At 42.7% G+C, this 57,671-nt stretch carries 45 protein-coding genes, 1 tRNA gene, 2 pseudogenes and 1 riboswitch (1 of these 49 running past the window's edge); of the genes and pseudogenes, 38 read left to right on the forward strand and 10 right to left on the reverse strand.

The features are described 5' to 3' along the window. Positions 1 to 457: 457 nt before the first annotated feature. Complete coding sequence (locus MXE28_RS03705; protein WP_226974116.1) at positions 458 to 1,171, forward strand: hypothetical protein; 714 nt, start codon at positions 458 to 460, stop codon at positions 1,169 to 1,171. Between the two features lie 6 nt (positions 1,172 to 1,177). Here MXE28_RS03705 and MXE28_RS03710 read toward each other — a convergent pair whose 3' ends face one another. Both MXE28_RS03710 and MXE28_RS03715 read right to left on the reverse strand, forming a co-directional pair. Next, on the reverse strand, positions 1,178 to 1,540 hold the full coding sequence (locus MXE28_RS03710) for a hypothetical protein (RefSeq protein ID WP_021841551.1): 363 nt from the start codon (positions 1,538 to 1,540) through the stop codon (positions 1,178 to 1,180). A gap of 215 nt (positions 1,541 to 1,755) precedes the next feature. Continuing rightward, positions 1,756 to 1,930: riboswitch (cobalamin riboswitch) on the forward strand. Between the two features lie 307 nt (positions 1,931 to 2,237). Further along, positions 2,238 to 2,322 (reverse strand) — tRNA-Leu (locus tag MXE28_RS03715). A 261-nt stretch (positions 2,323 to 2,583) separates the two neighbouring features. On the opposite strand from MXE28_RS03715, the gene mfd reads away from it, so the two are divergent. The 6 genes from mfd (at position 2,584) to MXE28_RS03745 (ending at position 10,858) form a co-directional block, all read left to right on the forward strand. Next, positions 2,584 to 5,871 carry a transcription-repair coupling factor gene (gene mfd / locus MXE28_RS03720; RefSeq protein ID WP_226974117.1) on the forward strand — a complete coding sequence of 1,096 codons (3,288 nt, stop codon included), beginning with the start codon at positions 2,584 to 2,586 and terminating at the stop codon, positions 5,869 to 5,871. 17 nt (positions 5,872 to 5,888) lie between these two features. Beyond that, positions 5,889 to 7,469: a polysaccharide biosynthesis protein gene (locus MXE28_RS03725; protein ID WP_021841553.1), complete on the forward strand. Its 1,581-nt coding sequence runs from the start codon at positions 5,889 to 5,891 to the stop codon at positions 7,467 to 7,469. A 51-nt stretch (positions 7,470 to 7,520) separates the two neighbouring features. After that, positions 7,521 to 8,747 (forward strand): nucleoside triphosphate pyrophosphohydrolase, encoded by a 1,227-nt coding sequence (gene mazG / locus MXE28_RS03730; protein ID WP_021841554.1) that lies wholly within the window; start codon positions 7,521 to 7,523, stop codon positions 8,745 to 8,747. A gap of 71 nt (positions 8,748 to 8,818) precedes the next feature. Further along, positions 8,819 to 9,121: an HU family DNA-binding protein gene (locus tag MXE28_RS03735; RefSeq protein ID WP_006556485.1), complete on the forward strand. Its 303-nt coding sequence runs from the start codon at positions 8,819 to 8,821 to the stop codon at positions 9,119 to 9,121. 168 nt (positions 9,122 to 9,289) lie between these two features. Beyond that, positions 9,290 to 10,462 (forward strand): glycosyltransferase, encoded by a 1,173-nt coding sequence (locus MXE28_RS03740; RefSeq protein ID WP_021841555.1) that lies wholly within the window; start codon positions 9,290 to 9,292, stop codon positions 10,460 to 10,462. A gap of 66 nt (positions 10,463 to 10,528) precedes the next feature. Next, on the forward strand, positions 10,529 to 10,858 hold the full coding sequence (locus MXE28_RS03745; protein ID WP_021841556.1) for a hypothetical protein: 330 nt from the start codon (positions 10,529 to 10,531) through the stop codon (positions 10,856 to 10,858). Positions 10,859 to 11,036: 178 nt separating this feature from the next. On the opposite strand, the gene MXE28_RS03750 is transcribed toward MXE28_RS03745, so the two are convergent. Continuing rightward, positions 11,037 to 11,783, reverse strand: a complete 747-nt coding sequence (locus tag MXE28_RS03750; RefSeq protein ID WP_021841557.1) for a DUF4198 domain-containing protein — start codon at positions 11,781 to 11,783, stop codon at positions 11,037 to 11,039. A 297-nt stretch (positions 11,784 to 12,080) separates the two neighbouring features. Here MXE28_RS03750 and MXE28_RS03755 point away from each other — a divergent pair, with 297 nt between their 5' ends. The 3 genes from MXE28_RS03755 to MXE28_RS03765 all read left to right on the forward strand — a co-directional run bounded on the left by MXE28_RS03755 (position 12,081) and on the right by MXE28_RS03765 (position 15,436). After that, positions 12,081 to 14,069: an ABC-F family ATP-binding cassette domain-containing protein gene (locus MXE28_RS03755; protein WP_021841558.1), complete on the forward strand. Its 1,989-nt coding sequence runs from the start codon at positions 12,081 to 12,083 to the stop codon at positions 14,067 to 14,069. A 329-nt stretch (positions 14,070 to 14,398) separates the two neighbouring features. Next, positions 14,399 to 14,575: a hypothetical protein gene (locus MXE28_RS03760; protein ID WP_021841559.1), complete on the forward strand. Its 177-nt coding sequence runs from the start codon at positions 14,399 to 14,401 to the stop codon at positions 14,573 to 14,575. Positions 14,576 to 14,926: 351 nt separating this feature from the next. Then, a complete protein-coding gene (locus MXE28_RS03765; RefSeq protein WP_021841560.1) occupies positions 14,927 to 15,436 on the forward strand; it encodes a DnaA/Hda family protein in 510 nt (169 codons plus the stop codon). 105 nt (positions 15,437 to 15,541) lie between these two features. On the opposite strand, the gene MXE28_RS03770 is transcribed toward MXE28_RS03765, so the two are convergent. The 4 genes from MXE28_RS03770 to MXE28_RS03785 are packed head-to-tail and all read right to left on the reverse strand — an operon-like array spanning position 15,542 to position 19,824. Next, positions 15,542 to 16,834: an ABC transporter permease gene (locus MXE28_RS03770; protein ID WP_247239821.1), complete on the reverse strand. Its 1,293-nt coding sequence runs from the start codon at positions 16,832 to 16,834 to the stop codon at positions 15,542 to 15,544. Beyond that, complete coding sequence (locus tag MXE28_RS03775; RefSeq protein WP_021841562.1) at positions 16,824 to 17,495, reverse strand: ABC transporter ATP-binding protein; 672 nt, start codon at positions 17,493 to 17,495, stop codon at positions 16,824 to 16,826. Before MXE28_RS03775 ends, MXE28_RS03770 begins: the two co-directional genes overlap by 11 nt. A gap of 1 nt (position 17,496) precedes the next feature. Then, positions 17,497 to 17,946, reverse strand: coding sequence for a hypothetical protein (locus tag MXE28_RS03780; protein WP_226974119.1), 450 nt, complete (start codon positions 17,944 to 17,946; stop codon positions 17,497 to 17,499). 27 nt (positions 17,947 to 17,973) lie between these two features. After that, positions 17,974 to 19,824 carry an alkaline phosphatase gene (locus MXE28_RS03785; RefSeq protein ID WP_247239822.1) on the reverse strand — a complete coding sequence of 617 codons (1,851 nt, stop codon included), beginning with the start codon at positions 19,822 to 19,824 and terminating at the stop codon, positions 17,974 to 17,976. Positions 19,825 to 20,333: 509 nt separating this feature from the next. On the opposite strand from MXE28_RS03785, the pseudogene MXE28_RS03790 reads away from it, so the two are divergent. From MXE28_RS03790 to MXE28_RS03825, 8 genes and pseudogenes are all read left to right on the forward strand, one after another. Then, positions 20,334 to 20,915: pseudogene (locus MXE28_RS03790) on the forward strand (formate/nitrite transporter family protein); the annotation flags it as partial. Between the two features lie 256 nt (positions 20,916 to 21,171). Next, positions 21,172 to 21,963 carry an enoyl-CoA hydratase gene (locus MXE28_RS03795; protein ID WP_226974121.1) on the forward strand — a complete coding sequence of 264 codons (792 nt, stop codon included), beginning with the start codon at positions 21,172 to 21,174 and terminating at the stop codon, positions 21,961 to 21,963. An 86-nt stretch (positions 21,964 to 22,049) separates the two neighbouring features. Beyond that, on the forward strand, positions 22,050 to 22,559 hold the full coding sequence (locus MXE28_RS03800; RefSeq protein WP_226974122.1) for an aldo/keto reductase: 510 nt from the start codon (positions 22,050 to 22,052) through the stop codon (positions 22,557 to 22,559). 21 nt (positions 22,560 to 22,580) lie between these two features. Continuing rightward, positions 22,581 to 22,916, forward strand: a complete 336-nt coding sequence (locus MXE28_RS03805) for an aldo/keto reductase (protein ID WP_247239825.1) — start codon at positions 22,581 to 22,583, stop codon at positions 22,914 to 22,916. Between the two features lie 544 nt (positions 22,917 to 23,460). Next, positions 23,461 to 24,339 carry an aldo/keto reductase gene (locus MXE28_RS03810; protein WP_226974124.1) on the forward strand — a complete coding sequence of 293 codons (879 nt, stop codon included), beginning with the start codon at positions 23,461 to 23,463 and terminating at the stop codon, positions 24,337 to 24,339. A gap of 151 nt (positions 24,340 to 24,490) precedes the next feature. After that, the gene (locus MXE28_RS03815; RefSeq protein ID WP_247239826.1) at positions 24,491 to 25,729 is read left to right on the forward strand and encodes a multidrug effflux MFS transporter; all 1,239 of its coding nucleotides are present in this window, start codon (positions 24,491 to 24,493) and stop codon (positions 25,727 to 25,729) included. A 321-nt stretch (positions 25,730 to 26,050) separates the two neighbouring features. Then, complete coding sequence (locus tag MXE28_RS03820) at positions 26,051 to 26,527, forward strand: hypothetical protein (RefSeq protein ID WP_021842554.1); 477 nt, start codon at positions 26,051 to 26,053, stop codon at positions 26,525 to 26,527. Positions 26,528 to 26,828: 301 nt separating this feature from the next. Beyond that, a complete protein-coding gene (locus MXE28_RS03825; RefSeq protein ID WP_021842553.1) occupies positions 26,829 to 27,158 on the forward strand; it encodes a hypothetical protein in 330 nt (109 codons plus the stop codon). A 966-nt stretch (positions 27,159 to 28,124) separates the two neighbouring features. Here the strand turns inward: MXE28_RS03825 and guaC are convergent. Beyond that, positions 28,125 to 29,111 carry a GMP reductase gene (guaC, locus tag MXE28_RS03830; protein WP_006556499.1) on the reverse strand — a complete coding sequence of 329 codons (987 nt, stop codon included), beginning with the start codon at positions 29,109 to 29,111 and terminating at the stop codon, positions 28,125 to 28,127. A gap of 306 nt (positions 29,112 to 29,417) precedes the next feature. Here guaC and thiT point away from each other — a divergent pair, with 306 nt between their 5' ends. The 11 genes and pseudogenes from thiT (at position 29,418) to MXE28_RS03890 (ending at position 42,512) form a co-directional block, all read left to right on the forward strand. After that, positions 29,418 to 29,954, forward strand: a complete 537-nt coding sequence (thiT, locus tag MXE28_RS03835) for an energy-coupled thiamine transporter ThiT (protein WP_021842551.1) — start codon at positions 29,418 to 29,420, stop codon at positions 29,952 to 29,954. Positions 29,955 to 29,984: 30 nt separating this feature from the next. Next, a complete protein-coding gene (locus MXE28_RS03840; protein WP_226974126.1) occupies positions 29,985 to 31,280 on the forward strand; it encodes a molybdopterin-guanine dinucleotide biosynthesis protein MobB in 1,296 nt (431 codons plus the stop codon). A 123-nt stretch (positions 31,281 to 31,403) separates the two neighbouring features. Beyond that, positions 31,404 to 32,696 carry a molybdopterin molybdotransferase MoeA gene (locus MXE28_RS03845; RefSeq protein ID WP_226974127.1) on the forward strand — a complete coding sequence of 431 codons (1,293 nt, stop codon included), beginning with the start codon at positions 31,404 to 31,406 and terminating at the stop codon, positions 32,694 to 32,696. A gap of 508 nt (positions 32,697 to 33,204) precedes the next feature. Further along, entirely contained in the window at positions 33,205 to 34,482 is a 1,278-nt protein-coding gene (locus MXE28_RS03850; protein WP_226974141.1) for a cation:dicarboxylase symporter family transporter, read from the forward strand. A 616-nt stretch (positions 34,483 to 35,098) separates the two neighbouring features. Further along, positions 35,099 to 35,674, forward strand: coding sequence for a TetR/AcrR family transcriptional regulator (locus MXE28_RS03855; protein ID WP_226974128.1), 576 nt, complete (start codon positions 35,099 to 35,101; stop codon positions 35,672 to 35,674). A 25-nt stretch (positions 35,675 to 35,699) separates the two neighbouring features. Continuing rightward, positions 35,700 to 36,569, forward strand: a complete 870-nt coding sequence (locus MXE28_RS03860) for an aldo/keto reductase (RefSeq protein ID WP_226974129.1) — start codon at positions 35,700 to 35,702, stop codon at positions 36,567 to 36,569. A gap of 45 nt (positions 36,570 to 36,614) precedes the next feature. Beyond that, positions 36,615 to 37,460: an aldo/keto reductase gene (locus MXE28_RS03865; RefSeq protein ID WP_021842545.1), complete on the forward strand. Its 846-nt coding sequence runs from the start codon at positions 36,615 to 36,617 to the stop codon at positions 37,458 to 37,460. A gap of 371 nt (positions 37,461 to 37,831) precedes the next feature. Continuing rightward, a complete protein-coding gene (locus tag MXE28_RS03870) occupies positions 37,832 to 39,118 on the forward strand; it encodes an APC family permease (RefSeq protein WP_226974130.1) in 1,287 nt (428 codons plus the stop codon). 186 nt (positions 39,119 to 39,304) lie between these two features. Continuing rightward, a pseudogene (gene fdhF, locus MXE28_RS03875) lies at positions 39,305 to 41,497 on the forward strand (formate dehydrogenase subunit alpha). Continuing rightward, the gene (locus MXE28_RS03885; protein WP_226974133.1) at positions 41,494 to 42,024 is read left to right on the forward strand and encodes a 4Fe-4S dicluster domain-containing protein; all 531 of its coding nucleotides are present in this window, start codon (positions 41,494 to 41,496) and stop codon (positions 42,022 to 42,024) included. Before fdhF ends, MXE28_RS03885 begins: the two are co-directional and overlap by 4 nt. Continuing rightward, entirely contained in the window at positions 42,021 to 42,512 is a 492-nt protein-coding gene (locus MXE28_RS03890) for a 4Fe-4S dicluster domain-containing protein (protein ID WP_226974134.1), read from the forward strand. Before MXE28_RS03885 ends, MXE28_RS03890 begins: the two co-directional genes overlap by 4 nt. A 171-nt stretch (positions 42,513 to 42,683) precedes the next feature. On the opposite strand, the gene MXE28_RS03895 is transcribed toward MXE28_RS03890, so the two are convergent. Both MXE28_RS03895 and MXE28_RS03900 read right to left on the reverse strand, forming a co-directional pair. Continuing rightward, positions 42,684 to 43,517 (reverse strand): formate dehydrogenase accessory sulfurtransferase FdhD, encoded by an 834-nt coding sequence (locus MXE28_RS03895; protein WP_021842539.1) that lies wholly within the window; start codon positions 43,515 to 43,517, stop codon positions 42,684 to 42,686. A gap of 238 nt (positions 43,518 to 43,755) precedes the next feature. Continuing rightward, a complete protein-coding gene (locus tag MXE28_RS03900) occupies positions 43,756 to 44,325 on the reverse strand; it encodes a HutD family protein (RefSeq protein ID WP_021842538.1) in 570 nt (189 codons plus the stop codon). 216 nt (positions 44,326 to 44,541) lie between these two features. Between MXE28_RS03900 and ftcD the strand changes: the two genes are divergently transcribed. From ftcD to MXE28_RS03945, 9 genes are all read left to right on the forward strand, one after another. Next, entirely contained in the window at positions 44,542 to 45,435 is an 894-nt protein-coding gene (ftcD, locus tag MXE28_RS03905; protein WP_021842537.1) for a glutamate formimidoyltransferase, read from the forward strand. Between the two features lie 135 nt (positions 45,436 to 45,570). Further along, positions 45,571 to 47,241, forward strand: coding sequence for a formate--tetrahydrofolate ligase (locus MXE28_RS03910; protein ID WP_156705354.1), 1,671 nt, complete (start codon positions 45,571 to 45,573; stop codon positions 47,239 to 47,241). A gap of 50 nt (positions 47,242 to 47,291) precedes the next feature. Next, complete coding sequence (locus MXE28_RS03915; protein WP_156705356.1) at positions 47,292 to 47,912, forward strand: cyclodeaminase/cyclohydrolase family protein; 621 nt, start codon at positions 47,292 to 47,294, stop codon at positions 47,910 to 47,912. 361 nt (positions 47,913 to 48,273) lie between these two features. Continuing rightward, positions 48,274 to 50,556: a bifunctional dihydroorotate dehydrogenase B NAD binding subunit/NADPH-dependent glutamate synthase gene (locus MXE28_RS03920; RefSeq protein ID WP_021842534.1), complete on the forward strand. Its 2,283-nt coding sequence runs from the start codon at positions 48,274 to 48,276 to the stop codon at positions 50,554 to 50,556. Positions 50,557 to 50,966: 410 nt separating this feature from the next. Then, a complete protein-coding gene (locus tag MXE28_RS03925; protein ID WP_156705360.1) occupies positions 50,967 to 53,015 on the forward strand; it encodes a urocanate hydratase in 2,049 nt (682 codons plus the stop codon). A gap of 120 nt (positions 53,016 to 53,135) precedes the next feature. Beyond that, positions 53,136 to 54,380: an imidazolonepropionase gene (hutI, locus tag MXE28_RS03930; RefSeq protein ID WP_021842532.1), complete on the forward strand. Its 1,245-nt coding sequence runs from the start codon at positions 53,136 to 53,138 to the stop codon at positions 54,378 to 54,380. A 290-nt stretch (positions 54,381 to 54,670) separates the two neighbouring features. Next, the gene (locus MXE28_RS03935) at positions 54,671 to 55,696 is read left to right on the forward strand and encodes a GspE/PulE family protein (protein ID WP_021842531.1); all 1,026 of its coding nucleotides are present in this window, start codon (positions 54,671 to 54,673) and stop codon (positions 55,694 to 55,696) included. Positions 55,697 to 55,716: 20 nt separating this feature from the next. After that, on the forward strand, positions 55,717 to 56,826 hold the full coding sequence (locus tag MXE28_RS03940; protein WP_021842530.1) for an ATPase, T2SS/T4P/T4SS family: 1,110 nt from the start codon (positions 55,717 to 55,719) through the stop codon (positions 56,824 to 56,826). Continuing rightward, a protein-coding gene (locus tag MXE28_RS03945) for a type II secretion system F family protein (protein WP_021842529.1) crosses the window boundary here: on the forward strand, positions 56,813 to 57,671 show its 5' portion. The gene runs 326 nt beyond the window's last position; only the first 859 of its 1,185 coding nucleotides appear in the window; its start codon is at positions 56,813 to 56,815; its stop codon lies beyond the right edge, outside the window. Before MXE28_RS03940 ends, MXE28_RS03945 begins: the two co-directional genes overlap by 14 nt.

Below are 57,671 nucleotides of genomic sequence, written 5' to 3' on the forward strand. Positions count from 1 at the left end.
CGAACGGGAAGCATATATAGCGTGACTGCGTACGAATGATAGGTAGTCGCTGATTGAGCCGGTACGTACACTGCGTTACTAGCTTTCTCTACCGCAGCGAGCGAAGCAATGCGGCCACGTCCTAAATCAATAGAGCTTTCTCCCTCTAGCCTTCATAGCACTAAAAAAGTCACTAAAGCCGATCAATGCGGGTACGCCCTAAATCAATAGAGCGTTAAGCCACTAGCCCCTAGCATTAAATGATAGTATTCCTACTACTGTAGCAAGCGAAGCAATGCGGCTACGCTCTAAATAATCAAAAAAGACTGCAACCTAAGTCGGTAGACAGACCTAGGTTACACACTTTTTATTAAACTGACTAATTCCTTGAAATATTATCAGTAAAATTATAATATAGTTTATAAGATATTTTAACTAAATATTAAGTATTGATATTTTACTATTGGGAGGCATTTGTATGAAAGGTATTATTATTAGATTAATGTTTTGCTTTGCTTTTCTAATGACAGCAGGTGGATCTTATATAGAAGCTTATTCCTATTCTTTAACAGATGATTTTGCAGCTGAAAAGAGTAGAGTATCTTTTATCATGCGCAGTGTTGAGGGTACCAGCTATAATGTCTACATAGTAGGTGATGGAGATAAATATGCTGGAAAATCAGCGCCATTTGTTTGGGGCAGTACTAACGATTTAATTTATAAAGCAACAGCCTACACTCCTTATATTTCAGAGTTAAATGACGTAATAGCTCTGCAACAAGATATTAAGCTATTTGGAGATAATAGCAGAAACGAAGAATATATCAATGTAACCAACCCGACTCGTACCGGTGGTGTGTATGTCATTAAAGGCATTAACGGACAACCAGATATTTTAGTAGCTGCTATTCAGACTACCGGTGGTGGTTTTGTAGATTATCGCTTTTTTGCTATAAAAAATGGTGAATTACGACAAATGAAGCTTTTATTTTCTAACCAGAATACAAGATTAGTATCTATGGGCTATGTAGGCAATGGGCCTCACGCACTTTCTGATGGGACAATAGCTTTGCCATGGTTTAAACAAAAGATGGGCGGAGCAAAAGATTTTGGACAATTCACTTCAGTTTATATGCCGGATTATAATAATCTGATTTTAATTTGGGCTTATACTGTCAAAGGAGATCTATAATAGGCCTCAACCTAACTCCTTTTCTTTCACCTCAATAAAATCCACCACCGCTTTTTCAAAATCCACGCCCATTCTATCGGCCAAGGCAGCGAGCCACCAAACGCACTCACCTAATTTATGTGGTAGCAAAATCTCTAAATCTTTATCCGGATTTTCGGTAGGCCATGTCTTTTCATAGGCCATGGCCATTCTACCTATAAGTGCAGCGTCAGTTAAAAAACCTAATGCATCTTCTTCTATGGTCCAGCGTTTGCCGTTAATGGAATCTTCCAACTTATGATAGGAATCTCTGATTGCCAAATTACGGCTAATTGTTTCCTTTAGCGTTATTGAATGTCCGGAATTAACTTTATCTGTTGTATTTTTCATAATGACCTCCCTCTAAATGAATTGGAATAATCGTTTTTTCTATAAATTGAGTATAGCACCATGGAAGAAAAGAATCTTTAATAGATATCATCGAAAAGGCTATTTTATTATCTGAGTTGTTAATTCACAATATCATGAGAAATAATGACATTCGTTTATTGACAATGTATAAAAATCATGTTACTATACGTGTATAGAAAGTATCAAATAAATAAAATACATAGTTGGGAATAGGTGCAGAAATGCATAATAGAGAAGTCGGTGTAAGTCCGACACGATCCCGTCACTGTAAGGCTGAGCGAATCTCATTTAAGTCACTGGGTAACACTGGGAAGGCGAGAGGAGCGGTGAAGCTAAGTCAGGAGAACTGCCTATTCATCATTCACCATTTGACCTACGAGCGATAGGGAGGAGAATCATATATCCTTTTTCGCATGCGTCGGAAAAGGCTTTTTTATTGCCTAAATCGATGATGCATGTGACACCCGTACCGGTCATGGCTATGGATATTTGGTATTATCACGCAAGTGTTAATATATTGTCATGATAATGTATGGGCGTACATTTTCATCATCTCCTAATCAAAGGCTCTACAAAATACTGTGATGGGTATTTTGTAGAGCCTTTGACCTTTTTAAACACTATAATTCAAATTTTAGGCAATAAAAAAAGCCCTTAAGGGCTTAAAGTTCTTAACTGGTGCGGGAGAAGGGACTTGAACCCCCACGCCCGAAGGCGCCAGATCCTAAGTCTGGTGCGTCTGCCAATTCCGCCACTCCCGCAACAAAGATATATTATCATATCGGGCGCCATATCGTCAATAGATAATTAAAAAATAGCAAAGACAAAAGGGGAATGCATTGGACAATATTAATATTTTTACTGATGTGACGGGCCTAATAACCACCTTTTCGTATTGATGTTGCATGACTCCTATGGTACACTAAACATATACTTTGTAATTACAAGGGGCTTTGGCGTAGCTAAAGCCCGTTTTGTCGTTGCTATATGAGCGTAAAAAGAAGAAGGTAATAGAAAATCCAATGGAAACATTACAGGAATTATTATATAAATACCCTGCCTATAAAGAGGCGGAAGGACTTTTCGGTAAAAAGGGAAAGCATGTAATATCAGGGCTTGGAGGCTCTCAAAAGCCGTTCATTTACAGCACGGCTATGAAGGCTATAGAGCAGCGGCCTACTATTGTATTGGTGCATGATAAGAACCATAAAGAACAATGGGAACGCGATTTGGCATTCTTTTTGCCGGATGTGGACGTAATGCCATTTCCTATTACGGAAAAAGTCACATTCATTACGGCGGCGCGCAGCCTGGAAAATCAGGGGCTGCAGATGCGAGCATTAGGTGCCTTATTACACGATGAACCGGTTGTAGTTATCGCTACAATTGATGAGGCAACCCAGCGTATTTTAACGCCGGAAGAATTAAAAGAAAGTGTTATACATTTAGCCACCGGTGACATTGTTGAGCGTGAAATTATGCTCGAGAAATTGGTAACCTTAGGCTATGAACGAACAGACCAGGTGGAACAACGTGGTCATTTTAGCGTGCGCGGCGACATTATCGACGTATTCCCGGTAAACAGCGATAATCCGTATCGTGTTGAATTCTTTGACGATGAAATCGATACCATTCGCACCTTTGCTATCGACACGCAGCGCTCAATCGAGTCCGTTAAACATATGACAGTTATGCCGTTCCACTTGAACGATACGTCGGAAGAAGGCTCTTTATTGAGCTATGGCAAAAACGCCCTGCTTTTGTACGATGAACCGAATCGTTTGCAAGATGCCTTAAAAGGCTTTTTGAAAGAAGACGCCGTGCACCGTCAGCAGCATTTTACCTGGTCCGAGTTTATGGGGACTAATGCGGCTAAAAGTGAAATTGCATTTAACTTCCTGCAGCAGCGCGTGTCCGGTTTAGCCGGTTTTGACAGCATTGGGCTTCAGAGTAAGTCTATGATGTCCTTTGAGCGTCAAATGCCGCTTTTAATTGATGAAATAGACGTGTGGCTAACCCAGGGGCGTCAAGTTGTGCTCGTTATGAACAATTTGCAACGCCGCGAAGGTTTAGAACGAGCCCTCAGCGAAGCGAATATTGCCTATGAAGTGAGCGCCGAATTGAAAGCAACTAAAGAGGCGGTTCTCATTGTAAGCGGGCTTTTATCGGAAGGTTTTGAATTACCACTTTGTAACCTGGTGGTAGTTACGGAAGGCAATATTTTTGGTCAACAGAAGCGAAAGCTTCGTAAAAAAGTGCCAAAAGGTCAGGAGATTACTTACTTTACCGATTTAACGCCGGGCGATTATGTAGTCCATGCTTTGCACGGTATCGGGAAGTACGTGGGCCTCAAAACGATTGAAACAGAAGGCATTCACAAGGACTACATTGAAATTGCCTATGCGGGCACAGACAAGTTGTTTTTGCCGGCTGACAATTTAGACCAATTACAGAAATATATCGGCAATGAAGGTGATGTGCCTAAAATTCATAAGATGGGCGGCCGTGAGTGGGGCAAAGTTCGTCAAAAAGCACAAAAATCCATTGACGATTTGGCAGAAAAGCTGGTAGAACTCTATGCACAACGTGAGGTTGTGGATGGCTTTGCCTTTGACCCGGATGATACCTTCCAGATGGAATTTGAAGAAGCCTTTCCGTATGAAGAAACGGAAGACCAATTGCAGGCATCTCAAGAAATTAAGGCCTCTATGGAACAGCCGCATCCGATGGACCGGCTGCTTTGCGGTGACGTTGGTTTTGGTAAAACGGAAGTGGCTATGCGCGCTATTTTTAAAGCGGTAAAAAGCGGTAAACAAGTAGCCGTCTTAGTACCGACAACTGTATTGGCACAACAACATTTTCAGACCTTTACCGATCGTTTGGGTGCCTTTGGAGTACGCGTTGAAGTGTTGAACCGTTTCCGCTCCGCCGGTGAAAAGCGCGATATTATTAAACGGGTTGCCGATAAATCGGTGGATGTCTTAATCGGAACCCATGCGCTTTTAAATAAAAAAGTAGCTTTCAAAGATTTGGGACTCCTCGTTGTGGATGAAGAACAACGTTTCGGTGTAGCGCAGAAGGAAAAGTGGAAGAGTTGGGCCAATAATATTGACGTCTTGACGTTGAGTGCCACGCCGATTCCGCGAACCCTCCACATGTCGCTTGTAGGGGTGCGTGAAATGAGTGTTATCAACACGCCGCCGGAAGACCGTTTACCGGTGCAGACCTATGTGGTGGAATATGACATGAAGCTCATTGCCGAAGCCATTCGTCGCGAAATTCAGCGCGGTGGGCAGGTCTATTTCGTGTATAACCGTGTAGCTTCCATTGAGCACATGGGCGAACTTTTGGAAGCGGCTATGCCGGATTTGCGCTTTGCCATTGCCCACGGTCAGATGGCAGGCAGTGAAATGGAAGCCATCATGGTTGATTTTTATGAAGGTCATTATGATTTATTGCTATGTACCAGCATCATTGAAACGGGGCTCGATATTCCAAACGCCAATACGATTATCGTGTACGATGCGGATCGTTTGGGTCTGTCGCAGTTATATCAGATGCGGGGGCGTGTAGGTCGTTCCCGTCGTCGTGCCTATGCGTACTTCTTGTATCGTCCCGATAAAATGCTCAGTGAAACGGCGGAAAAACGTTTGAAAGCGATTGAAGAATTCACCGAACTGGGCGCCGGCTTTAAATTGGCTATGCGTGACCTTGAAATTCGCGGCGCCGGTAATTTACTGGGCTCACAGCAGCACGGCAATATCGCATCAGTCGGTTTTGCTTTGTATTGTTCTATGCTTGAAGAAGCGATTGCCAAAGCCCAGCATAAAACGGTTACCAAAACGGTGGAAGTGGATCCGGTTATCGATCTTGGCATCGATGCCTTCATTGATGAGGCCTATATCAATGATACGGCCCGGAAGATTACCATTTACCAGCGTCTGTTGCAGATTCGCAAGCTGGAAGATTTTGACGAATTTACCGATGAATTGATTGACCGATTCGGTTCGCCGACGCCGCCGGTGGAACGACTTTTGAAATTGGCGCGCATTAAAGAACGAGCCAGAGCCATCGGCATTAAGAGCATGGTTATTCGTGAAGGTGTTTTAATCATTCACTGGGCGGACTTAGAGAAGATGGTCGGCTGGGATCCCGGCTTAGTAGCGACAAAGGTTTGGCAACATGTTAAAATAGATAAAAATAATGTGTTACGTTACAGCCCGATTGAAGAGGGTGCTTCCGTATTGACCACAGTTGAGGTGTTAATGGGGGAATTGGAAAAACGTGACCCTGCTTTACAATCTCAGTAAGCTTCAGGAGGAACCGTATGAATCGATTTTTAAAAGGGGCTATGATTCTTACTTTAGCGGGCATAATTGTGAAAATTATCGGTGCTTTCAGCAAGGTGCTGTTGGCACGCATTTTAGGCGGTGAAGGGATTGGGCTGTATCAGATGGCCTATCCCATTTACCAGATTATTGTCAGCCTGGCTACAGCAGGTTTACCGGTAGCCATATCGATTATGATTGCCGATAAACTGGCCTATAAAGACGTACGCGGTGCGTCAAAAATCTTTAGAGTATCCGCTACGGTTTTATTTGCCTTAGGTGCTTTTTTCAGCGTGGCACTGTTTCTGGCGGTACCGTGGCTGGTTGAGTCGGAATGGCTTACAGATCCACGCAGCAGCTTTGCGCTCATGGCCTTGGCGCCGGCAATTGTGGTAGTGACGATTTTGAGCTGCTTGCGCGGCTATTTCCAAGGGTTTCAGGACATGCTGCCAACCGGGGCATCGCAGGTTGTGGAACAATCTTTACGCGTTGCCTGTATGGTAGGTTTTGCTCTATTCCTCTTGCCTTATGGACTGCCAATGGCGGCGGCAGGGGCTACGTTAGCTACCTTTCCGGGCGTTGTAGGGGGCATATTGGTACTCCTTTATTTTTACCGACGTCAACGTCATTTGCGGGCTAAACTATTAGCTGAGCAAGCGACGGACATCATTCCGGAAAGCTCATGGCAAATCATGAAGCGTTTGTTTGTTTTGGCCATTCCCGTTTCCATGGCCAACATTATGATGCCCATCGTGTCGGGCATTGATCTGGGCGTTGTACCGCAACGCCTCATTGATGCGGGCTATTCCGTTCGCGAAGCAACCACCTTATTCGGTTATTTGACGGGCATGGCTACCTCGCTGGTGAACTTGCCGATTATTTTGACTACGTCCTTGGCGGCCAGTCTTGTGCCGGCCATTTCTGAGGCGTTTTCCAAAAAAGACATGGGGGAAATTCAGAATCGCAGCCATGTGGCGCTCAAAATAACCACCTTGATTACGGTGCCTGCGTTTGTGGGGCTTTATGTGTTGGCTACGCCGATTTCAGAACTTCTCTATGCCACACCGAATGCGGGAGGCCCCATTGCGGTTATGAGTCTCAGCATCTTCCTCTTAGGTGTACAGCAAGTGAGTACGGGGATTTTACAAGGCCTCGGCCATACGGCGATTCCTATGGTGAATCTGTTCATCAGTACACTCATTAAAATTCCGCTTAGCTGGTATTTGACGGCCTTGCCGGAATGGGGGATTAACGGGGCGGCTTGGTCCACGAATATTGACTTTGGTTTGGCCGCATTATTAAATATGATTTTTGTGCGCCGCTACATCAAGTATCAGGTGCCTTGGCTCGAATTGAGTAAAATCTCCTTAGCCGCCTTTGCCATGGGCGGTGCGACCGTAATGACCTATTCCTTCTTTGAACCGCTTCTGGGCGGTAATTTTGCGGTTTTTGGCGCTATTGTAGTGGCTATCGTCATTTATGGAGCAGGCCTTCTGATTACAAAAGCTGTTAAAGACGATGAATGGCAGGCCATGCCGGTCATCGGGAAGCGTTTGAAAAAACGTTCTCATAAGGACTGATAGAAGAGCGGCTATGGCACATAGAAACGGAGAAGCAGAAAAGGAGATTGTATGAATACAGCAAATATCGGCCCTTTATTGGTTAAATTGAATATAGATGTGGCTCAGGGACTGTTTATTGTGGGTGCCGATCAAATTGAGGAAACACCCTTTGACTTAACAGGCACTTTGTTAGTCACTGATTTAATAAATGATGAAACAGCGTTGACGAATCTTACTGATGTTTTGAAAAAACGTTTCGGTACCAATAGTCAAGTTGATTTATATGGCGTTGCGCTTAGTGAAAATAATGCGCTCGGCAAAGGGTTGCCGGTGAGTGATTTAAGCACGTTAGGCGCCTCCTATATGACTAAACTGGAAGCAGACATGGGTGAATCCCTGACTTGGGTATTGCTTCATCGCTCGGCTGAAAATACTGTTAGGACTTCAGAAAATGCCTCTAAAATCGATTTAACGGGCCTGGAAGGGGCGGAAACTGAAGAAGGGTATGAATTTACCTTACAACCTCTCATTGACGTGGTAGCGGCTTTAAGAGCGCCGGACGGGTGCCCTTGGGATCGTTTGCAAACGCATAGTACCTTGCGCCGTTATCTTTTGGAAGAAGTATATGAAGTCCTTGAAGCCATCGACAATCAAGATATGGCCAATCTTCGCGAAGAGTTGGGCGACGTTTTATTGCAAATTGTATTCCATGCAAGACTAGCGGAAGAGCAGGGACTTTTTACCGTCCAAGATATTATTGACGATATAACGGCTAAAATGATTCGCCGTCATCCCCATGTTTTTGCCAAAGCTACATCGAAAGAATTAGCTTCAACCCAGCTAAACTGGGAGGCTTTGAAGGCGCAAGAACCGGGTCATGACAAAAAAACTTTGCTTGGCGGCATCTCCAAGGGCTTACCGGCTTTATTGGGGGCTCAAAAACTGCAAGAAAAGGCCGCGAAGGTAGGTTTTGACTGGGATACTGAGCCTCCGGTGTGGGCCAAATTTGAAGAAGAAATTGCCGAATTTAAGGAGGCTATCGCCGAAAAAGACTATGAAAATGCAGAATTAGAGGGCGGGGACGTGCTTTTTTCCTTGATTAATCTTCTAAGATGGTATAAAATAGGCGGTGAAAATGCACTAAACCGCACCAACAATAAGTTCCGCCAACGTTTTGCCCATGTAGAACGCTGTGTTAAAGACAGTGGAAAATCGTGGAAGGACTTTTCATTAGAAGAATTGGACTTATTTTGGGAATCGGCTAAAGTGTCTGAACAAAAACATTCATTGAAATGATTCGTAAGGCGTGATATACTCTTACAAGTTACAATGAATGGATACATTCTATTTTTTAAGGAGGTTCTGTCATGAATAAAACAGAATTAATCGCAAGTGTTGCTCAGAAAGCCGAATTAACTAAAAAGGATGCTGAAAAAGCAGTTAAAGCTGTGTTCGACACAGTAGCTGAAGAATTAGCAAAAGGCGAAAAAGTTCAGGTTATCGGTTTCGGTACTTTTGAAGTTCGCGAACGTTCCGCTCGTGAAGGCCGCAACCCACAGACTGGTAAAGCTATTACAATTGCAGCTTCCAAATCCCCTGCATTCAAAGCCGGTAAACAGTTAAAAGAATTAGTAAACGTACAAACTAAAGTTAAACCTCGCAAAAAATAATTTGCCCGGTTTTAGAAGAGACCGCCCATGATGACAGCGTCGTTAAGACGGCTGTTACGATTGCCAATCGGCAATAAGGGGGTCTCTTTTTTTATGCAAAAAACAAGTTCTTTCCCGTTTCTAATTCGAAAAATATGTTATAATTGAAGAACAGGGAAGGAGACATTTATGAGCAAGCCAGACAGAATACTCATAGTATCAGCTTCAATCGGTACAGGGCATACGCAAGCAGCCCGAGCCATTGAAGAGTATTGGGCACAGAAAAATCCTGATGCCATTATTACCCATGTAGATTTTTTAAATACGAACAGTTTTTCTTTTGACAACTTGATTAAAGAAACTTATATTAAGATGATTGACGTATTCCCTATGCTGTACGATGTTATTTATCGCATGTCGCAAGGGGATAAAAAAGGCAGCACCGCGCAGACGGCGTTGTCATGGATGTTGAAGCGTCGTATGTTAAAACTGATTAATCGGGAAAAGCCGGATATTATTATCTTCACTCATCCTTTTCCCTGTGGGGCGGCTTGTATTTTAAAACGCCAGCATTTAATTGATGTTCCTTTGGTAGCGGTAATTACTGATTTTCAAGTACATCAATTCTGGGTGTACAAACAAATTGATGCCTATTTTGTAGGCACCACTTCGATGGTGGATGAATTATGTAAAGCCGGTATTCCGGTCGATAAAATTACGATCACGGGTATTCCCGTACGCCGTACATTTTATGAGCATCGTTTAACCGAGTATAAGCATGCCTATCCGGTAAAGGTCCTCATTATGGGCGGTGGTCTCGGACTCGGTTGCGTGGAATCGGCATTGCAGCATTTAGATGAAGTATCCGGTATTGATGAGCTCATTGTTATTACCGGACGTAATGCGGAGCTTTACGAAGGGCTTATGAGCATGCGCAAGAATTTGCGCACTCCTACGACGATATACGGCTATACTTTGGAAGTTGCCAAATTGATGCGGGAAGCGGCCATGTTGGTTACCAAACCGGGTGGTTTGACCTGTATGGAAGCCGTTACGGTTGGTGTACCGATGGTTTTCTTCAGCGCCATTCCGGGGCAAGAAGAAGGCAATGCTGCTTTTTTTGAACAACAGGGTTTTGCCCGTTGGGTGCGCGATATTCATAATTTACACGCTGTAGTGACCGGTTTATTGGCTAATCCGGAACGATTACATGAGATGTCGAGGGAAGAATTGCATTGGAAGCTGGATGGGGCAGCCAATATTGTCAGAGCAGTTCAGTGTTTGTTAGATGAACGTAAAAAGCCTGTCGGTAATGTGAATACGTCTGTTGGGGATGTAAAAAACTCTCTTGCGAAGCTTTAGAATTTTTTGTACAATGGACTAAACATCCCGAAGGGGAATGGGGTTTTGTATTAAAGGAGGATTCGTATGGACGGCGACGCGCTGGAATCGTTTTATGAGAATTTAGGTTTTGAATTAGTTGAAATTGACGATCGGGAAACATTGTTTTATCAAATTGATGATGATGGTGATTATGCCACGATTACCGATGAAGATGGCGGTGTGCCGACTTCGTTGAATGAACCGATTATTTTTAACCTATATGATGATATGGATTCGTTTCAGTGGAGTGTGACAGTAGAAGATTCTGAATACTTTGGTGAATTATTTGCTCGCGTAGAAGATACGGACGAATTGCTTGCAGTATTAAAAGATATTCGACAAGAAAATATGGCTCGTTATGACGATAGCCTTTAATTAAAAGTTTGACTTAATCGATGCCGGCCGGTAAAGGCTGCAGATTGATATATGCCAAGCAATGAAAAAGCTATCCATTATTGCATCGTGTTGCAATGATGGATAGCTTTTTAGTTAGGAGGGGAAAAATGAAAAAGCAAAATAATATTAAGTTAGATCAATCTTCTTGCGAATCAAATTAATCTTCTTGTGGATGGAGCGTAAAGCTTAAGCTGGTAAAGATTTTATCTTGCGTAGCGAGGCCGTCAGATTGCGGATATGGGAAGGCGAGTTCAACGCCGATAACATTCACGCTGCCGTTGCGAACCGGTAAGTATGCTTTACCGTCCACATCCGTTTTTTCAACAACTGTGTGATGATTAATTAAATCCGGAATAATTTCTACATTCGGCATTGGCCGACCTTCATGCAATACTTGTACCGGCAAAATATCGCCTACGTTAAGCTGTGTAGGGTCTACCAACGGTACGATTTGATACGGAATATTCGGAATGGCTTTCGGTGTACCTACCTTATTCAGATAGTTGATGCTGTACTTAATGGCATGGGTTCCTTTAATAGCGCCCGGCACATCTTTCATAGGTGCGTTGTGAACCTTTTTCTGACTATCTACGCTCCAGTAGCCGTAATCGAAGACAATAACGGCGACACTCGTGTTTTCACTTGGCGTAATGGTCACATGGTCGGCAAAATTTTGCTGTGGAATAGCAATTTGCTGAAAATCTTTGGTATAACCGGTCAAAGATTTAACCATGTTTGGCTGATAGGCATTATCTTCCGGTCCTTCGCCGAGCACAAGCTGTAATTGATCGAGACGCGGACCTACCCAAAGTCCGTGAGCAGAGGTTACACTTACCGCAGCGGTAGTCAAAAGAGCGGCGGCGCATAATGAAGCGGTGGCTTTAAGCAATTTACTACGAATCATAGAACACACTCCTTATAAAAAACCAAAAAATACCAAAATACCTGTTATGAATGACTAAAACGCAGATGACATTCATATTATCCTCATCATGACGTATAATTAGTTACTTGTCAATAATGGTAATTATTATTGTTTTTCATGATTAAAATAAGCGGCAGTAAGCTGTGAACGGAATCGTGTGGTTTTGAAATGTATAGTAGCCGTTTGGTAAAGCCGTTTCTTTGCGGTATAATAAAAATAACGTATTAAATGAATTTGAATAGATAACAATCATCAAGAAAAAGGATTGAATAGATTATGAACGTGTTAACATTACAGGATGTAAGTCAATCGTACGGCACACGGCGATTATTTGAAGATGCCAATATGACCTTTACCGATAATAAACGGATCGGTTTAATTGGCGTTAACGGCACCGGTAAGTCAACCTTCATGCGCATGCTGGCAGGCCTTATTGAGCCGGAAAAAGGCACTATTTTGCGCAATGGTAAGGCATCGGTTTATTATTTGCCCCAAGCACCGGAATTTGACGAAGACGCATCCTTATTGGAAAATATATTTTTAGCGGATCATCCGGTTTTAAAATTAGTCCGTGAATACGAACGAATGGACCAAACTGCGCCGGGCAGTCCTGAGCATTTAAAACTATTGAGTCGCATGGAAACCGAAGGGGGCTGGCAGGTTGAACAACAGGCCCGCACGATTTTAACTAAATTGGGCTTCACCGATTTGATGCGGCTCGCTAGAGAACTAAGCGGCGGCCAGCGCCGGCGTTTGGCGTTGGGTCAGGCTCTGTTATATCCCAGTGATTTATTGCTTCTCGATGAACCGACTAACCATTTGGATGAAGCCAGCATCGAATGGCTTGAAAAATATCTTTTGGGCCGTAAAGGCGGGCTCGTAATCAGTACGCATGACCGCTATTTCTTGGATGCCTTGAGCGATGAAATTTTGGAATTGTCGGACCGTCATTTTTATAGCTATGAAGGAACCTATGAAACCTTCTTAACCTTGAAGGCGGACCGAGAAGAACGGGAAGCGGCGACGGCGGAAAAACGTCATCAGTTCTCGAAACGAGAACTGGCTTGGGTACGCCGTGGGGCTCAAGCGCGTTCGACGAAGCAAAAAGCCCGTTTACAGCGTTATGAAACCTTAAAAGCCCAGGATGTGGCACGTCGTGCCGATACCTTGGATCCGATTGCTCTTAAGAGCCGTTTGGGCAAGACGATTTTTGATATTGAACACTTAACCTTCAGTCGCGGTGATATTCCGATTGTGAAGGATTTTACGTATCATGTGGTTCGTCATGACCGCATTGGTATCGTGGGACCGAATGGCATCGGTAAATCCACATTTATGGGGTTATTGGACGGTAAATTCGAACCGGATGCAGGAACCCTTGGGCGTGGTGAAACGGTCCGTATAGCGCATTTTACGCAAGAATTACCGGTATTTGATGAAGATCAGCGTGTATTGGATTATATTCGGGAAGACCATCGCTACATGGTGTTGGCCGATGGCAGTACGTTGAGTGCCGGTCAGATTTTGGAGCGTTTCCTATTTACCCCGGAACTTCATGGTGTACCGATTCGCAAACTATCGGGCGGTGAAAAGCGCCGCTTGTATTTGTTAAAACTCCTCATGAGTGCCCCTAATGTGCTCTTATTGGATGAACCGACTAATGACTTGGATATTCCGACGCTGGAAGTGCTGGAAGACTTCTTGGACTCTTTTAGCGGTATTGTCATTACCGTTTGCCATGATCGCTACTTTTTAGATCGCGTCGTAGATAAATTATTTGTATTTAAAGGGAACGGTCAAATTGAAATCGTCCATGGGGCGTATTCGGAATATCGTGATATGTTGGATGAAATGGAAGCAGACACCGGCATTGGTGTTTTGGCGGGTGGTAAATTAAATAGCGGTGTTGTAGGGCAGCAGGCAGGTACCTCCCAAACCGGAGCAGGGGATGCCAAAAATGAGCCGAAAAGCGATAAAATCGCTTCTAAGGGCTCTCACACGGGTGATGCGGCTAATGACACCTCAACTACGGCAGAAACGGCTCCTGCAGCGTCTAAATCACTTACAAAGGCAGAGCAGGCAGAGCTTGCTCAATTAGAACTGGATATTTCCGAGCTGGAAGGCCTGTTAAAAGCTTATGATGCCATGCTTAATCAAGCGGGCGGCGATTACGAAGCCATGGAAAAGACTATGGCGGAACGTGCCGATGCGGCGGCGAAATTAGATGCTAAAACGGAACGGTGGTTAATGCTTGCCGAGCGGTAATAGAATAATTTGTTTTAAAAATTTTTATTAATACCTTTCGCTTTGATGCATTAAATTTTTATAAATTAAAATTATGATACTTAAGAAATCAGACATAATTAAAAATAATTTATTTTTTGAATACTCCATTCGCTTATTTTGATAAAATACGCCGTATAAACAAGAAATTTGATTTATAGTTTTGAAAGATGTAAACAATTTGAAAAAGTTTAAGGTATACATGAAATAAAATATTGAATTTTGTCGCTTGAATAGTATATACTAGAAACAGAGAAGCATAGTTATTTTTTTGCATGGCAGTGTTACGCATTTCCCAAGGGAGGATCGTTATGAAAACTAACAAGTGGGGCGGCAAACGCGCGGGCGCAGGTCGCAAAAAATCATTATTCGACCGCAAAGGTCGTACATTCCGTTTGACGGATGCAGAATTTTTGGAAGTTAAGCCTTTGATTGACGCAATTCGTAAACGTACTGAAGCGGCTGCTTTGGCATCCAAAGTTAAGTAGTGTCAATTAAGGACTGGGGAGAGTCCGACATATTTGCTCATCGTTAAAGAATTCAATCAGCAGATTGTTACTCTACTTCTCATATTTTATTAACAATGTAGTAGATAGGTATGAGGACTTATCGGCAACCGAGTATTCGGTTGCCGATTTTTCTGTTCTGATGAGATGTATTTATCAGGTACGAAAAACTTTGTAAAAAATTTTTGATTTTATGACAGAAACAAGATAACTATTTTTTCTTATAAAGTTTAGTCATTTTCTGCTATAATATGTAATAGTGAAAATATTGAATATAGTTCACAAATAGATTTAATAAAAATAAAAGGATAAAAGTTTATAAGGAGATATAGCATGACAGAAACAATTAATACCGATATTTTAAAGAAAACCGATACTATTGTAAAAGCTGACGCGCGTCATACTTTTGATACCGTAGCGGCTGCATTGGGTGCTGATGCGCATAATCCGCTTGTAGTAGTAGGGACGGTTGCCAAAATGGAAAACGTCGGCGAAATCGTAAAGCGCGAATCTTTGGACGTTACACCGAATCTCGTAATTAAAGAATTTACCGGTCAAGGTTTGGTGGAAGCGTATACCGACAGCGTGACTTACGGTTATGTGGCCGACTTCATGGAAGAATTCGTGCGCATTGATATGCTTTTAATCAGCGAGTTTGATTATGTAGTGCGTGAAGCGGATGAATCGGTACAAAAAGGGTTGCTCCGTTTGTTTGAAGGTTTGGTTCGCAATAATCGTCAGGTTGTATTTACCATGACACAGGCTCCCGAAACCTATGAAGCCTTAGTTTTACCGAATTTGGCAGAACTCGTTGGCAGCGGTGCCTTCGTAGTTGTTAAATAAGAAACTAAAGTTAAAATGTAATACAAAAGGGATATATCAGCGAAGAGTGGGTAGTTCTTCGTGATATATCCCTTTTTGTGTAGGTGAGATTGTGTAAAACGTGTGTTAATTCATTACATCATGTAATTGTTTTGCCTTCCGGTGGAATGCGTACACCGGCAAGAGGCTTACCGCCAGACCGACGACTATGCAAAGGAGGGTGAGTTGCAAAGACGCTGAGGAGATGGCCAGCGGCATGATGATGGCTGAACTGGTGTTTAATGCATAGGCCAGGCCGAGGTAGGCGCCAAAGCCCATGAGCCAGCCAAAGACTGCGCCAAGACCTATTACATAGGCCGTTTGCTGTATCAAAATACTGTACAGCTGCTTTTGTGTAGCGCCGAGCGCTTTTAAGATGGCGTAATCGCGGAGTCGATTCACCGTTGCCAAATAAGCAGTTACCAAAACAACGGCCATGGCAAGTCCGATTAATAAGTAACCGATGGGTTGCCATACTTTTTCACCACGCCCCATGAGGTTGAAGAGTTGGGTAATGACTTGGGCGGGGAATACGAGTTGAGCATCTTTGCGTTTGACATATTGGGCTGCTAGGGTATAGGCTTGTCCGAAACCTACCGGTTCGACCATGATAGCCGTCACATCGCCTTTTTCAGAAAGGTCGTGACTATGATCTTGGTCTTGCACTTGCTCTTGGGCTTGAGCTTGAGCTTGAGCTTGAGCGGCTTTTGGGAGTTGTCCTTGTACTCGGTTTGGTTTATGACCGTGAGCATGGAGCTCCCAAATGCTTTCGATAGGTGTCAAAACGGCTTGATTATAAGGGCCGCCGGTATCGGCTAATATACCGACAACCGTAAATTTTTCTTCTTGATGCTCTTTACCTTTTGCCAAAGTACCATGTGTGGAGTAGAAGGTATCACCTAGAGCCAGGCCTAATTGTTTTGCCACATCTTGGCCGATAACGGCTTCAAAAGGGGTTTGGAACGGACGGCCCGATGAGAGGCGCAGCCATTCCGGTTTAGTATTATCGGCTCGTACGGTAAAAATTTCAGGCTCGGTACCAACTAAGCGAAACCCTTTTACACTATCGCCAAAAGCTAAAGGTATGGCCTGTTTTACAAGTTTAGTATTGGCGCGTAATTGAGTAACTTCTTGGTAACTGATATTGGAAAGGGGTTTGTCTTGTAAAAAGACGGTATTGAGTACAAACTGTTGGCTGCTTCCGGGAGAGCCTACGAGTAGGGTAAAGGGTTCGGTCGCGGCGATGAGTCCACGCTGCAGTCCGCTACCCAAGGAAACTACCAATACACTTAAGGCTACCGCGAGCGCCATGACGAGAAGCAGGAGCGATGTGGTCAGAGGTTTGGACCAGAGCTGCTGCCAGGCTATTTTACGAATCATGAGAACCTCGCTTTGTTAAGTGTAATTGATTAGTGAATTGAGAAATAACAGTCGTTTCGTGACTGGCAATCAGTAAGGTGGCATTGGCTTCTGTGCTGTAGTTGCGCAATAAGTCAATAACGATGGCACTGTTGGCGGCATCAAGACTGGCTGTCGGTTCGTCGGCTAACAGTAGGGAAGGTTTTTTTATAAGCGCTCGGGCAATAGCCACGCGTTGTTGCTCACCTTTGCTCAATTGGGTCGGCTTTTTGTGACGGAGATTGGTAAGTCCCATGATATCCATGAGTTTCACCGCTTCATCGGTCATCTCTTTGTGCGTAAAACGATTGGCAAAGAAGGCACCGCTTATAATGTTTTCTTCGGCTGTTAAAAAACTGAGCAGATTGAAGTCTTGAAAAATATAACCAACTTGTTGACCGCGCCAATGATCGAGTTCTTTTGCGTTGATTTCGGTCAATTTGACATCATCCGCCTGAATCGTGCCGGTAGTCGGTTGTAGGAGTCCGGCTATGCACTGAAGTAAGGTGGATTTGCCACTGCCGCTAACGCCGGTCAAACACCATTGACTACCGGTCGGTGCTTCAAAGGAAGGCAAGTCCAATACGGTAATCAAGGTGTCGCCGTCAGGAAATTGACGGGTCAGATTTTGAATCGTCAACATATTAATAAACCTCAGCACCACGGAGGCGAACAAGACTTACGAAGCCTGTTTCACCATCTACATAGCTGCCTACTTCTAATTGTCCCGATACGGTAATGTCCTGATCGTAAGGCAAAGCCGTTACGGAATCGTCCATATAAACGACTACAATATCACTAGGCCAATCTGCATCAGTTGAGCAGAAGGGGCAGATGGCCATAGGTGTTTCCGTGAGCACAAAGAAGTTGATGGTCGGTTTTAGCGGTGGAGCCATATAACCTTGCATCGTTACATTTTGCCCATTTAATGACAATAAGCTATCCGATAAAATAAGCCCTTCTGAAGTTGCGCCTGCATACATGTCTTCAAAATTCAGCCAAGCCGCCAAAGCCGTGTTGGGCACCATGACAACTGCAAGCTGTACTACGAGGCCAAGTATTAAAGGGCGTAGCCACTGTTTTAATTGCATCATTGTTCCTAGTCACATCCTTGTAAAAAATTATTTGTTGTTATCTTTGTTGCCGTCAACGCCAAGGGCACGGAGGATACCGAAGAATACTTCAGTGTTGTCCATAACGCCGTGGAAGTATTCGGAACCAGGGCCTTGAGCCATGAGTACTACGTCGTCAGCGGAGTGAATTTCGCTGGTTTCACCGGTAGTTGTAGGTAAGTTGCCTTGTACTAAGCGAGCGCCTTGTGGAGCACGTTTAGGGTTAGCGATTACAAGACCGTCTTTGCCGGCTGTAGCTGGGCTGGTTGGTTCATTTTGGAAACGATAGTTTTCATAATGATCCGGAGCATTAGCGTATTGAACAGCTAAGGTTACGTCAGCATCAGGGTTATCAGGGAAGCCGTCGCGGTTAGCATCGATGAATGTAGGCCAGCCTGCATCACCGTATACACGAACTGCTTCACGACCTACTTTGCCATCTTGTTCGCTGTAAGTACCGGTAATACTGATACCGTGAGCATGGTCAGCTACTACGATGATTAAAGTGTTGTCGCCATGAGCTTTGGAGTATTCCTGAGCCCATTGGATTGTCTGGTCGAATTCGATAGCGTCATAAGCCGCACGTTGCCAATCCATTGTATGTAATTGTTTGTCAATGGAGCCGGCTTCGGACATAAGGAAGAAACCGTTAGGGTTCTTTTCTAATACGTCAACGGCTTTCTTAGTCATATCCAAAAGACCAGGTTGGTCGTTGAAACCTTTAAGCACGGATGGATTTTCAGGTAAGAATTCGCGATCCATGTAAACGTTCATAGTGTTAAGCGTGAATAAACCGAGGATTGGTTTGTCAGCTGTAGTTTGAGCAAGTTCAGTTTTGTTACCGGCAAATTGGTAGCCTTTGTTTTTGAACTCTTGGATTACGTTCACATTATCTTTACGTTTGGAACCAGGAGTTTCTAATGGTAAGAAGAACTGGGAACCGCCGCCCAAAACAACAGCCGGTGGGTTTTTACGATTTAAGAAGTCCATTGCGATGAAGTTCTGTTCGCCGCGACGACGAGTGTGTGCAGTTACGGCAGCCGGAGTTGCGTCAGTTACAGCCGCAGTTGTTACCATACCGTAGGACATATCTTTCGCACGGGAAATGATTTCAGAGATATTTTCTACTTTTGGATCATCCATTGGGTCCGGAGTGCTGTTTTCATACACGCCCATAGCGTTAACTACGGATTTGTTACCGGTGTTGTAAGCGGAAGCACTGTTGGCGGAGTCCGTTACGATGGAGTCATAACCGGAAGTAGTGATAAGAGCCATGTGAGGCATTTTTTCCATAGCCAAAACGTCGTTGAATTTACCGTCGCTCATGCCTTTAGAAAGGATACGAGCCACTTCTTTAGCTTGCATGCTCATGCCGTCGCCAACGAAGAGGATAACGTTTTTAGCTTTCTTTTGAGCTTTTTCGTTAACTACTTTGTAGTTAGCCATTTTTCTGATGGCGCCTTGAGCTGTGTTAGCAACTACGTTAACGCGTTTGTCGCCGGTGTCTTTGAAAGACACATCGTTAATGCGATAGGAAATATGGTCGGCGTATTGGGTGATTGTTGCGTCTTGTTTGAAAACTTTAGTAGCGTCTTCACCGTTGATTGTTACTGCTACTTCTGTAGTAGTAAGCGGTAATTCCACTTCAAAGTCAAAACGTTGACCCTGCCAGAATTTTGCCTGGTTAATAGGCATTACTTTAATTGCGTTACTTGTCACAGCCGTGGCAGGTAAGTTTGCTTGAGAAACTACACTCACTGCAGGAGCTGCTGCTTGGACTGCGGGCGTACTAAGACCGAACGCTAAGGCACCTGCTAAAGCAAAAAATACCATTTTACGTAAATGCTGCTTTCCGTTCATGAAAATACCTCCTAATGTATCAAATAAAAATGAACTTCTGCTCTCTTTATCCTAACAAAGTGCTAAAAAAAGATATAGAAAAAAGGCAGTAAAGTATTTGTAAAAGAATTGTAATAGGACTAAGGTCTAAGGACGTTTGAATTTAGTACAACACAAATATCGTGTTTTATGCTACAATAGAAAAGATAAACTATGTCAGAGGTTCAGCGTGTGAAGTCACATAGGGTCATTTTACAAAAGTTCGTAAATATTTGATAAAAGTCGGTAGCTTTTATCGGTCAGCCGTTAATGACTAAGTGGTCGTTATAAAATAGCAGTGTATATGTAAAAGCGTATATGTAAAAGCGTATATGTAGCAGTGTATATGTAGCGGTATGCATATAGTAGTATGTATGTAGCAGTATGCATATAGCAGAATGCATGTAACAGTCAGTTATTAGGAGGCGAATTTTTTATGAATGATCCAAAATTGTTGAAACCTGTAGAAACAACGGCCCTGGCTATGTGGGCGCATTTCCCTATACCGTTTATTGCGTAATTGGGTGATTGTATTTATGGCAAACTTATTGGGGTCGCTTTGCATCGCGTGGTTGTTAAGCCAATCCGGGCTATGGCACAGTGGCGCCAACCTGCTGGGTGGCATGACGATTAAACTGGCGGTCGGCAAAGTGACGCTTACATTCGGCCAAGCATTGGCATTGGGAATACTTTGTAACTGGCTTGTATGTTTAGCCGTTTGGCTCAGTTTTAGCACCACATCAACGGCCGGTAAGATTCTGGCAATTTATTTACCTATATTCATGTTTATCGTATCCGGTTTTGAACATAGTGTGGCTAATATGTATTATATTCCGGCCGGTATTTTGGCGGCTTCCGATTCGTCTTATGTGGCACAGGCCACGGCATTGGGGGTTACACCGGATGCTCTGGCACAACTTGGTTGGGGGTCTTTCTTTATTAACAATCTCTTGCCGGTCAGCTTAGGCAATATTATCGGCGGTGCCGTATTTATCGGCATGGCGTTAATGTATGGGAATGGTCGTCCCGATGAAACGTTGATTCAGGCTATGAAGGAAAAAGTTTTAAAATAAGGTAATCAAAATTTTAAAGTAAGTTAATCAAAGTTTTAAAGTAAGGTACGAAGGTTAGTATACATCGGCATGGCTAATTATTATAAATCCGGAAATTAAAAGCCAAAGCTTGAAACCGCCTCTTTTCATTATCGAAGAAATTCGGTATACTAGAAGCAAAGCAATTAATAAAGTATGATAAGCACTTTTTTAGAATCCTGTAATTTAGGTAATATAAGGAAGGCTTTGATTCCGAGTATTAGAAATGGAGTAGTCAATGGAATATACTAATATTTTGTATTCAGTAAAAAACAAAGTAGCAACAATCACCTTTAATCGTCCGGAAGTACAGAACGGATTTAACATTCCCATGTGTAATGAAATTCTTGATGCCATCGAACGCACCGAGGCAGATCCGGAAGCTCGCGTACTGCTCTTTAATGCTGTAGGCAAAGTATTCTCCGTAGGTGGCGACTTGTCTGAAATGAAGCGCGCCGTTGAAGAAAACGACCAGCAGTCCTTGGTAGCTATTGCCGAACTCGTTATGCAAATTTCCTTTGCGATGAAAAAAATGTCCAAACCGGTTGTTATGAGTACCGATGGCGCCGTAGCAGGGGCGGCTTTTAACATGGTATTGGCTGCGGATATTTGCATTGCCTCCACCAACAGCCGCTTTATCCAGGCTTTTGTTAACGTGGGCCTTGCACCTGATGCGGGCGGCATGTTCTTATTGACCCGTTCCATAGGCATGAACCGGGCTATGCAACTTGCCATGACCGGTGAAGCGGTAACGGCGGAACGCGCTAGAGAATACGGCTTCGTCTATAAAGTGTGCGAACCGGAATTATTGGAAAAAACGACCGACCGTCTTTGTGCCCGTTTGGCAAAAGGCCCTGAATTATCCTTCAAAGCTATGAAAGAAATGATGTGGGCCAGCGTATTCAGCGGTTGGGATGAATATGCTAAATTGGAAGTGCATTTACAAACAACCTTGGGCTTTTCGGAAGACTTCAAAGAAGGCGTGCGGGCCTTTGCAGAACGTCGTCGTCCTAATTTCCAGGGGAAATAAGTTTTTATTTTGGGGGCTATTTTTAATGGCCCTCAATTTTAATACTCAAAATAATTTAAATATTTGACGAATAGGAGCGAGATTTTATGAAAACCAATGAAGTCAAAGAGTATGTAGTATTGAATAATGGTGTAAAAATGCCGATTCTTGCCTTTGGGACCGATTTAATTCCCAATGAAGACACGAAACAGGCCGTTTTGGACGCGTTTGCTGCAGGCTATCGTCACATCGATACGGCTCGCTTGTACGGCAATGAAAATGAAGTGGGGGAAGCCGTGAATGCCACGTCTGTACCTCGTGATGAAGTTTTCGTAACAACGAAGATTTGGTTTAATAATTATGGTTATGAAAAAGCCAAAGCAGCCATTGATGATGCTTTAAAACGTATGAACCTTGACTATCTTGACCTCATGCTCCTTCATCAGCCATATAATGATTATTACGGTGCCTATCGTGCTTTGGAAGAAGCGTACAAAGCCGGTAAATTACGGGCCATCGGTGTAAGTAACTTCTATCCGGACCGCTTAAATGACCTCATTGCCTTCAACGAAATTAAGCCGCAAGTGGACCAGATTGAAATTCATCCGTACTTCTAGCAGGAATTTGCTCGTGCCAATATGGAATCTCACGGTGTTCAGACTGAATCTTGGGCTGCCTTTGCCCGCGGTAAAGATGGTATTTTTACCAATCCAATCTTAGAAGAAATCGGTAAAAAATATAATAAATCTACGGCTCAAATCATGATTCGTTGGCAGTTGCAGCGTGGCATTGTATGCCTTGCCAAGAGCTCCAGTCCTAAACGGATGGCACAAAACCTCGACGTATTTGACTTTAACCTTACCGAAGAAGACATGGCGGCCATTAAAACCATCGATAGAGATACAACCGTGTTTATGAGCCATTACGATCCGCGTATGCTAGAGGAATTATTAACTAGAGCCGTTGAGGCGTAAGCCCTTTTTTTCATTCCGCTTATTTAGGACCTAGTCCACATAAAGGGCTAAAACGCCATAACCGGCCTAGTTAATAGGGGGAGAGGGGGAAGGGTTCGTATAGGCGAAGCCTGGATGCGGCCTTGTGTTAATTAAATAAATAACGACTCTCTCTATCCTGTTTGCTCCTACGTGCCATGGGCACAAAGTCCTATTCCCCCAGTCGTTATGTGAAACGGCGAAGCCCTTGGTGTGGCCCTAGGGACTAAAGTAGCAGGAAGGCCAAAAGACCCTATACATCCTATGAAGCGACTCTTTGTGCCCGCGGCACGTAGGAGCAAGTAGGATGTATAGGGTCTTTTGTTTTGTTAAATTAGGTTCGGGCCACAGCCGGGCTTCGTCTTTCACTAACTCCTTTTTCAGTATAACTATACCGTATACTGCTATGGATAACTACTATTGTACTTTAACGATAAGTTTCTATATACTTAGACATGTAAGTTACGTAGAAGTGTTCACGAAGTTGTTTTTGAACGCAAGTACTTAGAATAAAAGGAGCGATAATATGACTATGAATAATTACAACGAAAAAGAAGTTATTTTGAATAATGGTGTAAAGATGCCGATTTTAGGCTTCGGTGTGTACCAGATTCCGAAGGAAGATACGAAACAAGCTGTGCTTGAAGCGTTAAAAGTTGGGTATCGTCACATTGATACGGCACAATCTTATTTTAATGAAGCAGAAGTTGGGGAAGCGATTTCCGAATCCGGTATCCCTCGTGAAGAAATTTTCTTAACTACCAAAATCTGGATTGATAACTATGGTTATGAAAAAGCTAAAGCGTCTATCGATGAATCTTTGAGAAAATTAAAAACTGATTATGTTGATTTATTCTTATTGCATCAGCCAATCAGTGATTACTATGGTGCCTATCGTGCGCTTGAAGATGCTTATAAAGCCGGCAAAGCACGTGCCATCGGTGTAAGTAACTTCTATCCGGATCGTTTGAGCGACATTGTGGCATTTACTGAAATTAAACCGCAGGTAAATCAGGTGGAAACACATCCGTTCAATCAGCAAATCGAAGCGCAGGAAAATATGATTAAAAACAATGTACAGTTAGAATCTTGGGCATCGTTTGCGGAAGGACGCAATAACATTTTCACAAATCCTGTTTTGATGGATATTGCTAAAAAATACAATAGATCAACGGCTCAGGTTATGATTCGTTGGCAAGTACAACGCGGCATTGTTTGCTTGACGAAGAGCGTTAAACCGGAACGTATGGCAGAAAACTTTGATGTGATGAATTTTGAGTTGTCCGCTGATGACATGGCGCGCATTCAATCTTTGGATACGAAGACAAGCTTATTCTTCAGCCATCAGGATCCGGCTACAGTAGACTTTTTCATTAATTTGGTAAAAGAACGTCGCAATAAATAAGGTTAATGGTGAAAAAATATGTTTTTGATAAATGGATAACAATGTTTTGTTTGAAATAACTTTTTCAAAAATATAAAGACGTAGTTTTTAAGAGACACTGATACGATTCATTTCGCATCATTGTCTCTTATTGAGTGAGGGAGTGATAGTTTTGGAATTTGTAAATAAAATGAGAAATAATTCATTTATATTCTTATCCGTGCTGGCTTCGTTGATGGCGGTTAACTCCTTATCGATGGATGTATACTTACCGGCGTTACCTGCTATGACGGAAATGTTGGGACCGGGGGCGGAACTCATAATCAGCGGCTATTTATTCGGTTTTATGATTGCGCAACTCGTGTGGGGTCCTATTAGTGATAGCATCGGTCGTATTAAACCGTTAATTATGGGTTCGGTATTATTTGTTATCGGCACGATTGGTTGTGCCACTGCCGATACCATGACAGAACTCGTTATTTGGCAAATTTTTCAGGCTATCGGTGCCTGTGTGGGGCCTATGTTATCACGAGCCATGATTCGCGACCGCTACAGCCTTGCTGAAGCGGCTGACAAATTATCCTTGATTACCATGCTCATGGCAGGGGCACCAATTGTAGGCCCTTCCATTGGCGGTTTAATTGTTGAATTTGCTTCTTGGCATATGATTTTCTGGGCCGTTGCTGTTGTCGGTGTTTTAATCGGTATCGGCACATTCTTTTTACCGGAAACATTGCCGGAAGAACGTCGCAACAAGGCGGGGATTAAAAAAGCTTTTAAAATTTATGGCGAATTATTTGCCGATTGGGCGTTTATGAAATACACCTTGTGCGTAGCTTTCTTCTATATGGGGGCTTATGCGATTATTGCCGGTACACCTTATGTATATATTACTTATTATGGCATTCCGGAACGTTATTTCGGCGCATTATTTGCCATGAATGTTATCGGTGTAGTTATTATGAGCTCCGTAAACAGAGCACTCGTTGCCCGCTATACGATGGACACCTTACTTCGGGCATCTACCTTAGGTACAATGGCAGCTGTATTATTGCTGGTTTTTATGACCTATACAAATGTGTGGGGCGTTTACGGTGTTATTTTGTCCGTAGTTTTAATCTTTGCAACCAATGGTATCATTTCAGCTTGCGCTACTGCAGCTGCCCTTGATAAAGCGGGCGACAAAGCAGGAACCGCTGCCGCTCTTATCGGCTCCTTGCAATACGGTAGCGGCATCGTATCCTCCGTAGCCTTAGCACTCTTCTTTAACAACACCCCATGGCCAATGGTAGGTACCGTCGTAGTATGCATGGACATCTGTGCTTGGCTCGCTTGGAGCAAAACACCGGTTCGTGAAACTGATGAAAATGATGAAGCAGCAGATGATGATAACATGTGTACTCAAGAATAAAATTAGGATTTTAAGTTAAGTCATATGTGGGCTCTAATTCATCATCAATTAATATAAAAATACAGTAACCACAAGGGTTTTTCCACCCCTTGTGGTTTTTGTTTTTTAGGGGGTATAAAGATAATTATGAAAATTATTTTATCATTCAGAGAATATTGTTATTTTTCATATGAGTTGATATAATAAATAAAAGTTTTCAAGATGTACATTTGTTCTGTTCTAAAATATAAGAGTACGTTTATGGGGGATATGGTTTATTGTATTTTTAGTCGATAATTTGAAGTCTATATATTTAATGCTTTAAAATGGAGAAATAAAATTGTGAAAAATAGTTTGAGGCGCCTTATAAGTGCAACTGCTTTATTGATAGTATTTTTTGGGCTATTGTTCTATCCTTTGGTAAAGGTAGAGCATGTGAAAGTAACTATAAATGAGTTTTTTGAACTGAATAGATTTTCTCTTTTGCCGGATGGGCAGCGTATATTTTTATATGACAGGAAAAATAATAATATTATTGCTAAAGACATACAATCTAGTTATGAACGTGGTAATAAATTATATGTATATGGACCTTATTTTCAGGGTATTATAGAGCGACAGAAGGATCAAATTCAGATATTTGTTGAAAATACAGAAGAAAAAGGCAAACTATTAAGATTACGTAATGAGGATGGTCTTATATTAATAAATAAAAGTGATATGAATAAAGAAGAACTTAGAATATTTGAAATATTAAAGGTGTCGACAGAATTAAAAGAAGAAACAAAGCAAAAAGAGATGATAGTTAAAATTTATTAGTATTTGATAATTGTAGACATTTTCTCATCAGGCATATATGCGTATATAAAAATGGGAGTCTTAATGAAAAATAATTGTTAAAATAGTAGATTTGCATAAGTCATATCTACAAGAAGGAGGCTAAAATATGATTAAAAATAAAATTCCCAAAATTTTTTTAGTCTTCCTTCATATATTGTATATGATGCTCCTAATATTGATGATATTTATTTGGTTAATTTCCATGATAATATCTAAATGGGGGTAGCCAAGGTATGAGGCTAATGGCATATTTCATGCTAATGTGCTGGTCGACAGAAAAATGAATATAGATTTACTGCTTCCTAAAAATGCTCTCGCGGATGCACAATATATCTATGGTCTTTGTATATATCCAACTTCGTATGGGAAAGACGGGTTTATAAAAATAGACTATGTAAATGATTTGTATTATCTATATGATGCAAATGATAAACAAATAAAGGGCTTGCAACAGGTGTATGGGGACAGGGTCATAGTATTACAGCGTTTGGAACCTGGTGATGAACAGATTTATTTACGATTAAAAGAAGGCAAAGCGGGGAAATTAGTAGAGACACCGGTTTATACAGACTCATGGGGAAAACCGATGTGGGATGAGTTTCGATTTTAATAATATTTCAGAAAAGATGGAATGAACTAAGAGTTATATACTAACACCTTTGAGAGGGAGCTAGGGATATGGATTTAAAGGAATGGCTAAAGAAGATGTGTCAATTATTGGAAACATGGATTCCACGATTAGTACTATTCATTTGTTTGTGTGGATTTCTATATGGCAATATTGCAGGAATTATAAACAATGGTAACTATACTTTTGACAAACTATTTAATGCGATTTATCTTCTGGGATCATTGGCGTTATACCTATTTCTAAAAGAGTGTATAGTATGGTGTAAAGCCATTATAAAATTTTTTAAGAATATCTTTAATTATATGAGCAGTAATTTGAATTAGTGTACACAGTACTTTTAGAACACTATATCTTGAAAGCTTTTTATCTCTAAAGAACCTTTCTCCCTGAGCTAAGATCTAATACGGCGATACCCTTTGCTGTGGCCCTAGACGCTAAAGTAGCAGAAATAAAAAAAGGCACTATACATCCTGTGAACCGACTTTTGTGCCTGCGGCACCCAAGCTCTCCCCAGAGCTAAGATCTAATACGGCGACACCCTTTGCTGTGGTCCTAGGTGCTAAAGTAGCAGAAATTTAAAAAGACACTATACATCCTGTGAACCGACTTTTGTGCCCGTGGCACCCAAGCTCTCCCCAGAGCTAAGATTGTATACGGCGACACCCTTTGATGTGGCTCTAGGTGCTAAAGTAGCAGAAACTTAAAAAGACCCTTACCATCCTATGAAGCGACTTTTGTGCCGCACTTCTCCTAGAGCTAAGATCTAATACGGCGATACCCTTTGCTGTGGTCCTAGATGCTAAAGTCGCAGAAACGCAAAAAGACCCTATACATCCTGTGAACCGACTTTTGTGCCCGTGGCACCTAGGAGGGAACAGGATGTATAGGGTCTTTCAGTTTATATATGTAGCACTACGGCCACAGCAGGGCTTCGCCTATTACGACTTAGCGATCCCCATTGAATATCGAATTCTTAACAATTACATAGTCCACTTTTCGAATTGCAGTCAAGTTATTACCGCCTGCATAGGAAATAGAGGACTGTAAGTCTTGTTCCATTTCAGTTAAGGTATCGAAAAGGCTGCCTTTGGAAGGAATGTACATTTTTTTACCCTCCACGTTTTTACGTTCGCCTTTTTGAGATTCGGAAGCGGAACCAAAGTATTCTTTGTATGGTTTGCCGTCGATTTCAACTTCTTTACCCGGAGATTCGGTGTGACCGGCAAAGAGGGAACCAATCATAACGAAAGTAGCGCCAAAACGAATGGATTTAGCAATGTCGCCATGGTCACGGATACCGCCGTCAGCGATAACAGGCTTAGTAGCCGCTTTGGTGCACCAACGAACAGCGGATAACTGCCAGCCGCCGGTACCAAAACCGGTTTTTAATTTCGTGATACATACTTTACCCGGTCCAATGCCGACTTTAGTAGCGTCAGCGCCGGCATTTTCAAGTTCACGAACGGCTTCAGGAGTACCAACATTACCGGCAATAACGAAGCTTTCCGGTAATTGTTTTTTTATATGCTGAATCATTTCAATAACGGAATTGGAATGACCGTGAGCGATATCGATGGTAATATATTCAGGAGAAAGACCGGCTGCTTTAATTTCATCAACGAAATCAAATTCTTCTTTTTTTACACCAATACTGATGGATGCAAATAATCCCTGTTCTTTCATACGTTTAATAAAATCAAGACGAGTGTGTGGAGCAAAACGGTGCATGATGTAGAAGTAATTGTTGCGGGCTAATTTTTCAGCCAATTCTTCATCAATAATCGTCTGCATGTTGGCCGGTACAACCGGTAAACGGAATGTGCGATTGCCGAGTTTTACTGAAGTATCACATTCACTACGGCTGTTAACAATACATTTATTCGGGATTAACTGAATGTCTTCATAATCAAAAATGTTTGTTGTATTAATCATGGAAGGCCTCCTTGTAATAACATAAATATCCATTAGACATTATATAGGAAAGATAGTGTTTTTGCAAGCCTAACTCGAACAGTATGATTTATATATCGTTTTAATGTTCGGGTTTTGTAAATGCCATGTTTGCTTTTTGTAAAAACTCCGATACTTGGGGCAAAAAACGGTATTGAGTTGATTTATACTTCGCTCTGGCGGTATAATTAAATTATATTTGCAAGCAATTGGGTAAAAAGCTTAAGGAGAACGCAAATCATATCTTTACTGTTGTTGTGATAACGACCCATGGTCGGGAGGATATTTATGGAACAAAAACAACGTACAAGAATGTTGGTGGAAGCGGGTTTATCGATTGCAATCGCATATGTATTACATTTTGTAGTCCTCTTTCAAATGCCGCAAGGCGGTTCGGTGAATGCAGCCAATTTGGTACCGCTTATCATTTTTGCCATTCGTTGGGGTGGTAAGTGGGGTGTCATAACTTGTATGGCTTACGGTATCATCGATTTTTTGCTGGGCTTCAAATTTTCGCTTCATTTTTTAAGCATCTTACTGGATTATATTTTAGGCTATGGTGCCATCGGTGTTGCCGGTTTCTTCGGTAACAGCCGTGTACGCGCTATTTGGGGCGTTACAGCCGGATGTGCATTACGCTGGGTCTGCTCCGTTGTGTCGGGCGCTGTCGTATTTGCTTCCTATGCACCGGCCGGTCAAAACCCATGGATTTATTCTATGATTTATAATGCCAGTTATATGGTGCCGGAATTAGTTATTAATATGGCGGTTATAGTACTGTTCTATAACCGTATTATGAAAGGAATTCGTTCGGCGCGCGGTTAATTGTGGCTGAATGAGTTAATGGAGTTATTTATGAAACGTCTTTTAGTAGAACGTACAGATATGAACCAATTGCATGATATGGGGCTTCTCATAGTGTGTGGCGGTCAAAGTACTCGCATGGGACGTGACAAAGCATCGTTGCCTTGGCAAGAAGGCACACTTTTGACCTCGCTCATGACCAGGGCGAGGTCCTTTGCTTTTTCACATATCGTTATCGCCGGTAATCAGCCGGTCGATTTACGAACTTTACCGGGTGAACTCTATGCTATGCATCCTTTATCGGATTTAAGTGGTCGGGTACGCCTTAGTGATGCTGAATTGGCCACCGTAGAGCCTCATGATGTGCATCGTTTGGAATGGGTTTTGGAAAACGAGCGGACCTTATCTATCTTTTTAACGGCCGATCAGGGCGAACCATGCGGCCCTTTGGGCGGTTTGGCGGTCGGCCTTAGTGAAGGGCATTGTGATGCTTATTTGGCGGTGTCGGTGGACATGCCGTTATTTGACAATTTTGACTTTGGCGATGTAACAAAACTTCGCTCGCATTTGGGGAGAACCCCGGTAGATTGTATTGTGCCTACTATAAATGGCAACTTAGAACCTTTGGGGGCCTTATATAGCCAGCGTTGTCTGCCGGTTATTATAAAGTTGTTACAGCAAGGGGAACGCCGTTTGCGGGCCATTTTTGACCATTGTCCGACAGAATATGTCGATGTATCGGCTAACGCCTATGCCTATAAAAATGTAAACACTTATAATGAATATAAGGCGATTCGCGCTTTAGCGTATAACAGTACTCGTCAAAAACCGATTATTTCCGTGGTGGCCAGTCAGTCTAAAACGGGCAAAACCGAAGTGGCTACGCGCTTAATTAAGGCTTTGGATGCTCTTGGCTATGAAGTGGGTTTTGTCAAAAGTGATGGTCACGGTTTTACCATGGATTCAGAAGGAACTGATACATGGAAGGCCGATAACGCCGGCGCGAAGGCTGTAGCCATTGCCGGACCTACCGGGTATGCGATTTTAAATAAAACGGAGGGGCCAACCGATTTAATGACCTTGGCCGAACAATTGCCGGTCGATATTGTAGTTATGGAAACGCGGAGCCGCGGTGTAGAGCCGATTATTGAAGTGGTAACGGAGGCACCGACGAATTTTGAAAACTGCATTACGCCGGTTGATAAATTATTGGCCGTGGTGTATATGAACGACAATGAGGCGTTTTCACAAGAAAATGTATTACCGTCAGACGGCGTAGCTGTGTTTTCATTACATGACATAGAATCATTGGCCAACTGGTTGGTAAAAGAAGTGTGCTTTAATTAAGTCATTGTAGGAATTTGTATTTTATTTTAAGAAATATACTATTTAAGATGATGTAGCAGATATTGCAGTTTTTTCAAAAGGTATATTTTATTTAGATTATAAAAAAGCTGAGGAGGTGACCGTATGGAAGGCATTACGGTTGAAGCGGCGCGAAGTAAATTATTGGATTTGGTAGCACAGTTACCGCCCCGAGAAACAGAGAATATTCCTTTAGAAGATGCGTTGGGCCGCGTTTTAAGCACAGAACTGACTGCCAAGACAAGTATTCCGCCATTTCGTAAGGCTCCTTATGATGGTTATGCCATTGTACATAGTGAAGGACAATCGCAGTTTACGGTTATTGCCACAATCGGTGCGGGTGAAAAATATGAAGGCAAAGTTCTTCAAGGTGAAGCTGTGCGCATCATGACGGGCGCACCGGTGCCTGATGATTGTGACACCATTGTTATGCAGGAACGCTGCCGTTTGTGCTCCGATGATGGGATACCGTTGCAGCATTCGCAGGTGCGCGACGTAATGGAACCTATGGGTTACGATATTTTAGTAAACGGCGTTATTGAAAAAGGCGAAAATATTATTCCGGAAGGCGAAGAATGTGCCGAAGGGGATATATTGATGGATGGTGGTGTTTTATTGGATGCAGGCCGTATGTCTGTAGCAGCCGGGCTCGGGCATCGACAATTGCCGGTATATAAAGAACCTAAGGTTGTAGTTTTAACTTCAGGTCGCGAAGTGGTGCCCCTTTCAGAAACGCTGCAAGGTGCTCAAATCTACAACTCTAATCTTTATATGCTGGAAGGTTTGTTGAAGGAGCAAGGGGTTACCGGTTTTAAAGCACATCATGTAAGTGACGATCCGGATAAGTTGGATGAAGAAATTGAAACAGTTCGTCAGTTGGCGGCTGATGCGGACTTAATTATAAGCACCGGTGGTGTATCTGTGGGCCTCTTTGATTCTATGCCGGCGATTTATGAAGCCTTAGGGGCTGAAAAATTGTATGATCGCATCTTCATGCGTCCCGGTGCCGCTTCCTATGGCGGTGTGATTCGTCGTGAAAATGGTGGTCTTACTTTTTGCTTGGGCCTTTCCGGTAACCCTACAGCGGCGTATAATTGCTATCATTTGTTAGTTTTACCGGTATTGCGTAGTTTGCAAGGACGACGCGATATCATGTTACCGGTAGTTATGTTAAAACTGGGCAGTGGCATTCACAAAAAGAACCCCTTTGATCGTTATGTGCAAGGGGCCATTACCTGTGAATCAGGGGAAGCCGTGTTCATGCCGAATCGTGTATTCACTTCCAGTGCTTTACTGGGACTTGCCCACGCCAATGGTATGGCAAAATTGGAACAAGGTCAGCATAACTATGAAGAAGGGGATTTAGTGGCCGTATCGCTATTGAAGGCTCATGAATAAATTCTTTTGTGGCAGCTCACCAATAAGGTTTACAAACTAACTATCGCCATCAGGATTCGATAAGGCTTATTAAAAATTTCTTATGACAACTCACCGATAAGGCCTATTAAAAAATCTCTTATGACAATTACCATAAGGCTCAATTATCAGTAGCGATTTATGGGTATGCAACTATAAAGGACATCTTCCGTGTTTTGTACATGTGACAGATGTCCTTTTTGTATAAACAATTATAAAAACGTATAATTAGTCATTCTATAGCAAATTGCAAGGAACGAACTTTTTTGATATAATAGAAAAGCTTCATGTTAATTCAAGGGTATTTCAAGCGTAGTTATAATCCATTGGAAGAAGTAAAACCAATGGTTTATAACTCTTTTTTATTTTCTCCTTATTCTAAAACTATGACTTGAGATTTGCCTATCTCAAGTCGAATTACCCTTGAATTAATGAAGGCTCATTTGAAATAATTTATATGTATGCGAAAAAGGAAGTGATTGCATTGGCTATGTTAAAAAAATTAAGTCTGGCTTCATGGATTATTATCGGCTTAGTGGCAGGCGTTATCGTGGGCGGCGTAGCTCCGGAGTTTGCCAAAAGTCTAAAACCATTGGGCGATGTATTTATCCGCATGATTAAAATGATCGTGGTACCGCTCATTTTTAGTTCCTTGGTCATGGGGATTGCCGGAACCGGTGATTTCAAAAAACTCGGACGTTTGGGCGGTAAAGCGATTTTATGGTTCGAATTTGCTACCAGTTTGGCATTAATCGTAGGCTTATTTGCCGTTAATGTCATGGAACCGGGCGTTGGCGTAGCTTTAACGCAAAACGGTGCTTCCGAAGTAGTTAATAAAGCGGCGTCTGCTCACGGTATCGACCATGTTGAAATGCTCGTTAATATCGTTCCGACCAATATCGTTGATGCTATGGGACGTGGCGATATGCTCCAGATTATTTTCTTCAGTTGTTTATTCGCCATTGCCGCAGCCAGCACGGGTAAAGACGGCCGTCAAATCATCGACTTATCCAAAGATTTGGCACACATTATGTTCAAAGTTACTCATTATATTATGTATGTGTCGCCAATCGGTATTTTCGGCGCCATTGCCTACACGGTAGGTGAATTCGGCCTCGGTATGTTATTACCGCTTTTAAAACTCGTTCTTTGTTTATACTTAGCCTTGATTCTATTCTTGGTCATCGTAATTTCCATTGCCTCTTTTTTGACAAAAACCAATTTATTCCCGTTGTTAAAAGTCTTAAAAGAACCATTGGTATTGGCATTCTCTACGGCAGCCAGTGAAGCGGCGTTGCCGATTGCCATGGAAAAATTGGAACGCGCCGGCCTTCCTAAACACATTGTAAGTTTCGTGTTGCCGTTAGGTTATACCTTCAACTTGGACGGCTCCACCTTGTATAGTGCGTTAGCTGTTGTATTTATCTCGCAGGTTTACGGTATTCCGTTCCCATTGGAATTACAGTTGTTGATGCTTGTTACCTTGATGCTTTCTACAAAAGGCATCGCCGCGGTACCGGGTGCATCTCTTATCGTAATTGCCGGTACGGCGGCCGCTTTCGGTTTGCCGGTAGAGGGCATTGCCATTATCCTCGGTGTTGACCGTATTCTTGATATGGCCCGCACCTTCTGTAACGTAACCGGTAACTGTGTGGCCGCAGCCGTTGTGGCTCGTTGGGAAAACGAAATCTCTGCCGATGACTTGGCTAAACGCATGAAAGAACCGTTTAGTGAGGAAGAATTGGAGAACTTAGAATTCTCGAAATAAAGTTTTCGAAATGAAATAGTTGTCGGTGCGGTAAACGGCCGTTGCATAGTTATTTTGCGGTCGCCATGATACCGATAGACACTCAAAAACCCCTATACCTATCTACTCCCGGGCTCTTTCAGTGCAAAGGTCGTGTGATAGGTATAGGGGCTTTTTTCGCTTCTTTCATAGGCATTTATGGCAACCCTGTAAAATATCTATACTCACTGGCCGTTTCAAAGCACCGGCACCGTATTTACATTTCTCAGTGGGGGGAAGGGTAACTCCTCCACGGCGTGAGATGATAATACGCTGTTGGTGCTTGTAATCACGTTTAATCGCTAAACGGCTCGGATATTTAGCTTAAAATTGAGATGATATAAGATACGAAAGGCACTATCCCATTACGCGACTCTTGCTCTGAAAGAGCGTAGGAGCATATGGGATAGTGCCTTTCGTATACCCACAATTAAAGTCTGAATATCCGAGCCGGAATCAGTGGTTTGAACGTGTTACTTCACCAACAGATATTTTATTGAACAAAATTCATTGACTTCCATTCAGTGAATGTGATACAATGTACACATAGTTCGAAAAGATTGGATGTGATGATATGAATAATCGGCAGTTGGCTGCCTTGGAAACAAAGAAAAATTTATTGGCGGCGGCTAAGAAGATTATTAGAGAAAAAGGTCTTGTAAATACTTCGGTGGCGGAGATTGCAAAAGCTGCAGGCGTTGCCAACGGCACGTTTTATACATATTTTAAACGTAAGGAAGATATAGTATATGAACTTGGCCTTGAAATATATGAGGAGCTTATAGAGAGAGCTAAGAATTATGAAGGAACATTTTTAGAGCGACTTACATTTTTTATGACGAGTTTTTCGGCAGATATCGAAAAAAGCAGTTTAAAGCTTTGCCAGGAATGGGTACGCAATACTGTGAATCCAAATTTAGTCGAAAATCCTGAGCATCGTAATAAAATATATATGGATATAAACACAGTGAAGTCTTTATTGGAAGGTGGTGTTGCTCGCGGGGAGTTGAAGGCCGATACGCCGGTAGATGTTTTGGCGCATACAATTATAGATATCTTGTATGGTCAGATGCTCTGTTGGAATATGACTGACGGTGCCTATAGTTTTAAGGAAAGAACCAAAGAGTTTTGTAATATATTTTTAAAATCGTTAATGACACCTTATATTGTGTAAAAATTGACAAAAAGGAGAGATACTTATGACTACAAAGATTCCTACAGTTACATTGAATGATGGCGTGAAAATTCCGGTATACGGTTTTGGTACATTCCGGATTCCTGCTGACGGCAGCACCTATAAAGCAGTACGTGAAGCTTTGGACTTGGGCATTCGCCATATTGATACGGCCGTTGCTTATTTTAATGAAGCAGAAGTGGGGAAAGCAGTTCGCGAAAGCGGCATTCCTCGTGAAGAAATTTTTGTTACCAGCAAACTTTGGTTACAAGATTATGGCTACGAAGCGGCTAAAAAGGGGATTGAAACATCCCTTCGTAAATTAGGCCTGGATTACATGGATTTGTATTTGATTCATCAGCCATACGGTGATGTGCCGGGGGCTTGGCGTGCCATGGAAGAGGCGAAAGCTGAAGGCAAGATTCGCTCCCTTGGTGTAAGTAATATGACGCCGAAGATTTGGAATCAGTTTGTGCCGCAGTTTAAAACGATGCCGTTCGTTAATCAGGTGGAATTCAATCCATATTATCAGCAAAAAGATATCCGCGCTATTATGGCCGAACATGATGTGAAATTAGAAGGCTGGGGTCCATTGGGGCAGGGGAATGCTAATTTGTTGAAGGACCCTGTGATTACAAAAATTGCGGATGCTCATGGTAAAAACGCCGGCCAGGTTATTCTTCGTTTCGAAGTGCAGGAAGGGATTATCGTTTTCCCTAAATCCACGAAGCCGGAACGAATCAAGAGCAATATGGATATTTTTGACTTTGAATTGACCGAGAGCGAAATGAATGAAATGCGTGGTCTTGACACCGGTAAGGGCGTACACAACCCTGATAATGAAGGTGTAGCCGAGTTTTTACTTGCAAACTATGATGTGCATGCCAACGACTAATTAATATTTACATAGTCAAGGAGATATAGAATAAGGAGAGAAATTATGGAATACAGAGAGTTATATAATGGTGTAAAAATTCCGATGCTTGGTTACGGTGTTTTTCAGATTCCGGACCATGAAGAAGCTAAAAAATCCGTGGCAACGGCTTTGAAAAACGGTTACCGTTTGATTGATACGGCTCAGGCCTATTTGAATGAAACGGCTGTTGGCGAAGCGATTAAAGAAAGTGGCATTCCGCGCGAAGAAATTTTCATTACCACCAAAGTTTGGGTTCAAGATTATTCGTATGAAAAGACTATCAAAGCGGTGGAATTGTCGTTGGAACGTCTTGGTGTAGAGTATATTGACCTTATGCTCCTACATCAGCCAATCGGTGATTATATTAATGCGTGGAAGGCTCTTGAAAAGTTATATAAAGAGGGCAAATTGAGAGCTATCGGCATGGCTAATTGCTATCCGCACGTAATTGCTGATCTTTGCATGACATTTGAAATTAAACCGATGATTAACCAAGTGGAATTACATCCGTTTTTTCAACAACAGCTTAACCTTGATACAATGAAGGAATACGGCGTTATACCGGAAGCTTGGGGACCTTTTAACGAAGGTAAACGTAATTTATTTACCGATCCGATTTTGACGGCCATTGGTAAAAAATACAATAAAACAGCGGCACAGGTTGCTTTGCGCTGGAATATTCAACGTGGCGTTATTGTAATTCCTAAATCAGTTCGGGAAGAACGTATGCAACAAAACATAGATGTCTTTGATTTTGAACTTTCTCAGGAAGATATGGATCAAATCAAGACAATGGATATCGGCCATAGCGAAATCGTAAATCACTTTGACCCTGAATTTGTGAAGATGTTGCATAATCATAAAGTATGATAGTCGGCCGTGAGGTAAAAAGCTATCGCACAGTAATTTTTCGGTCGCAGTAATACTTTGGGACTTAAAAATCCCCCTACCTATCTACTCCTGGGCTCTTCCAGAGCAAAAGTCGCGAGATAGGTAGGGGGATTTTTGCGTTATTATCATAAGCATTTACTGCTATGCCGAAAAATTACATCTGCAAAAAGCTTTTTCCAATCACGGCCGGCGTATTCATACCTAAGATTTGGGGCAGTGAGTAGAGAGTAAATATCCTATATTGATCTTCGGATATATAAAACAGAGCCTGCTAGAATAATTCTTTAGATTGACTTTTAATGTCGACATCCCTATAATAAGGACAAAGTTTTGATTAGGGAGGACATTAAATGAATGATAAAAAGTGGAATTTACAAACAATCGTTCTGTACGGGATTAACAGTGTTATAGGTAGTGGAATTTTTTTGCTACCGGGTTCAGCCTATGATCATTTAGGCCCGGCTAGCCTTTTGGCCTATTTATTTGTGTTTGTTTTGGTTATGTCTATTGCTCTTTGTTTTGCGGAGTGCGGCAGTATGTTTGAACAGTCCGGTGGACCATATCTTTACGCGAAACAAGCATTTGGGGATTTCTTTGGGTATGAAGTAGGGGTTATGAAATGGATTGTTAGTATAATCGCCTGGGCGACTATGGCCGTTGGCTTTTCCACTGCTTTATCAGCATTGATTCCGCAAATTGCCTCTCCTGTATTGCAAAAGACTATAGCTATCGGGATAATTCTTACTTTAAGCTTGGTTAATCTTTTAGGGATAAATATTATGGCGTATTTAAATAATATTGCTACTGTAGCGAAACTAATTCCTATGGCAATATTTATTTTAGGGGGAATTTGGTATGTAGAGGGAAGCAATTATACTCCATTTATCCCGGCAGATTTGACAATTAACTCTGTGTCCACAGCTTTTATTATTGTATTTTTTGCTTTTACAGGTTTTGAAAACTTAGGTGTAGCTGCCGGGGATATGGAGAATCCAAAAAGGAATGTTCCGTTGGCTTTAATCATATCCATGTCTTTCGTATCGGTAGTCTATTTTTTCGTTCAGTTTAACTGTGTTGGTATTTTGGGCGCTGATTTAGGCGGAACGAAAACGCCCGTAGCAGATGCTATGGGGCGTGTTTGGGGGAGTAACGGCTTGTTGCTGGTAACGCTGGGGACCTTAATATCTATAGGCGGGTTGAATATTGCAAGTTCTTTTAATACGCCACGATGTGCTCAAGCATTGGCAGAAGGCAGACTGTTACCTAAATTTATGATGAAAAATAATAAATATAATGTGCCTTATATTTCGGTGCTTATTACAGGAGGATTGGCCATTTTATTAACCTTGACAGGAAGCTTTGCAGAACTAGCCGCAATTAGTGTTATCAGTCGATTTAGTCAATATATTCCGACTTGTATTGCTGTTCCAGTTTTAAGGAAAAAGAGTTTTGGTCATGCAGGTTATAAAGTGCCGTTTGGGCTATTAGTTCCGGCAATTGCAGTAGTTGCTAGTTTATGGCTCTTAGCTAATGCAGATTTATATAAATTAGTAACCGGCCTTGGTGCGATGGTTCTTGTTGCACCTTTGTATATTCTTATGAAGAAATATAGTTCAGTTGAAAATAGCCGGCCGTGAGAGGAGGGCTTATAAATGAGATTGAATTATGTAAATAATTAATTATGCTAAATAAGCATAATTGAAAAAAGGAATTTGCAATTACGATATAGAATTTACTTGTATCAGCAACTTTTGTTGACTTGTTAGTTTAGACGTATTAGTTTAGACATATTAGGGAATTCAAGTGAATTGAGAGGCTATACTATGCAAACTACGTATGAAAAAGTTGTTTCGGTTTGTTCGTATTGCGGTTCCGGTTGCCAGATAGAATTTACTGTCGATAAAAAGGCTAACCGCATAATTTCTGCAAAAGGCGCTCCGGGTCGTACCAACGAGGGGCGCCTTTGTTTAAAGGGTTTTTACGGTTGGGATTACCTGAATGACCCTCAGCTTTTGACTCGGCGTATTACGAGTCCGATGATTCGTAAAGGCGGTAAAGGCAGCCCGTTGGAACCGGTGAGTTGGGATGAAGCCATTGCCTATACGGCGGAACGGCTCAAAGCGATTATTAAAGAATATGGTCCTGATTCCGTTATGGGGGCCGGGTCGGCCCGCGGTCCGGGGAATGAAGCCGGCTATATTACGCAAAAATTTATGCGTGCCGTAGTGGGCACTAATAATGTGGACCACTGTGCGCGTATTTGCCACGCTGCGTCCGTAGCCGGCTTAAAAGCATCTATCGGGGAAGGAGCCATGTCAGTCAGTGTGCCTGAAATTGAAGATGCTGAAGTCATTTTTAACATCGGGTATAATGGAGCAACGTCTCATCCGATTGTGGCTCGCCGCATTATTAAAGCGAAAGCTAAAGGGGCGAAGATTATTTGTGCGGATCCTCAGATTTCGGAAACGGCTCGCATTGCGGATATTCATTTGCAGCAAAAAGGGGGCACCAATTTGTTGCTCCTCAATGCGTTGGCCTATACGATAATTGATGAGCATCTGACGGATGATGAATTTATCAAGGCTCATGTGAACGGCTATGAAGAGTTTGTGCCGAAGCTTGCCCAATATGCACCGGAAGCGGTGGCCGCTGAAATCGGCGTCAGTGCTCAGGCTATTCGTGAAGCGGCTCGGCTCTATGCTTCGTCGAAGCATTCTGTCATCCTTTGGGGCATGGGGATTACTCAGTTCTCTCAAGGCGTTGACAGCGTGGCGGCGTGCTCCAATTTGGCACTTTTGACCGGCAATTACGGTCATTATGCGACGGGGGTAGGTCCGGTGCGCGGTCAAAATAACGTACAGGGCACCTGTGATATGGGTATTTTGCCGGATGTCTATCCGGGGTATCAGTCGGTGACGGATGATGCGGTACGCGCTAAATTTGAAAAAGCCTGGGGTGTTTCCTTACCGTCCAAACCGGGGATTAAATTGACGCAAGTACCGGATTACGTGCTAGGTGAACCGGATCCTAAGAAGCGGATTCATGCCTACTATATTCTCGGTGAAGATCCGGCCCAATCGGACCCTAATTTGGAAGAAATTCGTGAAACCTTAAAACAGATAGATTTAGTTATCGTGCAGGATATCTTTATGAACCGCACGTCGGAATATGCGGATGTTCTTTTCCCGGCTACGGCGTGGGGTGAACACGACGCCATTTATACCTGCTGTGACCGCGGTTTTCAGCGGGTTCGCAAAGTCATTGAACCGCCTGAAGGGGTAAAACCGGATTAGGAAATCCAAAGCCTCTTAGCTACGGTTATGGGTTATCCGATGCACTATAACAATACGCAGGAAATCTGGGATGAAATGCGTAAGTTATCTCCTAAATTCACCGGCGCCACTTATGAAAAAATCGACGCCTTAGGCGGCGTACAGTGGCCTTGCTATGATGAAAGTATGGATGATAAAGGGACTATGTTCCTCCATGAAGGTGGTCATTTTGCTACCGAAGACGGTCGTGGGAATTTACTTTTCACCGATTATGAGCCGGTTAAAGAAGAAGTGGATGAAGAATATCCAATGTCCTTCTGTACCGTTCGCGAAGTAGGCCATTACTCGGCACGCACCATGACGGGCAACTGCCGCATGTTGGCAAAACTGGAAGATGAACCGGGTTGGGTAGCCATGAATCCTAAAGACTGTGAAGAACTTGGTGTGGCCCAAGGCGATTTGGTTCGTGTTCGTTCACGGCGCGGCAGTCTTATAACCCGTTGCTTGCCGACGGAACGGGTTAAACCGGGTTCGACCTACATGACCTATCAGTGGTGGATTGGAGCTTGTAATGAATTGACGAATACGGCGCTTGATCCTAAGAGTAAAACGCCGGAATATAAATATTGTGCCTGCCGTGTTGAAAAGTTGGACGACCAAGCTGAGGCGGAAGCGTATGTACAGACACAATATGCATTGATTCGGTCCAAAATGGGGATAGAAAAGGCAGGTGCCAACGTATGAATCGATTTGTAAAAGGAAATCCTTTATTTTGTATAGGCTGCCGTACTTGCATGGTAGCCTGTGTAGTGGCTCATCGCGGTAACGGTATTTTCACGACCGATCCTGAGAGCGAAGATTTTTATCCGCGCATTCATGTGGTAAAAACGAAAACTAAGACAATGACGGTGCAATGTCATCAGTGTGAAAATGCACCGTGCGTCAAAGTGTGTCCCGTAGGGGCTTTGGAAAAGGGCACTGATAGTATTCTTATGCACGAAGAACGTTGTATTGGCTGTAAACAATGTACTATGGTTTGCCCGTTTGGCGCCATTCAAATGAAATCCGTAGCCGATGAAGGTACGGTGAGGGTAGTGGCCAATAAATGCGACCTTTGTGCAAATACGGAAGAAGGCGTACCGGCCTGCGTCAGCCATTGTCCGACTGACGCGTTGACATTTTATGAAATCGACAGTGTGCAGAACGCAGTGGATAAGAAAAATCTCCAAACAGCATTAAATGCATGGGCTGTAAAGGAGGGACAAGTATGAATCAGTTTGTATACTGTGATGTGAATCTTTGTATCGGCTGCGGCATGTGTGAACGACAATGCATCATGTCCCATTACGATTTGAAGATGACGGACGTGAAACTTAATGATCCGTTGCAACGCGCTCGTTGCAAGACCTATCGTCAGCCGGAATTGAAAGCGGCGGTTCACTGCAAGCAATGTGAAAACCCGTCATGCATGGCGGCGTGTCCGGTAGGAGCTATCCATAAACGGGACGACAAGCTGATTTTTATTGACGAAAACAGCTGCATCGGTTGTCGTGAGTACGTACTGGCTTGTCCGTTCGGAGCCGTCCGCATGGCGCCCGTAGCAGACGGTCGGGTAGTGGCCACTAAATGCGATTTATGCGTTGATACGAAGGCGGGCACACCGGCTTGCGTCAAAGGCTGTCCGAAGAAGGCCTTGACCTTGATGAACGATGAAACATTAAAGGCATGGCTTTTATATAAACAGGAGCATTCGGCGTAACTGCATTTTGTTATATTTAGTTGTTGTATTTTTGCTATAAGCTATAATGAGAATTATGTAATAAGGCTAAAAAAGGCTCTCTTGTAAAGTACGCTGTGAGGCGACTATACAAGAGAGCCGTTTAGTTTTTACTGTTAAAAATTTAGTTTTATAGGGGTTATAGGACAAAACTTAGTACTGGGAAGCATAGAATAATTTAGGGTTATAGGGGATAGAGTTATAGGACAAAATTTGGTACCGGGGAGTATAGAATAATTTATTAGTTCTACAGAAGTCCTTTAATCCGTTCCGGATGGGTAATACATTTAAAGGAATCGGGGCGCAACACATTACAGAGGGTAATGTTATATTTTGTGCCAATTCGATGCCCAGTTCCGTCGGCATGGCACGGGAACAGAAAATCGGCACACCGATACGGTGAACTTTTTTGATGACCGACTGTGGTACACGACCGCTGAAGATTAAAATTTTGTCGGATGAATCAATCTTTTGGGTGGTTATAATGCCTAAGAGGCGATCCAATACATTGTGACGGCCTACATCTTCCGCATAGGCTACCACCTTACCGTCTTTTACAAGGGCCCCTTCATGAACGCCGTGTGACGTATGATGGGCTTTCGTGATGGAATCGAGAAGCCCACCGTAATTGCAGATTTCATCGGCACTGACCGTTAAATTGGCTTTGGCTGCCGGCGGAATGACCGGGGCCGATTCATTATAATAGGCTGTATTGTGGTTAAGCGTTACATCGATGCGATGGGAATCTGAATCCATGGCGATGTGAGCAATATCTTCTAATTGGCTGATATGACCTTCCATGAGGCAATAGCCGATGATTAAATCGCGAAAATCATGCGGTGAGGCAATGAGCGTTGTAATACGCTTGTTTTCAATAAAAAGCTTATAGGCCACTTCGTCAGAGATAGTAAGCTGTTCTTCGACGGCGCCTTTGCCTTTTTGATAGGAGATACAATTGTGAGAATTAGTGTCTGATAAAGAATACATAACAAACCTCCTTGAATGATTCGCACTATGCGGACAATATGCCGGTGAGAATGTACTTGATTCCTATATTATACATGACTTGAGTATGTTATACAATTTTTATAGGAATTTACTATGTAAAAATAGCATAACAAAAGCCCTAAGTGTGGAGACTCAGGGCTTTTGCCGTTTTGTGAAGAAGATGAAGTTTGTATAGACTATCCTGAGAGGATATATTGTAAAGTTTGAAGAAACTATCCTAAGAGGATACATTAACGAAGAGTAGAGTGACAGCAGGATCCTCAAGGAATAAAGGAATCGACTCCGTGCAAGCGGACAAGACATAAAGTGTGTCCGGTTGTATTTGGAGGTTACCTATTTGAGCCTTGGCAGAGGGATCAAAAGGTAAATTTGGAACATAGAGGAAGCTATGTTCGAGAGGATTAAGTTGAGAAGAAGAAGTTAACACAGAGTAGTTAACCTTCATTCCTTGTTGGAACATAACATTAAAATCTGTTGCTTTCCCCTTGGAGTAGGTGTGATAAGCACCATCGAAGTAAGCTACTTCGTACGGTTTTAATAGGTATGTTTCTGCTGTTTCTTTAAAAGATAGGTATAACTGATTGTTTAGCGGAGTAATTAGACGTTGATAGCCCGGAAGCAAAGTAAATTCAGACGATTCAACATCAACTGTAGCGGAACTTATCCGAATGGCAAAATCTCTCTGGCTATAAGAGCTTTGCGGAGGATAAATATAAAACTCAGTTGTGGAACCACCGGACCAATTCGAGGTGGTGGCGTCTTTACGACTAATCGCTGTAATTTCCATAGCGCCTCCTAAGCGTTCTCATCTATTCGCTACATACAATATAAGTCAGTTACGTCTAAAAACTGTCAAAAATCAAAACTTTTTTCAAAATTTGAAAATTAGATGTTTTTTTGGTTATTCTTGATGTATATTAGACGTATAAATTTAACATTCCTAATATATGTACGGGAAATATATGTGAGGAATAAGTTGTATTTTTTGAATGGAGGCAATCATATGGCTAAGTTAGTAGAATTCGTTCCAAATTTTAGTGAAGGTCGCGATAAGGCAAAAGTTGAAAAAATCGTTGATGAAGCACGTAAAATTAAAGACTTGAAGATTCTTGATTATTCCAGTGATGCCGATCACAATCGCTCCGTAGTTACCTTAATCGGTTCCCCTGAAGCGGTAACCGAAGCAGCCATCAATATGGCTAAAGTAGCGATTGAACTCATCGACATGCGTACTCATGAAGGGGCTCATCCGCGTTTTGGAGCCGTTGACGTTGTTCCGTTTACACCGATTTCCGAAGTAACCATGGAAGAATGTGTTGAAATTGCTAATAAAGTAGGTAAAGCCTATGGTGAAATGGGGATTCCGGTTTATCTTTATGAAGATGCCTGCACTAAAGAAGATCGCCGTAACTTAGCCTCTGTTCGTAAAGGGCAATATGAAGGCTTCTTCGACAAAATTAAAGACCCTAACTGGGTACCTGACTATGGACCTGCCGAAATGAATGAAAAATCCGGTTGCTCCGCTGTTGGCGCTCGCGTATCTTTGGTAGCCTTTAATGTAAACTTAAATACCAGCGACCTTGCCGTAGCTGATGCTATTGCCAAGAAAATTCGTCATATCGGCGGCGGTTTACGCTATGTCAAAGCTATGGGCGTAATGCTGGAAGAACGCAATCAGGTACAAGTTTCCATGAACCTTGTTAACTACCATAAATCCTCCGTATATCAAGCTTTTGAAATGATTAAAATGGAAGCCAAACGTTATGGCGTATCTGTCGTAGGCAGCGAAATCATTGGTACCGTACCGATGGCAGCTTTAATGATGGCCGCTGAATATTATTTACAAGTTGAAAACTTTGACATGAACCAAATTTTAGAAAAACAATTGTTAGACTAATATAGCTTCCATGATTTACAACGATTAAATTGCGTATCGCTGTGCAATGAGAGTTGAAAAAAGTCCATATTTAGTGTAAATTAAAGGGTATAAAGTTATTTATCAAAGATTAACAGCCCTACAGGAGGTGCATTTATGTTCAGCGATATTGAAATTGCGCAAGCCAATCAGATGGAACCGATTACCAAAATTGCCGAAGAATGCGGCATTTTGCCACAAGAATTGGAACAATATGGTCATTATAAAGCTAAAATTTCCCTTGATGTATTAAAACGTTTGGAAAATAAACCGGATGGTAAATTAGTTCTTGTAACTGCCATTACGCCAACTCCGGCGGGCGAAGGCAAATCCACTACCAGCATCGGTTTGGCACAAGCTTTAAACAAAATCGGCAAAAAAACTGTAGTTGCTTTGCGCGAACCTTCTTTGGGACCGGTATTCGGTATTAAAGGCGGTGCTGCCGGCGGCGGTTACGCTCAAGTAGTACCGATGGATGATATTAATCTTCATTTTACCGGTGATATGCATGCCATTACGGCAGCTAACAATTTATTATCCGCTATGATTGACAATCATGTACATCAAGGCAATGAATTGAACATTGATGTGCGTCAAATCAGCTGGAAACGTGTTATGGATATGAATGACCGTGCTCTGCGCAACGTAGTTGTGGGGATGGGCGGCAAAGTATGCGGTTTCCCTCGTGAAGATCATTTCATGATTACCGTAGCGTCTGAAATTATGGCCGCGCTATGCTTGGCAACAAGCCTTCAGGATTTAAAAGCACGTTTCGGTCGTATCGTTATCGGCAGTACCTATGATGATCAACCGGTTTATGTACATCAGCTCGGCTGTGAAGGCGCCATGGCTATGCTCATGAAAGACGCCATCAAACCTAACTTGGTACAGACTTTGGAACATACGCCGGCCATCGTTCATGGCGGTCCGTTTGCTAACATTGCTCACGGTTGTAACTCCATTTTAGCGACTAAAATGGCTCTTAAATTGGGTGATATCGTAATTACGGAAGCTGGATTCGGTGCCGATCTCGGGGCTGAAAAGTTCCTCGACATCAAATGCCCATACGGCAATTTATTCCCACATGCCGTTGTTATCGTAGCCACTATTCGTGCGCTCAAAATGCATGGCGGTGTTAAAAAAGCGGACTTAAACGAAGAAAACGTGGAAGCTGTTAATGCCGGTTTTGTAAACCTTGCCAAACAGGTTGAAAACATCCGTGCTTTCGGTTTACCGGTATTGGTAGCAATCAATAAATTCGCGTCCGATACACCGGCCGAAATTGAGAAGTTATTACAGAAATGTGATAGCTACGGCGTAGACGTAAGCCTTAACGAATGTTGGGAAAAAGGCGGCGACGGCGGTATCGATATGGCTAAACAGATTGCAACCATGGTAGAAGGTACCGATTTCAAACCTACCACTATGTACGATAAGGAAGAAAGCATTCCGGCCAAATTGACAAAAATTGTGCAGAAAATTTACGGCGGCGACGGCGTTGAATTTACCGCCAATGCTAAAAAACAAATTAAACAGTTGGAAGACTGGGGTCTCGATAAATTACCGGTTTGTATCGCCAAAACACAGTATTCTTTGAGCGATAATCCGGCTTTATTGGGCGCACCTAAAGATTTTAACATTACCGTACAAGACGTGCGTATAGCTAACGGTGCGGGCTTTATCGTTTGCCAGACCAGCAATATCATGGTTATGCCGGGCTTACCTAAGAAACCGGCGGCCCTCAATATGGATATCGATGAGGACGGCAAAATCACCGGTTTATTCTAAAATCAGCTTGCAAAAATTCATGCATACTGAACTTAATTGGGAGGAAACACATGGAATTAAAAGCTTTATCCGTAGAAGCATTTATCAATGAAACAGGTTCCGATTCGCCGGCTCCTGGTGGTGGCAGTATTGCGGCCCTTAACGGCGCAACCGGTGCAGCTTTAATCGAAATGGTGGCAGCGCTTACCATCGGTAAAGAAAAATATGCCGCTGTAGAAGCCGAAATGAAAGACATTCAGGTAAAAGCTCATGAAATGAAAGCGCGTTTCTTGGCATACATTGATGAAGACAGTGCAGCCTTCAATAAAATTATGGCGGCGTTCAAATTGCCGAAAGAAACGGACGAAGACAAAAAAGCTCGTTCCGCGGCTATTCAGGAGGCTACCAAAGGGGCTGCTTTGGTTCCGTATCATATCGGTGAATTGGCTAATGAATTATTGCCACTCGCTGAAGCTGTTATCGTAAAAGGCAATCAAAATGCGGTTACTGACGGTGCCGTAGCTACGATGAATGCCAGAACAGCCGTACATAGTGCGTTCTTAAACGTAAAAATTAATTTAGGCAGCATTAAAGACGAAGCTTTCGTTGCCGATTTAAATCAAAAAATGGCAGCTATCGAAGAAGCTATTGATGCCAAAGAACAAAGTTTATTACAAAAAGTAAATTTATAAGCCGTGAAGCAATCATAGCCTATAGTTTTACTTGAAACTTGATGGCATGGGATTTATTGCCATTTCAAAGTGATGATAAACTTTAAAAAGTAAACGAACAGAGCGGTTTTTTAGTAAACCGCTCTGTTTTTTTAGATATTTTTAACAATGTCCGGACTAAATATGCGAAAATGTAATTTTAAATATTACTCTGTAGAGTGTAAAATAAGTATTATGATAAGCACAATAATCATGTAAGATTGGTAGTATTAAAGGTGTTAGGTAACAGGATCGGTGTAGGGAGTTGAGGCTTGACTAAGAGGTCGCAGCCGTATAGTAAAACCGATCACAGGTATTTAGGTCCATAAAGGAGTGAGTTCTCTTGTTTAAAATCGTAAGAAAAATCGTTTTACATGCTAATATGTATCAATATGATATTTTGGCACCACGTTTAGCGGAGTCGGCATTACCGGGGCAGTTTGTAATCGTAAAGCACGGCGAATACGGTGAACGTGTACCGCTCACTATTACCGATTATGATCGCGAAGAAGGTACCGTGAGCATCGTTTTCCAAACATTGGGTGACTCCACGCAAAAACTCGCCAAATTGGAAGAAGGCGACTTTTTGACAGACTTCGTAGGGCCATTAGGGAATCCGACCGATTTGGCGGAAATGTCCGACGAAGAATTGAAAGAGAAAAAGATTTTATTCTTGTGCGGCGGTGTCGGCACGGCGCCGGTATACCCGCAAGTTAAATATTTAAAATCCCGCGGCTGTTCCGCCGATGTTATTATCGGGGCTCGAAACAAAGATTTAATTATCTATGAAGAACAAATGCGTTCCGTAGCGGGGAATTTGTATCTTGCCACCGATGACGGCTCTACAGGCTTCCACGGCAATGTAGTAGCCTGCATGAAAGATTTAATTGAAAAAGGCAAAGAATATAATCACATCGTTGCCATCGGGCCGATGATTATGATGAAATTCGCTACCATTGCGGCTAAAGAATTGAACATTCCAATCGTAGTGTCCTTGAACTCCATCATGGTTGACGGTACCGGCATGTGCGGTGCTTGTCGCGTTACTATCGGCAATGAAGTTAAATTTACCTGCGTAGATGGCCCTGAATTTGACGGTTACTTGGTAGATTTTGACAATGCTATGCAACGTCAAACCATGTACAAGACGGAAGAAGGTCGTAAGTTAATCCGTGAAATGGATAAAGCCAATCCAAATCCTGATTGCACGTGCAAAGCGGAAGAAGGCTCTGAAACTACAGAACTTACGGATAAGGCTAAACGCATTCCGGTGCGTGAACAGGATCCGGCCGTGCGTGCTACTAACTTTGAAGAAGTTTGCTATGGCTACAGCCAGACGGAAGCCATGCTGGAAGCACAGCGCTGCTTGAACTGTAAAGTGCCTCGTTGCGTTGACGCTTGTCCGGTTCACATCAATATTCCGGGCTTTATCCAAGCTTTAAAAGCAGGGGATATTGAAGAAGCAGGGCGCATTATTGCGCAGCAAAGTGCCTTGCCGGCTATTTGCGGCCGCGTTTGTCCGCAAGAAGAACAATGTGAAGGCGCCTGCGTTATGGGGATTCGTAACGAAGCGGTGGCCATCGGTAAATTGGAACGCTTTGTAGCCGATACTAACCTTGCCAACGGTGTTGTTTTTGGTGAAAAAGAAGCGCCTAAGGGCATTAAAGTGGCTGTTATCGGTTCGGGTCCTGCCGGTCTCAGTTGTGCCGGCGATTTGGCCAAAAAAGGCTACGACGTAACGGTATTCGAATCCTTACATAAATTGGGCGGCGTTTTGGCCTACGGTATTCCTGAATTCCGTCTCCCTAAAGATCGCATTGTAAATAAAGAAGTGGAAAACATTAAGAATTTAGGCGTTAAGTTTGAAACGGACGTTATTATCGGGCGTACCGTAACCATCGATGATTTGATGGATAAAGAAGATTTCAAAGCCGTATTCATCGGTTCCGGCGCAGGCCTTCCTAAATTCATGCATATTCCGGGCGAATCTTCGAACGGCGTATTATCGGCCAACGAATTTTTGACCCGTGCGAACCTTATGAAATCGTATGATGACAGCTACGACACACCGATTGCCATCGGCAAAGTGTGTGTAACCGTCGGGGCCGGCAACGTGGCTATGGACGCCGCTCGTACCGCCCTTCGTTTAGGCTCGGAATCCAAGATTGTATATCGCCGCAGTGAAGATGAAATCCCGGCTCGTGCCGAAGAAGTTCATCACGCAAAGGAAGAAGGGGTTGAGTTCAATCTCTTAACCAATCCGGTTGAAATTCTTCACGATGATAAAGGCTGGGTAACCGGTGTTAAATGTGTCAAAATGGAATTGGGCGAACCGGATGCATCCGGCCGTCGTCGTCCGAAGGAAATTGAAGGTTCCGAATTCGTTATCCCTTGTGATACCGTAATCATGTCCCTTGGCACCAATCCAAATCCATTGATTCGTTCTACCACTAAAGGTCTTGATACGGAATCTTGGGGCGGTATTATTGCCGATGAAAAAGGGGCTACCACCAGAGAAGGCGTATTTGCCGGCGGTGATGCGGTAACCGGGGCCGCCACCGTTATCTTGGCTATGGGGGCCGGCAAACAGGCAGCCAGTGCCATTGATGAGTATTTATCTAAATAAGTAAATGGCAAATATAGCTTGATAATATAAGTCAAAAGATGTGGCGAATAAATAGCCATTAAAAAAATAATAAAAGTCGTATAATAAGCAGTTTCTAAATTCTTGCGCTTACCTAAAAGTTATGTTTATTTTGTGTGGGGCGAGATTTAGGAACTGCTATATTATTTTCAAGTTGATTCATAGTTATTTTGTCAAATTTTTGGTGATTTACGGATAATTAGCTAAAAAAGTCTGAAAACAATCAAAATTATAATTCAAGTTGGGTTGGATTTTCTTGGACGTTTTTCAGATTAGAATTATTTAAAATACAGGTAAGAAGGTAGTAAATATACGCATTAGTGTAATGTAAGTACCAATTGATGTATGACAAAATAATTTGTCGGTCGTAATTTTGCAAAAGGGGTGGACCTATGAATAACGCAACTGTTCAATCTGCAATGACAATCAAACTTGACTTCTCCAAGGGCTTACCGGCGAAGAAAACCTTCCAGGAAGGCATTCGTCGGGCACCTGATCGCGGTTTTCGTTTGACACCGGAACAAACCGAAGTCGCTCTTAAAAATGCGTTACGTTACATTCCGGAAGAATATCATGATGAATTGATTCCTGAATTTTTAGAAGAATTAACGACATGCGGTCGTATTTACGGTTACCGCTTCCGCCCTGAAGGTAATTTGTACGGCAAACCAATTGATGAATATAAAGGCAAATGTGTAGAAGGTAAAGCCTTCCAGGTTATGATTGACAATAACTTGGACTTCGCCGTAGCCCTCTATCCGTATGAACTCGTTACCTATGGTGAAACCGGTAGCGTATGTCATGACTGGATGCAGTATCTCCTTATTAAACGCTATTTGGAAGAATTGACACAGGACCAGACTCTTGTAGTGGCATCCGGTCATCCGGTAGGTTTATTCCGCTCCAAACCGGAAGCGCCGCGCGTAATCATCACGAACGGTATGATGGTGGGCTTATTCGATAACTTAAAAGACTGGGAAATCGCCGAAGAAATGGGCGTTGCCAACTATGGTCAAATGACGGCCGGCGGTTGGATGTATATCGGACCGCAAGGTATCGTACACGGTACATTTAATACGATTTTGAACGCCGGTCGTATGAAACTCGGTATTCCGGTAGACGGCGACTTAAGCGGTAAATTATTCGTTACCTCCGGCCTCGGCGGCATGAGTGGTGCTCAAGGTAAGGCAGCTGAAATCGCGAACTGCGTAGCCATTATTGCCGAAGTGGATTACTCCCGCATCAAAACTCGTTTGGATCAGGGCTGGATTTCCGGCGTGTCCGATTCCATTCCTGAAGTAATTAAAATGGCGCAGGACTCCATGGCGGCTAAAGAAGGTAAAGCCTATGCGTACCATGGCAACATCGTTGATTTACTTGAATACATCGCTGAACACGACGTGCACGTTGATTTGATTTCCGACCAGACTTCCTGTCATAATGTATATGACGGCGGTTATTGTCCAAAAGGCATCACCTTCGAAGAACGTACTCAAATGTTGGCTGAAGATCCGGCTAAATTCCATGGCCTCGTAAATGAAACGTTGAAAGCTCACTTCGCCGCGCTTAAAAAATTAACGGCTAAAGGCATTTACTTCTTTGATTACGGCAACTCTTTCATGAAGGCCGTATATGATGCGGGCGTTAAAGAAATTTCGAAAAATGGCGTTGATGAAAAAGATGGTTTCATTTGGCCAAGCTATGTAGAAGATATCATGGGACCTCATCTCTTTGATTACGGCTACGGTCCATTCCGTTGGGTATGCCTCAGCGGTAAACCGGAAGACTTACATAAGACTGACCAAGCCGCTATGGAATGCATCGAAGTGGATCGTCGTTATCAGGACCGCGACAACTATAACTGGATTCGCGATGCTGAAAAGAACCAGATGGTAGTGGGCACACAGGCACGTATCCTCTATCAGGACGAAGTAGGCCGTGTACGCATTGCCCTTCGCTTCAACGAACTCGTTCGCTTAGGTGAAATCGGACCGGTTATGCTCGGTCGTGACCATCATGACGTATCCGGCACCGACTCGCCATTCCGTGAAACATCCAATATTAAAGACGGTTCTAACGTTATGGCCGACATGGCGATTCAAACCTATGCCGGTAACGCAGCGCGCGGCATGAGCTTAATCGCCCTTCATAACGGCGGTGGTACCGGTATCGGTAAAGCCATCAACGGCGGTTTTGGTCTCGTGCTTGACGGCAGCCATCGCGTGGATGAAATCATCCGCTCCGCTTTATCCTGGGACGTTATCGGCGGTGTAGCTCGTCGTTCCTGGGCTCGCAACGAACATGCTATGGAAACGGCTGTTGAATTTAACAAAACCCGTGCCGGCGTAGGTCATATTACGATTCCGTTCGTAGCGGACGATGCGAAAGTAAAAGCCGCTGTTGCTAAAGTGTATCCGACAGCTAAAGTAATCAAAGACTGATAGCCTATCAGCAGGCGATTGGCAGTCGAATAGCAGTCGAATAGCAGTCGAATAGAAGCTCCCTAGAGCTTAGTAACAAACACAAATGAAAGACTGTATGAAGAACGAAAGGAGCTGAATATGGGAGACCAATTATTAATAAAAAATGCCGCCCAAGTCGTAACACCGCAAGGTCATACGGCGATTAAGGGGGCATCCATGAAAGATGTTAAAATCTATGAAAATGCCTCTGTTCTCATCGAAGACGGTCACATTGTGGCCGTCGGCGATGGGGCGGAATGGGCGAAAACCGTACCGGTCGACAAACAGATTGACGCTACCGGCAAAACGGTACTGCCCGGTTTCGTAGATTCGCATACACACTTTGTGTTCGGCGGCTACCGTGCTGATGAGTTCCTGTGGCGCATGGAAGGCATGACGTACATGGAAATTATGGAACGGGGCGGCGGCATCAACAATACCATGAAGGCCACTCGCAATGCCTCAGCGGAAGAGTTGATTGAACACAGCATGGATATTTTAGAGAAGATGCTCGCTTTCGGTATTACCACGGTGGAAGGTAAGAGTGGTTACGGTATGGACCACGATACGGAGCTCAAACAGCTGGAAGTCATGAAAGAATTGGAACAGCGCCAGCCCGTAGAAATTGTGCGCACCTTCATGGGGGCGCACTCCATTCCGCCGGAATACAAAGGTCGTAACGAAGAATTCTTGAAATTCCTTGTTAAGGAAGTGATGCCGGACGTTAAAAAAGCAGACCTCGCTCAGTTCTGTGATATCTTCTGTGAAAAAGGCGTTTTCTCCATCGAAGAAAGTCGCCAGTACTTGCAGCAAGCCAAAGACATGGGCTTTGACTTAAAAATCCATGCCGATGAAATCGTAACCTTGGGCGGTGCCGAATTGGGCGCCGAACTGGGTTGCACCTCGGCGGATCACTTATTACATGCTTCAGACGAAGGTATTAAAGCGTTGGCAAATAGCGATACGGTAGCGACCTTGTTACCGACCACCGCCTTTTGTCTCAAAGAACCGTTTGCACCGGCTCGTAAAATGATTGATGCCGGTTGTGCCGTAGCACTCGCTACCGACTTCAACCCGGGCAGCGGTTTTACCAACTCTGTACCTCTTATGATTGCTCTCGGTGTTATCTATATGGGAATGACGGCGGAAGAAGCCATTACGGCTCTTACCTTGAATGGAGCTGCCGCTGTTGGGCGTGCGGATACAATCGGCTCCATTGAAGAAGGTAAACAAGCCGACATCGTCATTCTCCAATACCCATCCTACAAATTTTTGCCGTATCATACGGGCGTGAATATTGTAGAAACGGTCATTAAAAAAGGCAAAGTCGTTCATCAGGCGTGAGAACGACAAAGCCTTAATTAAGTGTAAAGCTCCGAGCTTTAGACTTAGTACCTAAACTTCAAATAAAACTTCAAACTTCTTTATACCTCGTTTAAAACACTCTTTGGTCGTTTTGGATAGCTAATATGTCAGGTTGGCTACAATAAAAATGGCTGAAGGGTGTTTTTTTGTGATTTTTTCTGTGTTGACTCATACTGTCAGTGCCAATGCGCACCATTGGTGGAATTAAGCAGGAATAAAAAAATAAATAAAGAAATTCTCTTTTGTAGCCGGGTATAAAGGGGGCGATTATGTTTCAGGTTGAATTAGAATTGGATAAGTTGATTAGTCAAGCGGTAACGGAAAATGCCAGTGATATCCATTTTGATGCCACCAAGGATGGTTTATTAATACGCTTTAGAATTGATGGAGTTCTCGATATACATGAAAAGATAGAGCAAGATGCAGCGGATAAGTTAATAAACAGAATTAAAATTTTGAGTGGTATGGACATTAGTGAAAAACGGTTGCCGCAAGACGGGCGTTGGTGTTGGCAAGGCAAAGATAAAAAAGATGTTATGCTTCGTGTTTCGTCATTGCCTTCAGTTTATGGGGAGACAATAGTATGTCGTATTGTAGGTAGCGAAAACTGTTATAAAAGTTTAGAGCAATTAGGGATGACGGAAGAAGTACGACAAATCGTAATTAATTTATTGCAAAGGCCGTATGGTTTGCTTTTAATTTCAGGACCGACAGGCTCCGGTAAAACCAGTACATTATATGCGTTACTTAGGTTATTAAATACGGTTACAGACAATGTAATTTCACTGGAAAATCCTGTAGAAGCAGATATTCCGGGTGCTATACAGGTGCAAATAAATCCAAAAGCAGGATTAACTTTTCCTAAAGCATTACGTGCTGTTTTGCGACAAGATCCTGATACGATTATGGTTGGTGAAATTCGTGATAGAGAAACCGCAGAATTAGCGGTTCAAGCAGCATTAACAGGTCATCGAGTGTTGGCGACAATACATACTAATACAGCATTAGGTGTACGAGAACGGTTATTGGATATGGGAATTGAAGATTATTTGGTACGAGCAACTTTATTGGGTGCTATAGCACAGCGCTTGGTACGAAGAAAAACGAGTTGTGGCTTTTGTGGACGATTGGCACTGTATGAATTATTAGCTTTACCGGATAATTCGGTAGATTGGACACATTGTGAACAATATGTAAGACCTACTTTATTGGAATCAGGAACGCTTGCTGTAAGAATGGGGCTAACTACAGTTGATGAAGTAAGGCGTAACGGCATTGAAATTCGGGGAGTTTAATATATTGAAGGTGAATTACTATGAGTTTAAGTGAATTGTTGCAGCGGGCCATTGCTGAAGGGGCAACAGATGTTCATCTTGAACTGCATCAGGAGCCTTATTTCCGCTTAGGTAATGATATTGTTAAGTGTAATGGGATTAAGGTATCAGATGCTTTGTTTACAGAAATTTTAAAAGCAAGTGAATGCGGCAAACTAAATAATGAAAATAGGGATAATAGTCATTTGAATGTAGTTACAACTTTGGAAAATAAAGTTAGCGATTCATTAGAAAAAGTGGCCGATGCACGTAAATTATATGCGGCATTTTCGAAAGACAGCGCTTTTTCATTTAAAAAGATTAGAGTAAGGGTTCATTTATATCAAGCTAAACAACAACGTTGTGGTACATTGCGCATTTTATATAATCAGTCACTGATGATGCCGAATGGGGAAGCAGGAAAGTTATTGCATCGTATTGTTCATTTACAAGAGGGCTTAGTCCTTGTTACCGGCCCTACCGGTTCAGGCAAAAGTTATACTTTGGCTACCTGTTTACAATGCATTAATGATGAGTGTCATAAGCATATTATTACCTTGGAAGACCCTATTGAATTTACATTCGAAAATAATCAAAGTTTGATTCATCAGCGTCAATTGGGACAAGATATGGAATCAATGGCTGCGGGCGTTCGCGATGCGTTACGAGAAGATCCGGATGTAATTATGATTGGTGAATTGCGTGACCGTGAAACCTTGGAAGCTGCATTACATGCGGCTGAAACGGGACATTTAGTATTTGCTACTTTACACACACAAAGGGCCGTAATGGCTATTAATAGGATGATTTCGGTTTTTCCGGCTTCTCAACAAGAAGAAGTGAGAGCTCAACTATCTCAAGTATTAAGAGCTGTATTATGTCAGCGGTTATTAAGATTTGATAAACAATTTGTGGTAGTTAGAGATATTTTATTAAATACACCGGCTGTAGCAAATTTGATTCGACAACGTAAAGAACCACAAATTGTATCAATTCAAGAAACACAACCGCCAATGCAGACAATGGAAATGGCAGTGGCAGCTCTTAAAGCTGAATGGGGAGAACGTAGTGAATTTAAGGAGGTTTTGGAACAGGCTTATGAAACAGTATAACTATAGGGCCTTTGACGCAAAGGGGGTGATACAAGAAGATACCATATGGGCTGAATCAAGTGAAGAAATAGTTCAAAAATTGCAATATAAAGGATGGCATATTATTGAAGTTGCAGTAATAAAATCTTCTGAAGTAAATAGTGTTAAGTGGCGGTATAAAGATATTATAGAGTTTTCATATCGTATGTCTTTATTATTAGAAGCAGGTATTTCTATACGTCGTGTTATGCAATTTCTGAGCGCTAAGCCGATAAAGCATATTCCTTATGCAGTAATTAATGAAGCTATACAGCGAGGTAATCCCCTTTCAAAGGTATTAACAGAGGTGGGGTTCCCTAATATCGGTTGCGCATTACTGCAAGCCGGTGAGGCTGCAGGTACCTTAGCGCACAGTTTTTCTCAAATTAAAGAATACTATGAGAAACAATGGGCGTGGCAACGACAATTAAGCGGAGCAGCGGCGTATCCGGCATTCTTATTGTTACTCATGATGATATTTATAGGCGTGACGGTAGTGTTTATATTACCGGCTTTTAAAAAAGTATTTATGTCTATGCAAGTACCTTTGCCATTCATTACAAAAATATTATTTAGTTTCGGAGATTTTGTTACAACTCACGTAACTTTATGCATAGGTTTATTAGGCTTATTCATATTTGGGATTTGGTGTATCTGGCAACAAGCTGATATTCGTTTAGTTGTGTTGAGATATATATGGCAACGCGGTAGTGGGCATGAATGGTTTGATTGCTTTTATTTGGCCAGAATTACAAAGGTTTGGGCGATTTTATTGGACAGTGGCTTAACAATTACAGATATGCTGACATTAACAAAATCATTATGGG

The sequence above is a fragment of the Veillonella sp. KGMB01456 genome, assembly GCF_023051165.1.
Taxonomy (GTDB): Bacteria; Bacillota; Negativicutes; order Veillonellales; family Veillonellaceae; genus Veillonella_A.

Excerpts from the sequence above, each read along its gene's own strand:
- MXE28_RS03745 (WP_021841556.1), top strand. The coding sequence starts at position 10,529 with ATGGACGGCGACGCGCTGGAATCGTTTTATGAGAATTTAGGTTTTGAA.
- guaC (WP_006556499.1), bottom strand. The coding sequence starts at position 29,111 with ATGATTAATACAACAAACATTTTTGATTATGAAGACATTCAGTTAATC.
- MXE28_RS03705 (WP_226974116.1), top strand. The coding sequence starts at position 458 with ATGAAAGGTATTATTATTAGATTAATGTTTTGCTTTGCTTTTCTAATG.
- MXE28_RS03850 (WP_226974141.1), top strand. The coding sequence starts at position 33,205 with ATGTTAAAAAAATTAAGTCTGGCTTCATGGATTATTATCGGCTTAGTG.
- MXE28_RS03935 (WP_021842531.1), top strand. The coding sequence starts at position 54,671 with ATGTTTCAGGTTGAATTAGAATTGGATAAGTTGATTAGTCAAGCGGTA.
- MXE28_RS03845 (WP_226974127.1), top strand. The coding sequence starts at position 31,404 with ATGGAAGGCATTACGGTTGAAGCGGCGCGAAGTAAATTATTGGATTTG.
- MXE28_RS03810 (WP_226974124.1), top strand. The coding sequence starts at position 23,461 with ATGACTATGAATAATTACAACGAAAAAGAAGTTATTTTGAATAATGGT.
- ftcD (WP_021842537.1), top strand. The coding sequence starts at position 44,542 with ATGGCTAAGTTAGTAGAATTCGTTCCAAATTTTAGTGAAGGTCGCGAT.
- MXE28_RS03780 (WP_226974119.1), bottom strand. The coding sequence starts at position 17,946 with ATGATGCAATTAAAACAGTGGCTACGCCCTTTAATACTTGGCCTCGTA.
- MXE28_RS03885 (WP_226974133.1), top strand. The coding sequence starts at position 41,494 with ATGAATCGATTTGTAAAAGGAAATCCTTTATTTTGTATAGGCTGCCGT.
- MXE28_RS03895 (WP_021842539.1), bottom strand. The coding sequence starts at position 43,517 with ATGTATTCTTTATCAGACACTAATTCTCACAATTGTATCTCCTATCAA.
- MXE28_RS03805 (WP_247239825.1), top strand. The coding sequence starts at position 22,581 with ATGGAATCTCACGGTGTTCAGACTGAATCTTGGGCTGCCTTTGCCCGC.
- MXE28_RS03800 (WP_226974122.1), top strand. The coding sequence starts at position 22,050 with ATGAAAACCAATGAAGTCAAAGAGTATGTAGTATTGAATAATGGTGTA.
- MXE28_RS03890 (WP_226974134.1), top strand. The coding sequence starts at position 42,021 with ATGAATCAGTTTGTATACTGTGATGTGAATCTTTGTATCGGCTGCGGC.
- MXE28_RS03910 (WP_156705354.1), top strand. The coding sequence starts at position 45,571 with ATGTTCAGCGATATTGAAATTGCGCAAGCCAATCAGATGGAACCGATT.
- MXE28_RS03765 (WP_021841560.1), top strand. The coding sequence starts at position 14,927 with ATGACAGAAACAATTAATACCGATATTTTAAAGAAAACCGATACTATT.
- MXE28_RS03795 (WP_226974121.1), top strand. The coding sequence starts at position 21,172 with ATGGAATATACTAATATTTTGTATTCAGTAAAAAACAAAGTAGCAACA.
- MXE28_RS03870 (WP_226974130.1), top strand. The coding sequence starts at position 37,832 with ATGAATGATAAAAAGTGGAATTTACAAACAATCGTTCTGTACGGGATT.
- MXE28_RS03865 (WP_021842545.1), top strand. The coding sequence starts at position 36,615 with ATGGAATACAGAGAGTTATATAATGGTGTAAAAATTCCGATGCTTGGT.
- MXE28_RS03735 (WP_006556485.1), top strand. The coding sequence starts at position 8,819 with ATGAATAAAACAGAATTAATCGCAAGTGTTGCTCAGAAAGCCGAATTA.
- MXE28_RS03900 (WP_021842538.1), bottom strand. The coding sequence starts at position 44,325 with ATGGAAATTACAGCGATTAGTCGTAAAGACGCCACCACCTCGAATTGG.
- MXE28_RS03825 (WP_021842553.1), top strand. The coding sequence starts at position 26,829 with ATGAATATAGATTTACTGCTTCCTAAAAATGCTCTCGCGGATGCACAA.
- MXE28_RS03755 (WP_021841558.1), top strand. The coding sequence starts at position 12,081 with ATGAACGTGTTAACATTACAGGATGTAAGTCAATCGTACGGCACACGG.
- mfd (WP_226974117.1), top strand. The coding sequence starts at position 2,584 with ATGGAAACATTACAGGAATTATTATATAAATACCCTGCCTATAAAGAG.
- MXE28_RS03925 (WP_156705360.1), top strand. The coding sequence starts at position 50,967 with ATGAATAACGCAACTGTTCAATCTGCAATGACAATCAAACTTGACTTC.
- MXE28_RS03770 (WP_247239821.1), bottom strand. The coding sequence starts at position 16,834 with ATGATTCGTAAAATAGCCTGGCAGCAGCTCTGGTCCAAACCTCTGACC.
- MXE28_RS03915 (WP_156705356.1), top strand. The coding sequence starts at position 47,292 with ATGGAATTAAAAGCTTTATCCGTAGAAGCATTTATCAATGAAACAGGT.
- mazG (WP_021841554.1), top strand. The coding sequence starts at position 7,521 with ATGAATACAGCAAATATCGGCCCTTTATTGGTTAAATTGAATATAGAT.
- MXE28_RS03725 (WP_021841553.1), top strand. The coding sequence starts at position 5,889 with ATGAATCGATTTTTAAAAGGGGCTATGATTCTTACTTTAGCGGGCATA.
- thiT (WP_021842551.1), top strand. The coding sequence starts at position 29,418 with ATGGAACAAAAACAACGTACAAGAATGTTGGTGGAAGCGGGTTTATCG.
- MXE28_RS03710 (WP_021841551.1), bottom strand. The coding sequence starts at position 1,540 with ATGAAAAATACAACAGATAAAGTTAATTCCGGACATTCAATAACGCTA.
- MXE28_RS03750 (WP_021841557.1), bottom strand. The coding sequence starts at position 11,783 with ATGATTCGTAGTAAATTGCTTAAAGCCACCGCTTCATTATGCGCCGCC.
- MXE28_RS03785 (WP_247239822.1), bottom strand. The coding sequence starts at position 19,824 with ATGAACGGAAAGCAGCATTTACGTAAAATGGTATTTTTTGCTTTAGCA.
- MXE28_RS03740 (WP_021841555.1), top strand. The coding sequence starts at position 9,290 with ATGAGCAAGCCAGACAGAATACTCATAGTATCAGCTTCAATCGGTACA.
- MXE28_RS03860 (WP_226974129.1), top strand. The coding sequence starts at position 35,700 with ATGACTACAAAGATTCCTACAGTTACATTGAATGATGGCGTGAAAATT.
- MXE28_RS03940 (WP_021842530.1), top strand. The coding sequence starts at position 55,717 with ATGAGTTTAAGTGAATTGTTGCAGCGGGCCATTGCTGAAGGGGCAACA.
- hutI (WP_021842532.1), top strand. The coding sequence starts at position 53,136 with ATGGGAGACCAATTATTAATAAAAAATGCCGCCCAAGTCGTAACACCG.
- MXE28_RS03775 (WP_021841562.1), bottom strand. The coding sequence starts at position 17,495 with ATGTTGACGATTCAAAATCTGACCCGTCAATTTCCTGACGGCGACACC.
- MXE28_RS03760 (WP_021841559.1), top strand. The coding sequence starts at position 14,399 with ATGAAAACTAACAAGTGGGGCGGCAAACGCGCGGGCGCAGGTCGCAAA.
- MXE28_RS03840 (WP_226974126.1), top strand. The coding sequence starts at position 29,985 with ATGAAACGTCTTTTAGTAGAACGTACAGATATGAACCAATTGCATGAT.